This is a genomic window from Coprococcus sp. AF38-1 (assembly GCF_003603945.1).
GTDB lineage: Bacteria > Bacillota > Clostridia > Lachnospirales > Lachnospiraceae > Coprococcus > Coprococcus aceti.
Window position 1 is genome coordinate 115054 of sequence record NZ_QVGO01000002.1, and the last position, 57671, is coordinate 172724.

Below are 57671 nucleotides of genomic sequence, written 5' to 3' on the forward strand. Positions count from 1 at the left end.
TTTCAACTTGCCGAAATAAGGTAAAATCTTTGTGCGGATGATATGCTCCTTTGTCAGCCATGTATTCTCCTTCAGACGGCTTTTCATATCCCGGATATACAGTTCGGTAAAAGCTTCAAAACTCATATCCATATCAGAGGAGTTCTGCAACTGAAACATTCGCTCCCATTCCTGTGCTTCTTTCTTGGTAGAAAATCCACGCTTGCATTTCTGCTTACGCTCGCCTTTCCAGTTGACATATCTCGCCATCACATACCATGTTCCATTGCTCTCGTTTTTGAATACCGGCATTATTCATCCTCCTTTCCTTATTCCTGTCCTGCCTTGTAGGACATAGTGGTATCCCCTTGGGGATTTCCTGCTCCGTAGAGCCTTTCATAGAAATACTGGCGGTTTACCCGTCCTGAAATAGTAATAAAGCCTTTTTCTTTCAGTTCCTCATTCAACTGACGGATTAGCTTGTAAGCATACGGCTTTGATACGCTTAGTTCCTGTGCCACTTCTTCGGCACAAATAAATCTGTTTTTCATATAATCAGTCCTTTCTTTCGTTTTTGATTGCCGTTCTATCCGAATGAAGTTCCAGCAGGTATTCCCTGTTCGGCACTGTGCTGTCCCGATATACCGTAATAGATCAGGCGCTCGCTTGCCGTCTGGCAAGGTCTTGGCGGTTTATACTGTTCGGACGGTCATTTTGTTTTTATTAAACTTATTTGCTTAATTCAAACTTATTATACTAAGCATATTTGTTTGTGTCAAGTGGCTTTTTGGAAAACATTAAACTTTTTTGTTTTGTATTGTCTTGACTTCTCCTAAACATATCTGCTATACTCATTGTAAAATACATACAAGGAGTGGACACGTTATGGCGATTGGAGAGAGAATACATTTTTTCCGCATTCTGCGTGGGATGACACAAAAATATCTTGGTACGATTGTCGGCTTTCCTGAGCGAAGTGCCGATGTACGTTTAGCACAATACGAAACAGGAACAAGAAAACCGAAGGCGGAACTTACTGCTGCACTGGCACAGGCTCTGGATGTTTCCCCTCATGCCCTCGATGTGCCTGACATTGACAGCTATATCGGACTGATGCACACTTTATTTACCCTTGAAGATTTGTACGGTCTGACTGTCAGTGAATCAGACGGAGAAATCTGTCTGAAAGTTGATACTTCCAAAGGTAAAGACGCTCACGAACTCCGGAAAATGTTGTATGCCTGGAAAGAGCAGGCTGACAAGCTATCTTCTGAAGAGATCAGTAAAGACAAATACGATGAGTGGCGTTACCACTACCCGGAGTTTGATACCACGCAAACATGGGCGAAAGTCCCATCGCAGGAACTTAGCGACGCTTTGGTCGAAGCATTTAAAGATAAACTCACTGATTAGTGTAAGGAGGATACAACATTGATTACCAATCACGATGAAGAAATAATTAGTGAAATTGCTGATTTCAACACACTGACTTTAGTAACTGCTGCATACACCCTATATGAAAAACTCTCCACAAAGAAACCTATATCAAAGCGAGAGTTTTACAAAGAGTTTGGCGATAACTTTCAGAGTTTTAAAAAAATATTTTCCGAAGATATCGACTAAAAATAAGCACGACAAAAAGCCCTTAGCCATGAGTTTTTACCCACAGCTAAGGGCTTCGTTTATAATATGGATTATTGGTTGCACAACCACCTGTCAATCATTCTCTAACCCTAAAACCACTGGATTACAAGAATAATGACGCTCATGCAACTGTTATCAATTTGTTATCAAAAGACTTTTAAAAATGCTGCAAACCCGCATAAACGCTGGGTTTACTAAGCATTTTTGCTTATTCAAACTCGGCGTGTCCCTCGTTGTTATTAACTGTATTTGTTTAATTTTTATGCAAATACACACCGATTTTTACTTCGATTACATCATTTATTCTGGCTTGCTGATTTTCTGTTGCCAAAATGTTGCCACGCCTTTATTATAGCAAATCTTCGCAGATTGACAATACATTTTTGAAATGTTACGCAATAGAAGCCCGTTTTCGAGGATATAGGTATAAAGTATCACACCCTCTCCCACAGCGTTTGAAATTCCTTACAAAACAAGCATTTCAGAATGTCTAAAACGTAACATTACCATTAAATACTCTTTTCATCAATCATTAGTCTGTCATCTACAATTTCGTCAATTTTGTTCGATTGTTTAATCCTATTTACAAAATCGTAATTGAGTAATTCTTCATTCCAAAGACGTACAATATTTTTCTCCGCACAATACTGTAAACTTTTTATAATTCGAGAAATTTTATATAGATAACCTCCCTCATCATACATGGAATCTTCATTTTCCCATTCTTCCATCTGCCCCGAATACTGAATAGTCGGTAAATTATGCACAGATTCTTTTTCAAGCCTCAAATAATTATTAGCCATTAACTTGCAACTATCATGTGCTTGCAGTAAAGCCTTAAAATCTTTGTATACAATTCTTGATTTTACATCATAAGCAAAATATGGTGTCACTTTCCCATCTATCGGATTAACAAACAAATGACAATATGAAAATCCTTCTAATTCATTAGGTCTTTCTACATCAACAATGCAACCATGTATCTTTCCAGAACCGCCAAGATGTTTGATAAATTCGGAAATTCTCTGTTGACCTCCCACGTACCTGTATAGTAGTTGATTTACATTTTCCACATATTTTTTGAGGTTATCATAATAATAAGCTAAATCCTCTATCCTATTTCGTCCTAATCTCCCCAACTTTCCACCATTCATAAGATATAGTGATTTTCCTCTTGAACGTTTGGAGTATTCACAGTATATCAAAAATAAATATATACTATTTCTTTTTAGCATATAAATTGTTCCATCTTCCCTTTTAAATGACATGGAAACCAATTTCCCTCTGTTAAAATCAATATACTGCTCCCGTGTTATTTCATGTATTCCGTCTTGATAATAAGCAAATATATCATAATTATTATCACAATAGAAATATTTTAACCCAATATTCTTTGTTCTATATCCAATTTGGTTATCAGCATATATAGTTCTTCTATCGCTCACTTCATAAAAGTTTTGGTGATTGTGCCCATTCAAATATATCCAATACGGATTATGTGGTTCAGTATTCCAGTCTCCTTTTTTGACGTGTGTAAGGACAATAACTCTGCTTTTGTCTAAGCTTTTTAATATTTTGGTGTATATCGTATTAAAACGAATTGCCTCTTGTATATCTTTCCTCAAAGCTGCTTCTCTTGATAATTCATCAAAACTTTTCCCATATCGAATATTTGAGGCATTGAATTTTTCATTTAAACCACTAAATCCTATTCCACCCAAAATAATGACCGAACAACATTGAGACTTGCTCCTTATTTCTTCTTCACTCATTTTCAATATTTCTACTTCACTGAATATCTCACATTTTTTCCTATCTTCTACACACATTAAATCATTTTGTAAAAATATTATACCTAAATCATCAAAAAATTTCCTATATATTTCTATATTATCTTCCATGTCAATACAAGGATCCCATAATTCGTGATTACCAGGCACAACCACTATCTGATTTGGATTCCACCACTGTATAAGTTCGTTATAAAAAATAGCGGCAAACTCAAAAATAGATGAAGTATCTCCTGCAATCAGCAAATAGCTATTATATGGCCTGGTTCCAATGGAAGAAACCATACTTCTTGCTAAATACTTTATATATGAGCGTATTTCTTCTTTTGTTGCCTTATCCTTAAATTTATTGCAAACTCGATGTGCTAAGTGAATGTCACTAATATAAAAAAACGGAATATGACTAATATCAAATCGCTCATGTTCATCATCATCTATAGGTTTGGGATAACAAAATTCATTAGGTATCATAATCTCATTACTTCCCATAAATTCATCTGAATCTGTTTCCAAAATCTTTTTAATAGATGAAAAATATGTCCCGTCATATAATCCTTGTAATTGCAATATTTCACTATTGATAGTAGCACCATCAATATTATATTGCTTTAAATCTATTCCTTTAAAATCAAAATTTCTTAATTCTGCATCAAAAAGATCTCCATCTAAAAAGCTATAAAACTTGTCAAAGTCTCCAAATTCCATCACAACACAATATGATTCTTCTATCATCTCATTTTCATCAAATATTGAGGCATGTTGTCCACATACAACCTTAATTTTTACACAAAATTTTCCTTCTTCGGAATTATAATACTTGTGTATAAAATGTAATTTTCCTTTCGTTTTTTGATAGTTCAGAATATCATCAGCAATTTTTATCTGCTCTGGCATATACTGTGCAACAGAAAAATCTTCTTCCATACAACTTATACAAAACGCCCTCACATCTGGGCGGTTAGGCATATACATTAACCATTTAGAATTATGCTCTACAACCTTTTTAATTAAATCAATTTCTGTGTTATTGTCAAACAATTCATATCTTTTTTCTCGTGATACATATGATAAAGTACTTACATCTTTTTTAATAGCATTTATACAAATTCTCAATGTCCTAAAATTCTCTGGTACATTATTCAAAAGTTCCGGGTCTGCCTCAACTGCCAATTCGCACATTTTCCTCGTAATAAATTGACTAGGAACATACCGAAATGCCTGTCCATCCTTTTTTACCGCTGCCAAGCACATTTTTGAATCCAAACATTTTCTGGACACAAATTGTAAAGCTAAAGGATTCTGTCTAATAGCCATTTTGCAAATATCTATCGTTTGTTCCTTTTTAGGAATCTTTTTTAGTAACATACCATCCTTTTTTAATTCCTTTGTAATATCCATTCTCCCTTAACCTTTCTTCAGCCTTTATATTTTAATTATAACTTCTTCGTTTGAAAGAGTAAATGGAAATAGCAAATCCCCACCAGCCAGTCAAGAGTAAATTAACGGCTACGCCACTCTTGACTAACTGGCGGGGATTCGCTTCATGCAGCTAAGAGGTCTTTAAGCAGCCCTCCGCCTGTCAGCGGGCTTCCCGATTATGTTTTCTCCTTGCAGCCCGTTTCTGCTCGGCTTCTATCTGTTCCTGCTGCTTTACCCGGTCAATCACAGCATTAACCTGTTCAGAGCCGACCACAGCTTTTATACGCCCAAAATCTTCCACCACTATCCTCAATTCCCGGTTTTCCTCCAAAACTTCTTCCAGCCTGTTTGTCAGTCGCTCGTTTCCGCTCCGTTCCCTGTTATACGCCGCTTGCAGCTTTGTAAACTTATTTGAAATATCCAGATATGCCGAATAAACGGAGCGCATAACTTGTACAATTTTCTTTACCAGCGGTTTTGCTTTCTTTTCCCGATACGACTTTGCAGATTCCATAACCGCCGCTTCTGGAAGCGTCTGCTCCGGATCTGCGGAAAAGTCTGCCGCCAGCTTTTCCATGTTCTTTACCATAGGAGCAAGTTCATTCATGCGCTTCTGATATTTGTCCGCCTGTTTCTGTGCTTTCTCTGCTTCCTGCCGGGACTCCTGCAAATCTTCCTGTAAGGAACGAATCTCATCATCAACCTGTAACAACTGTTCATGCAAATCTTCGTTGATTTCTTGAAAAGTAGCGTTTTCTTCCTGCAATTCCGCTTTTTTCGTTTCCAGTTCTGCAACTTCCTTTGCCCGCTCCTTTTTTTCAAAATCCAAGACAGATAAATGCTTTTCATGTGTGCCTTTCTTCTCCCACTCAATCCCATGTTCCAGCATGACAGCGGCAAGCTGTTCTTTCTCATAAGCCACCCACTGATTTAATTCCGTTTCCCGTCTTGCGCCGCCTTTAAATCCGAGAGCAGATAACGCCTGTTTCAAAGAAACTCTTGTATCAAGTCCCCGCTTGCTTCCTGTCGTATACGGTACAAAATCTATATGCAAGTGGGGCGTTGCTTCGTCCATATGAAGATAGGCACTGAACACCCTCAACGTAGGATTTCGTTGCTGAAAGTCCTGCATATATTTATCCAACACTTTTACCGCAAGCTGTCCGTTCTCCGTTTTCGCTCCCATGTTGTCCTTATCCCCGATTTGCAGGATAATCTCATGGAATGGTTTTTCCTGCTTGCCGGAACAGATTTTCCCATAATAATCATCAATCCGGCGGTCACTTCTAGTCTGCTTCTCATTGTACCGGGCGAGTGCTTCATCAAACAATTCGTGATATACGTCCTTAATATTTTCGTTGCAGTATTCCACGTTCCGACAGCTTCTTTCCGGGTCAGTATTCTTTGCATGAAATTTTCTGCTGTTATGGTTGACAGAGCCTTTTCCTGTCATAAAGCTGATTGTTCGCTTCAATCAATATCCTTTCTCCCTGTTCGGGTAATCAGCGCCGGATACGGCGCATAAGCTTTGTTACTTTCGCCGAAAGTAACGCAAAAGCACTTTTGACAGCCGTTCCGTCCATCAAAAGCTGCCTTTGCGCTCTGCCGAGGGCTTTTCCGTCCTACGGACGGGCGGCTGTTCCCGCCGCTTTGCTTCCGCCATAGCTTTTCGGATAGCCGAAAGTACGTTTTCTACTGTACATTCCTCCCACCCACACAGCCATACCAGCGTCCGCATTTCTGCCGCAGTCAGTTCCACATCTCCAAAGATTTCATTGAATGCGGCAATCCTACGGGCTTCATTTTCGTAAAAATATTTGTTCACGTTCCGGGTTCCCCATTCCGGCTGAATTATCATCAAATCACACCTTTCTCGTTATCTGCTATCCACAGGAGCGTGACACGCTCCTGTCTGTTATCATCAAAGGAAAACTACCAGCGGAAGCTATCCGGCACTCCACGTTTTTCCAGATATTCCTGTCTGGCATTTTCCCGTTCTTCCTGTGTGGGCGCAGTCTTATATTTCGCATATAATTCATGGCGCACCAGAGAATCCAATTTCTGCTCCAATCCCTGCCGGATTTCATTCAGACAATCATCATCTTCCATTAGATGATAGCGGAGCAGAGATACAAACAATTCATAAGGAATTTGCACGTTTTTCATCACTTAATCCTTTCTGCGTCGGTTTGCGTCGATAGCGTCAATATTTTCTATACCAGCCCACTGTAAAAAATACCGTCGCAACCGACGCATATCGTCGCTTTTACTCTCTCGGCTCAAGCCGTTTCAGAACAATCTTCCTTTCATGCCCTCGCTTATTGTCATAGAAAATTCCATAGTTATTAAGCAACTGACTATTGACTACATTCAATTTTCTGGAAAGCACGTTTGCCTGTATCTGCATATCCGGCAACTGGCTCACAAGTTCTGTTGCTGTCCCCTCCCATTCCGGCTTATCCTCTGTCAGAAAATTGTTGATTGCTTCCAGCAGAGGATTCGGCGGTTGTTTCCACAGTTCCGTCTCCGCCTTTTTAAATTTCCAGACGCAGCACTCCCGGTCAAACTCTATGGTCAGTTCCTGATCCGGCTGGTCACGCCCCACAATATCCAGCACCGCCTCATTGTCAGTACGCTTTTTCTTGTGCATGATAAACGCCCCGTCTGCCGCTCCAAGCAACCCATTTGTGCCGGAAATCATATCAAAGCTGTCCTCGGATTCCAGCTTGCGTGTGTGATGAACCACCAGCAGGCAGATACCGTATTTATCGCTGAACGATTTTAACTTTGTCACAATCTCGTAATCACTGGAATAGCTGTACCTGTCCCCGCCAACCTCACGCACTTTCTGGAGCGTGTCAATGATAATCAGCCTTGCGTCTGTATGCTCTTTCAGAAATTCCTCTAATTGCCTGTCTAATCCCTCATTCAAGGTCTTTGCCTGTGTCGCAAAGTACAGGTTATCCGCACATTCCACACCGAACATACCGGAGAGTCGGCGCTGAAGCCTTGCGTAATCATCTTCCAGTGCCAGATACAGCACCGTCCCCTTTCGGACGGGATAATCCCACAGTGGAAGCCCCATTGCCACATGGTAGGCAAGCTGCCCCATAAAGAACGATTTTCCAACTTTCGGCGCACCTACAAAGAGGTAAGTACCGCCGTAGAGAAACCCGTCCACAACCGGTGTTCTCGGTGGATATACGGTATCATACAGTTCCGTCATGGAAACGATTTGAAGCCCGCCGCTCCTGGATTTCTCCGGGTTTTGTGCGGCTTGCAGATTGATTTGTGCTGTTTCATTTGCTATAATTTCTTTGTGATTTTTTGTATTCGGCTGTTCCCTATCTGCGCCAACAGATAATACGGGAGCAGTCGTTTTTATTTTTTCTGTCATTCATCTTCTCCTTTCAGACCGTCTAATGTGATTCCGATTACCTGTAACGTATAGAGCAGTTCGTCATTGTCCGGGCTTAATGCTTCCAGCCGCTTCAATTCCTCGTAGATAGCCGCCATTTGATTTTTCAGAGCCTTATACACCCTCGGATTACCCTGTACCACCACGTCCCGGCACAGCAGCCGCCTTGTGATGTAGTCCTGCTTCGTCAATCCCGACAGTGCCACCAAATCGTTAAGCAGATTCGCTTCCTCGTTCGATACCCGGAACGCTACTGTATGATTGCGCCACCGCCCTTTGTAATCAAGTGTTCTTTCCATTTGTATCCTCCTTTGTCATTCGCTCCATTTCCAATTTTTCTGCCATTTCCGTCTGCACCGTAGGGAATAAATGAGCATAGCGGTAAGTGATTTTCTCCGCTTCATGCCCCATGCGCTCCCCAATCGCCAACACCGAAAATCCCATGTCGATTAACAGAGAAACCGCACTATGACGAATATCATGCACACGAATCTTTTTCACTCCTGCCTGCTTCGCCCCTCGCTCCATCTCATGGTTGAGATAGGATTTCGTGACCGTAAACAACCGCTCGTCTGGCTGAATGTCGTAAAGCATTTTGATATATTCCCGTATTTCCTCACAGAGAAATGGCGGCATTTTGATTGTACGGTTACTCTTTTTTGTTTTCGGACTTGTGATAATATCCCGCCCTTTAGATCGGTGAAACGTCTTGCTGATTGTGACTGTCTGCTTCTGAAAATCAAAATCAGCCGGAGTGAGTGCCAGCAGTTCGCCGGAGCGGATTCCGCACCAGTAAAGCATTTCAAAGGCATAATAGGAACGGGGCTTATCCATCATGGCTTCGGAGAATTTCAGATATTCCTCTTTCGTCCAGAAGTCCATTTCTTTCGGAACCTCATTTCCCATTGTGCCGGCCCGCCTTGCCGGATTGTAGGGCAGGTTATAGAAGTTCACAGCATGGTTGAAAATTGCTGTAAGCTGGGCGTGTATGGTTTTCAGATAATCCGCCGAATAAGGCTTCCCTTTCTCGTCCCGGTACGCCATGAGTTCATTCTGCCATGCGATAATGTCTTTTGCTTCAATCTCCGCTATCTTCCGATTTCCGAAATACGGTAAAATCTTTGTGCGGATTACATGGCTTTTGGATTCCCATGTGCTTTCCTTGACACGCTGTTTCTTGTCGGCTTCGTAAACCTCAAAGAAGCTGGCAAATGTCATATCCAGCTTTGCACCTTGTTTCAGCATGGCTTCATGTTCCCACGCCTGTGCTTCCCTCTTCGTAGCAAATCCTCGTTTCTGGGTCTGCTTCCGCTCCCCTTTCCAATTCGTGAAACGATAGATTACCCGCCACGTTCCTGTAGCATTGTCTTTGTATACAGCCATTCAAATCATCTCCTTTCCGCTTAATCGCTGTAACAAACCTTTTTATGAAAAAATGTAGCGTTCACACGACCAGCCACCGTCAGATAGCCCTGTTTCTGTAATTCTGCGTTTAGTTCCCGCACAATCTGGTAGGCTTTTGACTTTGACACCCGCAGTTCCGCTGCCACTTCCTCCACAGTCATAAATGATTTTTCTGCCATTCAGTTATCCTCTCCTTTCTTTATTTAACTGTTTTTGTTTAAGTTATATCCATGATACTAAATAAATTCCGTTAAGTCAAGTGGTTTGCAGAAAAATCTTAACTTTTTTTATTTAAGTTCCTCTTGCTATTCCTATTGCACAATGTTATACTAACTTCAACAGAAATGTTTAAGTCAAGAATGGTTGTATCACTATAACTACAACGGAGGTTTTATTATGGCAATCGGCAAACGAATCCGCTTTTTCCGTAATCGGAAAGGCATGACGCAAAAGCAGTTAGGCGAAATCCTCGGTTTTCTCGGAAAGACCTCTGATGTCCGTATGGCACAGTATGAATCAGAAGCCAGAACGCCGAAGCAAGACCTTGTAAAAGAAATGGCAAATATCTTTGATGTCAGCCCACGAGCAATCACAGTCCCGGAGATTGACAGCTATATCGGGCTTATGCACACACTTTTTGCGCTGGAAGATATGTATGGACTGAAAATCGGAGAGATTGACGGGGAAGTGTGTCTGCGGTTGGACAAGTCCGACTGTTCCACCTATTCCTCCATGTTCAAAATGTTCCACGCATGGCAGGAACAATCTGCCAAGCTGGAACGGGGCGAGATTAGCAGAGAAGAATACGACCAGTGGCGATACAAGTACCCAGAACTTGACACCTCTGGACATTGGGGGAGTGTTCCCTCGCAGGCGGTCAGTGATATGCTTGCCAAAGAATTTCAGGAAATCGAGAAAGAAGAAAAGAAAGCGTCTAAAAAGAAAAAGCAGAAATAAGCATAAAAAGACCTTGCCGATGTTCAGTTTCCATATCTGAAAATCAGCAAGGTTTTTCTCTTATTGAAGTATTCTGTTATTCAGTGAGTGATACCCAAAATGTTGCCAAATCGTTGCCAAGACTTAAACAAATTTGCTTGCAATCAGCATAAATAAAGGCTTTTTCAAGTTCATTTCATCACTCAAACTCTACAAAGACTAACGCTTTTTGTTTAGGAATTATTCTCTGTAATGTTTCTCGTTCTTTTGATTATTTGATATATCCATATTATCCTGCCTATACGAGCTAATGTTATCATTTTGTTATCGGCATTGATAACACCTACTCGATAACTGTGGATAATAACTATATGTAGCATGTCAAATTATAAGCTATTTTGCTTAGAGATTCAACACAAAACTGAAATTTTACTTTTCCTTATATTCATCTGGTATTGCTATTTGAAATGTTTCACACAACAGCATCACATCATGCACATCATTTTTATCGTGTTCATATCCCAAATGAAGCATTACCTGACTCAATGGTTCAATACAAGAAACAGTTATATCTCCAACTTTTCCAATACCGGAAAAAGTTTTTGATGGAAATATATCTCCCTCATAAACAATTCCGTCATCTGTAAATTCAAAACAATGTAAATCAATGATTCTTTGTTTATCATCTTTCCAGACAGTATGACCATCCGTTGTATAATCAGTATTTACTTCCTCAAATCCATGCTGCTTAATCACATAAATATAATCATGATAATGTTTCAGTTCAACAAACAAATCAATATCATTGTGTATTCTTGATTCTCTTTTAAGAAGTGCATCAACACCCCATCCGCCATCTAAATATACTTTAATTTCGTTTTGCAAAGCATATTTTATAATTTCACATGCATCTTCTGTACGTACCATAATCTATCCTCCAAATTCAAATCTTTGTATGCTTTCCAACTCACTAAAAGCCTGAAATTTGTCAGTCTTTCATCCTTTTTGTTATCAATCACCAATTAGCTGTAATCCATTAGGATTTAGCTGATATATTTTATCGCACACCTCTTCAATATACTTTCTATCGTGAGAAATGCTAATGACAGCCCCCGGAAATTCTCGGAGCATTTTTCTTATTACCGGACCGGACAATGGTGAAAAATTTCTTGTCGGTTCATCCAGAATAAGAACATTTGCACCACTTAAGCTCATCCTCAAGAGAAGCACTTTCGCCTTTTGTCCGCCTGATAACTCCCGAATCGGATGCTCCATTTCATCTGGTGTGTATTTAAGTGAACCAAGGTATGTTCTAATTCTTGTACGCTCTTCTTTATCTCCTGTTTTATCAAGGTAATCAACCGGTGTAACATCCAAATCCAGCAGGTCTTCATAAGTTTGAGGCATATATTCTGCTTTAATGTCATTCCGATTTAGGAGTTCTTCCGCTATCTTTTTTAGAAGAGTCGTTTTTCCTGCCCCGTTGGCTCCTATCATACAGATTTTTTCTGAACCTTTTATTTTTAAATGAATTCCTTCTGCTAAAATTCTTTTGCCATCCGGAGTCACAAGCTTTGAAAGTTCATATTCTATGACCGTTTTTCCTGCGGGAATGTGTGAGTTTTCATCCCCTAATTTGACAAAGATTGCTTCTTCCTGTTCCGGCATCTGAGTCATATTTTCATCTTCTTTTTCAAATCTTCGTTCCATTGCCTTAACCGTATGCATTTTGTCCTTTAAGTTTTTGGCAACAGACGGTGCTTGTCTGGTACAACTTCTTAATGCACCTTGTACACTCTGCATAACTCTTTGATATTTTTCATCGCGAATCTTTTTCTCCCTACGGTCACTCAGTGCCCGCTGTTTTTGGATTTCAAATTTATGAAGCCGTTCTTCCACATAGCGTCTATAGGGAAGCTTTGCCACGGTATATCTCGCCTTTGTTTTTCGTATAATCTGCTCGATATGTATCACCATGTTGGCAGTACGCTCTATCAGCGTTTCATCGTGTGAAATAAAAAGCACAATGTGCTTCCAGTCATTTATGATTTTTTCCAGTAATGTAAGCGTCGCAATGTCGATGTCATTGGAAGGTTCGTCCAACAACAGCACAGAAACATCGCGAATGAAAAGCCTCATAAGTTGTGTCTTGACTTTTTCGCCTCCTGAAAGACTACCCATTGTCTGGTTACTGTAGAAAAAATCATTTTTCATTCCAAATTTTCCCGCAATAACAGACAATTCTTTAGGCGTTTTCTCCCAGAATATTTCCTCTTCAGAAAAATATTCGTATATTGTTTTTTCCTTATCTTCATCGAGCATCTCCTGCGGAAGATAACCAAGACGTTCGTGTCCCATTATCCTTTCCCCATCTGCTTCTATATAGTTTTCTACAAGCGACGGATTGTATATCCACTTCATTAATGTCGATTTCCCATTTCCCTCTTCTCCAATAATAACTGCCTTATCTCCATCATTTAGCACAAGGTTGAAATCATTAAGAATTATTCTCAGGTCTTTTTTATGTGTTAAATTTAATTTTTTTATCTGCAACATTAAAGTTTCTCCTTTTCGAAGTCTGAGCCAATTATTATTTTGAACACACAAAAACGAGTCTTTTTTGCATACGCAAAAATAGACTCGCTAAATAGCCCCTTATTTCTTTTCCAAAAGGAAAACAAAGGAAATGCCTCTTGCGATAATCCAACTTAAGCGTACACAAAACAAACCTATTCTCTACAGGCTCAATAACTATATGTGTCTTACTTAAATCAAATTATCTATTAATCATTTCCTCACCTTACACAAAATGTGCCTTTCTTTCTTCTAATGGCAATACTATCATACTGTATTTTTTGTGTCAATACATTTCACCTTATGGAAGTGCAAATTAAAATTTTCACTTCCTAATTATACATCCAACCATTACGAAATTCAATCTTTCACAACCTCTTTACAACCACAACCACAGCACTCCAGCAAACGCAGGAGCACCATACCGTAAAACGCTTATGTGTAAATCAACTCCGTTCCTACAACTTCCCTCACACAAGCCTGAATATTATTCATTCTTCCAATCCATTCGTAGGGATTATCTTTCTTTAATTGTTCCGTCACATCTTGTCTGTCGGCATATTCCTTTACCAGTCGAAGAAACATATCCTCTGCTTGCTTATCGACTTCTGCAAGATAACTATGCAGCTTTCCGCTTGTCAGCAGGTTCATATATAACACTTTATAGTGTTCCTTTAAATGCCTTGCATGTCGTTTCCCCCATAAACCAATCGGCTCTATTTCTTCTTCGGCTGGTACTGTGATGTTCGGCAATAAATAATCACCCACCTGTCTATAAGTTCCGCCCATTTCTTCAAAAATTGTCTTTGTCATTTTCCTTTTCCTCCTGTGATTTTTGTCTATCGTGATCGTGTATTATCACGCTTGCGACCTTTAACTGTTCTTGCCTGCTCCAACAAATCATCTATCTGTTTGCGACCAAAAACCTTACGGAGCAGGCTGTAATCTTTATTTTCTGCTTTTAGGATTTTGTTTTCTTCGGTCAATCTTTCATTGACTTTCTCCAAACGCTGATTGGTGCGGTATAACTGTGCATTCGCTGTATTCAGCCTATGATAGTTGTCCCACCCCTCAAAGCAGCGGGCAAGCACCGTTTTGACAAGTTGCTTCAATTTCCTTACAACCGGCTCTGCCATTTTGGTTTTATATGCCTTTGCAGTCATAAATTTCTCTGGTTCTGGCAACTGATATTTCGGTGCAGTATCAAGCTCTATTTCAAGATTTGACAGCTCGTCTTTTGCCTTATCATAGTTCAATACTCGTTCCGACAACACATCAAATTCAATCTGTTTCTGCTCGATTTTCGCACCTAATGCCGCCACTTCTTTTTCTCTTTCCTGCTTTTTATAATCCAAAACAGAAAGATGTTTTTCGTGTGTGCCTAAATGTTCCCACTCAATCCCATAACGTTCCATCACCGCCGCAAGCTGTTCTTTTTCGGACTGTATCCATTGCGACCACTCCGTATCGCCACGACTGCCGCCCTTAAAACCTTGCGTTGCAAGAGCCTGCTTTAGTGACACTCTTGTATCAAGTCCACGCTTGCTGCCTGTGGTAAAAGGTACAAAATCTATGTGCAGATGTGGTGTAGCTTCATCCATATGCAGATGAGCCGAGAACACCCGAAGCTGTGGATTTCGCTCCTGAAAACCCTGATAGTATTCATCTAAAATCTGCTTTGCCAGTTCTCCGTTTTCCGTATCGGCGTTCATATTTCCCTTACCGCCCACCTGTAAAATGATTTCGTGGAACGGTTTTTCCTGCTTGGAACTTCGGATTTTTTCATAATAATCTTTTATCTTTCGGTCTGACCTTATCTGCTTGGCATTGTATCTTTCCAATGCTTCATCAAACAATTCGTGATAAACTGTCTTTATATTTTCATTGCAGTAGTCGATATTGAGATGAGTACGAGTTCCGTCTACATTTTCTGCTCGGAACTTTCGGCTATTGTGATTGACCGAGCCTTTACCGACCATTGCACTTATCGTTCTCTGCATTTTTTCATCTCCCATCTGTAAATTTCAACATTCTCAGGTTTTGTTACTTTTGTCAAAAGTAACGCAAAAGCACTTTTGACGGGTACACCCATCAAAAATGCGACCTGTAAACAGGTTTTGCGTTCTCCGAAGGCTCTCCGAGGGGTGAGCGTGTGCCGGTGGCACACACGCCTGCGAACCGACCGAGCCAGCAGGCGAGACCAAAGAGCCGCCTTTGAAAAGGCACTCTCTGCACACTCCCCTAAACTTTATCCGGTGTCAAAGTGTGACGATGGTGACAATGTTTTTCACAGCGTGCTGCTCTCAAAAACATTGACACCTTTGACACCGTTTGTCACGCCGTCTGCTCGGTTTCTTTCCAAAGTGAAACCTTTCTTCCGTCGTGTGTGCGGCTGTTCTGATAACGGATACCGTAATCACGAAACAGCCTGCTTGCGTTGATACTGAGCCTTAAAGAAAGTACATTCGGCTTTATATCCACCGCAAGCCTTTCGCAAAGTTCCGAAGCAGTTCCTTCCCATCTGTCACTTTCCGAAAAGAGCGTATCCGCTATCTTCTCAAGCAGAGGTTCGGGCGGTTCTTTCCACATCTCCGTTTCCGATTTTGCAAAGTTCCACACCAATCGCTCGCTGTCCCTTACAAGATGGATTTTCATATCCTGCTGGTCTCTGCCAGCAACATCAAGTGTGGCATTGTTGGAAGTACGCTTGTCCTTACTGAGAACAAATGCACCGTCTGCCGCACCCATCAGACCATTCGTGCCTGAAATCATATCGAATATATCTTCCGATTTTTGTTTGCGTGTATGATGAACAATAAGCATTGAAACCTTGTAACTGTCTGCCAACGCTTTCAGCCTTGCCACAACATCATAATCACTTGCGTAGCTGTAATCTGCTCCGCCTGCTTCACGCACACGCTTTAAGGTGTCTATGATAATCAAGCCTGTGTCTGGGTGTTCCCTCATAAACCCTCTTATCTGTTCTTCCAGTCCGCCATTGACCGTTTTACATTCCGTTGCGAAATACAGATTGCCTGTCTCCTTTGCACCGAACATCTGAAACAATCGCTTCTGCAAACGTGGGTAATCATCTTCAAGGGCAAAATAAAGCACCGTTGCCTTACGCACCTTATACTCCCAAAGCGGTGTGCCTGTGCTGATATGATAGGCAAGCTGTGCCATCATAAAGCTCTTTCCCACTTTCGGGGAACCTACGAAAAGGTAAGTTCCCCTTTGGAGCAGACCGTCGATAAGTGGTGTCTGAACCTCAAACACCGTATCATACAGCGTTGTCATTGATACTGTTTTCAGATAGGAAGGGTCTAACTGTCTGAGTATTTCCCTTTGCATTTCTTCAAAAGATTGCTCGTACCCCTTGAAATCCGTATCCTGATTGACTATACTATTGTCAGTACATTTGGAAAGTGACTGTTCCGCATCTGTTGCCGCAGATACATTTGGAATAGTCATTTCTTTTTTATTCTCCATTCGCATCCTCTCCTTTCAAACCGCCGAGAATAATGGAAATCAGTTCTATTACACTCAGCAGTTCATCATCCACACCTTTTCCTGCTTCAATCCTTTTCAGTTCCGCAAGGACTGTGGCAAATTCCGTTTTCAACGCCTTATACACTCTCGGATTGCCCTGTACCACCACATCCTGATTTAAGCAACGGCGGTAACAATACTCCTGTTTTGGCAATCCTGATAGAGCTACAGCTCTGTTAATGAGTTCGTTTTCTTCGGGCGATACTCGAAACCCTACTGTGATATTCCTCCAACGATTTTTGTTATCTCTGTTCTTAGCTGACATTTTCAAAATCTCCTTTCCCTAAATCATCTAATTTTTCTGCCATCTCAATCTGCTTTGACGGAAAGAGGTGTGCGTACTGATAAGTAATATCAATACTTTCGTGACCAACTCGGTCAGCAATCGCCACCGCAGAAAAGCCCATATCAATCAAGAGTGAAATGTGGCTGTGACGGAGATCGTGAATGCGGATACGCTTCACGCCTGCCGCCTTTGCCCCTCTGTCCATCTCGTGATGAAGATAGCTTTTCGTCACCGTAAAGATACGGTCTTTCTTCTTCAATCCGTAAAGCATACCGAGATATTCTTTCATTTCCTCACACAGAAACTTCGGCATTTTAATCGTGCGGTTGCTCTTTTTCGTTTTCGGAGAAGTAATCACATCCTGCCCTTTCAAACGCTGATAGGATTTATTGATTGTGACTGTTTCCTTATCAAAGTTGAAATCTGCCGGAGTCAAAGCTAACAGCTCGCCCTCTCGGATACCGCACCAGTAAAGCATTTCAAACGCATAAAAGGAAACAGGCTTGTCCATCATCTCAAAAGAGAATTTCTTGTATTCTTCCTTTGTCCAGAACAGCATTTCCTTGTGTTCCTCACGTCCCATATTTCCCACCTTTGCCGCAGGATTGGAACGCAGTTCATAGTAGCGGACAGCGTGATTGAAAATGGCGGACAACTGATTGTGCAGCGTTTTCAGATACGTCTGTGAATAAGGCTTTTTCTTCTCATCACGATAGGCAAGCATTTCATTCTGCCAAGTAATAATCTCCTTTGTGGAAATCTCGCTGATTTTCAGTTTCCCGAAATACGGAAGTATCTTTGTGCGTATGATATGCTCTTTGGTAAGCCACGTGTTTTCCTTCAAACGGTTCTTCACATCATTGATATAAAGCTCCGTAAAGGCTTCAAAACTCATATCAAGGTCTGAAGAAGTCTGCAATTTGAACATTCTTTCCCATTCCTGTGCTTCTCGTTTGGTAGCAAAGCCACGCTTGCATTTCTGCTTGCGTTCCCCTTTCCAGTTCACATACCTTGCCATCACATACCAAGTACCGTTATCTTCATTCTTAAATACCGGCATTTACATTTCCCCCTTTCCTGCTCCGTAGAGCCTTTCGTAAAAATACTGGCGATTTACACGCCCTGCAATCGTAATAAAGCCCTTTGCTTTCAATTCCTCATTTAATTGTCTGATGAGTTTATATGCATAAGGTTTTGATACGTTTAGTTCCTGAGCCACATCTTCGGCTCGGATAAATCTGTTTTCCATATCCTTTTTCTTCCTTTCTTAAAATAATTTTTTGCTTGCCGCTTTCTCCGTGTTAAAGTTCCAACAGGCACTCCTGCTTGTCGGCAGGCGCTGTGCTGTCCCAATGCACCGCAGTACATCAGGCGCTCGCTCGTATAGGGGTTCCCGAAAAGTCGGAGACTTTTGGGGAAGAGGAGGAGCAGTGCAGCGAATGAGCTTTTGTGCTTGCACACAAGCGAACGATACGGAACTTGCTCCGACGAGGTCTTGGCGGTTTGGCTTTTCGGACGGTCATTCAGTTGTCGCATTAAGCATATTTGTTTAATTCGTAATTTATTTTACTAAACATATTTGCTATTGTCAAGTGGTTGCAAAGAAAATATTAAACATTTTTGTTTCGGTTTTTCTTGACTTCCACTAAACATTTCTGCTATACTTATTTCACTAAATATAAAAGGAGCGTATCATTATGGCTATCAGCGAAAGAATACATTTTTTCAGACTAATGCGTGGTATGACACAAAAGTATCTCGGTACAGCAATCGGTTTTCCAGAAAAGAGTGCTGATGTGCGTTTGGCACAGTACGAAACTGGTACACGCAAACCGAAAGCAGACCTTACAAATGCATTGGCACAGGTGCTTGATGTTTCTCCACAGGCTCTTGATGTTCCTGACATAGACAGCTATATCGGTCTTATGCACACTCTGTTTACCCTTGAAGATATTTACGGTCTTACTGTCAGTGAAGCAGACGGAGAGGTATGCTTAAAGGTCAACAAGGACAAAGGCAGAGAAGCATATGAACTCCTCAAAATGCTGTATGCTTGGAAAGAACAGGCAGACAAGCTATCTTCCGAAGAAATCAACAGAGAAGAATACGATAACTGGCGTTACCATTATCCAGAGTTCGACACCACACAGCGTTGGGCAAAAGTTCCATCACAGGAATTAAGTGACGCTCTCGTGGAAGCATTCAAAGACCACTTGAAAGATAAATAAGCACCTACAGGACCTGCCACTGGCAGCTCCCTACAGATGCTTTGGCAACGACAAAAAAGCCCTTAACTATGGTTATTAACCACAGCTAAGGGCTTAGTTTATAATATGGAATTTGTTCAGAGCCAAGCTCCGAACTTTAGTCTGCAAGCCACCTGTTAATTGTTCCGTTACCCATAAACCACTGGATAACAAGAATAATGGCACTTGCTATGACTGTTATCAATTTGTTATCAAAAGACTAATCGAAATCGCTGAAACCCGCATAAACACTGGCTTTTTTAAGCAACTCGATTTATTCAAACTCAATCGTTCCAGGCGGCTTACTAGTCAGATCATACATTACCCTGTTCACTCCCTTGACCTCATTGATAATCCTGTTCATTACCTTCTGAAGCACCTCAAATGGTATCTCTGAACAATCTGCTGTCATGAAGTCTGTTGTGTTTACAGCACGGAGTGCTACGGCATAATCGTAGGTTCTGAAATCTCCCATGCAACCGACTGAACGCATATTAGTCAGGGCTGCGAAGTACTGACCGAGACTTCTGTCGAGGCCTGCTTTTGCGATCTCCTCGCGGTAGATGGCGTCGGCATCCTGAACGATCTTGACCTTCTCGGCTGTGACCTCTCCGATGATTCTGATTCCGAGGCCTGGGCCTGGGAATGGCTGACGGAATACCAGGTACTCTGGGATTCCAAGCTCAAGGCCGGCCTTGCGGACCTCGTCCTTGAAGAGAAGACGGAGTGGCTCCACGATCTCCTTGAAATCTACATAGTCAGGAAGTCCGCCTACGTTGTGGTGGGACTTGATGACCGCTGACTTGTCAAGGCCTGACTCGATGACATCAGGATATATGGTTCCCTGTACGAGGAAGTCAACGGCACCGATCTTCTTGGCCTCCTCCTCGAATACACGGATGAATTCCTCGCCTATTATCTTTCTCTTTGCCTCAGGCTCGGTTACTCCGGCAAGCTTGCTGTAGAATCTGTCCTGCGCATTTACTCTGATGAAGTTCAGGTCGTAAGGTCCATCTGGTCCGAATACCGCCTCAACTTCGTCGCCCTCGTTCTTACGGAGAAGACCGTGGTCTACGAACACACATGTGAGCTGCTTGCCTATCGCCTTGGACAGGAGAACTGCAGCTACTGATGAGTCCACACCACCTGACAGGGCGCACAGCACCTTGCCATCGCCTATCTTGGCACGGAGACTCTCTATTGTATCTTTTACAAATGAATCCATCTTCCAGTCGCCTGCACACTGGCATACATCCATGACAAATGCTCTGAGCATCTTCATACCTTCCTCGGTGTGCATAACCTCTGGGTGGAACTGAGTCGCATACAGCTTCTTCTCAGCATTCTCCATGGCTGCCACTGGGCATACAGGAGTGTAAGCTGTCTTCTTGAAACCCTCTGGTACCTCTGCAATATAATCTGTGTGACTCATCCAGCAGATGGTCTTGTCATTCACATCTGCAAACAGCTTGGATGTCTTGTCAACCTCAACCTCTGTTCTTCCATACTCGCTGACAGGGGCCGTGCTGACCTTGCCGCCCAGCAGATGAGCCATGAGCTGTGAACCGTAACATATTCCGAGAATAGGAATACCCAGTTCGAATATCTCCTTGCTGCAGCTAGGTGAATCGTCTTTGTATACGCTGTTTGGTCCGCCTGTGAAGATGATTCCCTTTGGATTCATCTCCTTGATCTTCTCCAGCGGCAATGTGTACGGATGTACTTCGGCATATACATTACACTCTCTTACACGTCTGGCGATCAGTTGGTTGTACTGTCCGCCAAAGTCCAATACGATAATCAGTTCCTTATCCATGTATATCTCCTTTGTTGCCTTTTATTACTTATAACAGATTTCTGAACATTTCCTAGTATAACACAATATGCAGCACTTTTGTGCTGCATATTATCTAAAAATTATGTTGTTTTAATTATTTATGCATTTTACATATACGATAGCATTCGAACAGATACTTCACTGACAAATTTATATAACGCAGTAACGTCATCTGCCCTACCCACTCAATATTGAAATCTATTATATAACTATATTTATACCAATCTCTATCTTAATCCCTACTTCAGCTTCTCCTTCAAAACCTCAATGCCCTTCTGGTACTGGCTGTCATTCTTGCCCTGGAAATCCTCATAGGTATAATCATCTGGAAGATCCACTTCAATATCAGGCGCAACACCCTTCTTGTGGATATCGTTGCCGTCGTGTGTGAAATACTTCTGTGTCGTGAGCTTGATCGCTGTGCCATCACCAAGTGGTATAACGCTCTGCACGATTCCCTTACCGTAGGTATTCTTTCCTACAACAGTTGCAGCCCCGAATTCCTTGAGTGCCGATGTAAGTATCTCTGACGCACTGGCACTGTACTCATTTGTCAGGACTACCATAGGCATATCGAGGTATTCATCATCTGTCGATTTATACTCGTCCACAACCTTGCCGGTCTTGTCCTTGATGGACACTATGGTTCCCTCTGGGAGCAGATAGTCGCAAATGTTTACGACCGTGGTAAGCATTCCACCCGGATCACTTCTGACATCGATCATCAGTGCCTGCATGCCCTCATTCTTGAGCTCCTCAACTGCCTTCTGGAAAAGCTCGTCTGTGTTGTCTATGAACTGCGTGATCCTCACATATCCGATCTTGTCGTCTATCATAAATGATGATACCGTGCTGTACTCAACGATCTCCCTGGTGATGGTGACATCGTGGTAAGCCTTATCACGCTCCCTGTATATCTTCAGCGTAACATCAGTTCCAGCATCACCTCTTATGAGTGATACGAGGTAGTCAAGATCATCGTCTGTAGTGATCTCGTGATCATCTATCTGTACAATAATGTCATCAGGCTGTATATCCACCTTCTCAGCCGGTGCACCCTCAAGGATATTTACCGCACGGACATATCCCGTATCCTCATCCTTGCTGACCGTAACTCCGATTCCGGCATACTCACCTGAATCATCCTCCTGCAGCTTGGCATACTCTTCCTTGGTGTAATACTGTGCATACGGATCGTCAAGGGATTCCATTATACCCTTGTATATGCCCTCCCTGATCGTATCATCGTCAATATCATTGTAATAATAATTGTCTATGATACTCTCGATCTTCTCTGTCTTGTCAAGTACGTCCGCATCCAACAGATTGCCATCATAGGTTATCTTGGTGGAACTGCCGGTTTTGCCGCTGAGTGTGCCACTGAACACACCTGATGTACCGCAGCCCGTCAGACCGATCACCGTACTTGCCAGCACCGCTGTCACTACTGTCTTCTTCAACATTTTCCTCATATCATTATCTCCTAACCTTGTATTGCCATCAAATACCTGAATCTCTCCATATCCCCTGCCCGGTCTACTGTCCAAGGAAGTCATGCGGATTGACATACGTTCCGTCTATCGACACGCCAAAATGGCAATGCGGACCTGTCGACACACCCGTACTTCCTGCCTTTGCTATGACCTGACCTTTCACAACCTTGTCGCCAACATTTACACATAGCTGTGAGTTGTGCATATATACCGTACATATTCCGCCGCCGTGGCTGATCATGACCATGTTACCACCACCGCCATTGTAGCAGGACATCACGACTGTGCCGGCCTCCGCCGCAACAATATCTGTTCCATAATCACAGCCTATATCAATTCCCTGATGATATGTACTTGCTCCCGCTGTAGGAGCATCTCGGTAACCAAATTCATCCGTGATAACACCTCCGGTCGATACCGGCCACATGAATTTGCCCTTATATTTGGAGGTGTCGTATACCTTTCCATCTTTCGTATACGCACCCGTACCATTTGCATTTGCCTTGCCCATCTCCTGTCTGGATATCTCCGCGATACGTCTCTCGGCTTCCTCACGGGCCACAGTGAACTTGTTCATCAACGACTTCTGGGCTTCTATATCACCATCATATCTGGTGATCTCTTCCTGCTTCTGATCTATAATGGTCTGCAGTTCAGCCTCGTTACTCTCCAGATCCGTCTTGACCGACTCCACCTGTCTGAGGTCAGATTCAAGCTGCGCCTCATAATTGGCAATATCTGTCTTGGTCTTGATCAGCTTTGCAAGCTGCCTCTGATCGTATTCCGATATCTGGTCTATATACTCTGATTTGTTCAGGAGATCGCTGAATGATATGGATGTGAGCAGGGCATCGACATATTCCGTCTCCCCCTCCTCATACAGATACTGTATTCTCTGCTTCATCGCCTCATACTGCTCATCCTCTGCCTTCTGAGCTTCATCCAGACTTTTCTGAGTTGTGTCTATCTCCGTCTGGAGCTCGTCTGTCTGCTCCTGCAGGCTCGTTATCTGAGTCTGGACGGATGTCATCTTGGCATCCAGATCCGCAACGTCCTGAACGATCTTGTTCTGCTGTTCCTCCAGAGAATCCAGAACGTCCTTGGCATTCTTCTCGTTTTCACTGGCATCATCCTTCTGACGCTCAGCCTCTTCCTTCGTCATGGCATATGCCATATTTCCCCCGGTCTGAGACGCAGCCATGCCCCCCATGACTACACATCCCGCAACAAGCAATGCCATCCTTCTGATATTCCCTTTTACATTGACTTTCTTTTTCATAATCTACTACTCCTTGTTATCCCCATCTAACAATTAACTAGTATATCTTATGTCGTCGTGCGTGAGCGCGATGACCTGCGCACGCATCAGCGTGCTTCATTATATTATATCGCCTGCCGGCTCAATGAGGGCATTCGCATTATGACGTCTTGCGCAAGCGCATCCGTCGCAATGCTCATTATATCATACTCTCAAATGCTTCCTCGTGGTAAGGATACTTCCTACCAGTCCAACACCAATACCAAGCACAAGTCCAACCGGTATCATGGTCTTGAACAGGTCATGCTGGCTCACAAATGCAAACAGCGTTGTGACAACCTTAAACCTTCCGGCAACATATGTCAGTATCTTATCATACATGTAGTACAGAAGGACCAGTGGTATAGCCGAACCGACCGCACCTATGATCACACCCTCTATGATGAACGGCGCCCGTACAAATACATTTGTCGCACCGATCAGCTTCATGATCCCTATCTCTTCCTTTCGCACCGTGATACCTATGGTGATAGTGTTGCTTATAAGGAAGATAGATACCAGCATCAGTATCACAACTATTCCTATGGATGCATATCCGACAAGGGATGACAGTGTCGTGATGCTGTCCGCAGTCACGTCAGAGCTCTTGACCTTTCTGACTCCTGAAAGCCCCTGGGCAAATGCCACGAACTCCGGCTGTCTGGCCACATCCTTGAGCGTAACCTCATATGAGTCCGAATTCTTAAGTGGATTGTCCTCGCCAAATGCATTCTTTGCCGCCTGTGGATCATCGTAGTTCTGCTCAACAAATTTATTCCATGCGTCATCCGCCGACACGTAATCCATCGTGTTTACATAATCCAGAGTTCTTATCTGTGATCCGATAAGCTGTATCGTGTCGTCCGACACATCCTCGTCAAAGAACACTGATATTGTAACTGTATTCTCAAGCTCCTGCATACCGGACTGGAAGTTTACAACCACCGCATATATGATTCCAAAGAGGAACAGACATGATATGATGGTTCCAAGTGATGCAAGTGAGAACAGAATATTTCTTCTTATATTTGCAAAGCCCTGTCTGAGGATATAGAAAAATGTACTAATCTTCATCTATATATCCTCCTTCCTTCTCGTCGCTGATAATTACACCCTTCTTCAGGGTGATAACTCTCTTCTTCATCTCATTGACGATATCCTTGTTGTGGGTTACCACGACAACTGTGGTTCCTCTCTTGTTGATATCCTCAAGGAGGTTCATGATATCCAATGAGTTCTTAGGATCGAGATTTCCTGTAGGCTCATCCGCCAGTATGATGTCAGGATTGTTGACCAGTGCTCTCGCCATGGCAACTCTCTGCTGCTCACCACCTGAGAGCTCCTTCGGGTATGATTTGTATTTGTCTGCAAGTCCAACCAGCGTCAGCATGGCCGGAACTCGTCTTCTGATATATCTCGCCGGGGTCTGGATGACTCTCTGTGCAAATGCGACATTCTCGTATATAGTCCTGTCCTTGAGAAGTCTGAAGTTCTGGAATACGACTCCAATCCTTCTTCTGACCTTCGGTATATCTTTTCTCTTTATCTTGCCATAGTCGTATCCGGCAACAGTGATATTGCCCTCCGTAGGATCGAGCTCCTTGAGCAGAAGCCTAAACAGAGTGGTCTTGCCTGATCCACTGCTTCCAACTATAAATACGAACTCGCCTTTTTCTATATTGATGTTCACATTCTTGAGCGCCTGATTGCCCCCAGGGTATGTCATACTCACGTTCTCTAACTCTATCATCTCATGTCTCCTATATTGCCTCTTTACGGCATAAACTGTACATTATCTTACATTTGTCCATAGTCGGATGATTCTGATTCATTTCATCCACGCTTCATTATACTACATATTGATTGTTTTGTTGTGTATAGTTTGTGAATTAAAATTAATACACGATGCGGCAGTCTTCATATATCCATATGTAAGGCTGCCGCTTCTATGCAATCTATATTCCAGATAACTGTCCACCGGACATTTTAATAATCCAGTGACTCCATGTACTTCATGTACTTTACAACCATAAGAGCGATCTTGAATGTGATGGCGTCCTCGAATACTCTCAGATCAAGGCCTGTGCTCTTCTGCAACTTATCAAGTCTGTATACCAGAGTATTTCTGTGGATGTACAACTGTCTTGATGTCTCTGATACGTTCAGGCTGTTCTCAAAGAACTTGTTGATAGTTGACAAAGTCTCCTCGTCAAACTCATCAGGGCTCTTGCCGTCAAATATCTCTCTGATGAACATCTTGCACAGAGGAAGTGGAAGCTGGTAAATAAGTCGTCCTATTCCAAGATTGCTGTATGCTATGATATCTGTGTTCTCATAGAATATCTTTCCAACATCCAGAGCCATCTTAGCCTCTTTGTATGAACGTGAAACTTCCTTTATCTCATTGACAATTGTTCCGAATGATACATGTACAGATGACATCGCCTCGGTATTGAGCATGTCAACGATGACCTTGGCAATCTTGTTCATGTCGTCATATGTCTCGTTGGACTTGACTTCCTTGACAAGAATGATGTTCTTCTCGTCCACAGCAGTGATGAAATCCTTTGTCTTGGCTGAGAAGATATTACGTACTGTCTCAAGTGCATTGGTATCCTTCTCATTCTTTGTCTCTATGATAAATACGATTCTTCTCACATCAGTATCTATGTGGAGCTTCTTTGCTCTGTTGTAGATATCAACCAGAAGGAGATTGTCTAAGAGAAGGTTCTTGATAAAGTTGTCCTTGTCAAATCTCTCCTTGTATGCGACCAGAAGGTTCTGGATCTGAAATGCTGCAATCTTGCCGACCATATATGTATCATCGGTCTCGCCCTTTGCCATGAGAATATGCTCTAACTGGTTATCGTCAAACACCTTGAAGAACTGATAACCTCTTACAACCTGGCTCTCTGCTGGTGAATCAACAAATGCACGAACTGAATCCTCGCAGTCATCTATATCCTTAAGTGTTGACGCAAGCACTTTTCCCTCTGTGTCCAACACGCACAGGTCAGTTCTTGTTATACCTTTTAATCCGTCTATTGTATCCTGAAGAATCTGGTTTGATATCATTCTTTTCACTCCTTATACTCATTATACGTTTTATCCCGTAATCCATTACTCTTATTTTAAAGCAAAATTGTAGAAAAAAAAAGAGAAAATGCAGATTTTTTATATGTATTTTCTGCATTTTCTCAATTTTCCAAGAATTAAACTACTGTTTCCAGTTATCTGGAGTGTAATTGTAAGTTCTATGTGTTATCTAAGACTAGTTAACAAGGATCTCCTCTGTCTCCTTATCGAAGATATGGATCTTGCTTAAGTCAAATGCGAACTGAACTGTGTCGCCAGGTCTAGCTGTTGTACGAGCATTTACTCTTGCTGTGATATCGAACTGATCGATTGTGAAGTATAAGTAAACCTCGGCACCAAGCATCTCGTAGATGTTGATTCTTGCATCGATTACGCTCTCTGGTGATGACTCGATGAAGAGCTGCTCATCATGAATATCCTCTGGACGGATACCAAGAACAACTTCCTTATCGATAGCATCAAGTGCGATAAGTCTCTCAGCCTTGCTGTCTGGAACCTTGATTGAATGTGAACCGAACATAAGGAGAACGTCAGCACCTGACTTAACAACCTTACAATCGATGAAGTTCATAGGTGGCATACCCATGAATCCGGCAACGAACAGGTTACATGGCTTGTCGTAGAGGTTCTGAGGTGTATCTACCTGCTGGATGATACCATCCTTCATAACTACGATTCTTGTACCAAGTGTCATAGCCTCTGTCTGGTCATGTGTTACGTAGATGATAGTTGTCTGGAGTCTCTGATGAAGCTTTGAGATCTCAACACGCATCTGTACACGAAGCTTAGCATCAAGGTTTGAAAGAGGCTCGTCCATAAGGAATACCTTTGGCTCACGGACAATTGCACGTCCCATAGCAACTCGCTGTCTCTGTCCACCTGATAAAGCCTTTGGCTTTCTGTCAAGAAGATGCTCGATATCAAGAATCTTAGCTGCCTCATGTACAGCCTTGTCGATCTTCTCCTTTGGAACCTTTCTTAACTTAAGTCCAAATGCCATGTTATCATATACTGACATATGTGGGTACAGAGCGTAGTTCTGGAATACCATCGCAATATCTCTGTCCTTTGGCTCTACATCGTTTACGAGCTTGTCGCCGATCCATAACTCACCTGAGCTGATATCCTCAAGTCCTGCTATCATTCTAAGAGTTGTTGACTTTCCACATCCTGATGGTCCAACAAAGATGATGAACTCCTTGTCTTCGATCTCAAGGTTGAAGTCCTTAACTGCGTTGAATCCGTTAGGATATACCTTGTAAATGTTCTTAAGTGATAAACTTGCCATTTGAAATTACCTCCGTAGTGTATATAATCTTGTTTTTGTTCACCCTAAAAACTATTGTTATTCTACATCATTGGCATTTTTCATTCTATGTGATTATTGCTCAAAAAAATTTTTGAACTTTTGTCTAAATTGTATACATGCACAAATTTTGCAACATTTTGACGGTTTTCGAACCGTTTTCCCTTGGTTTAAACTTCCTTTTTTGTGAAACCTTCACCATACCCATTTATGTCAATAGGGTTTTTCGTCACGTTTTCGGTATATTTTATTACTTTTGCCTATTGTTTTTACTCATATATATACTTGACAAACCAGAAAAATGTAGAACAGCCGGCAAAATCTGTAACATTTTGTACTACAGTAAAAAAACTCTACTGATATCGGTGTTTTCTATTACGATATCAGCAGAGTTTTCTATATATTTTCTACATATTCTTCTATATCTAGTTGTTGGCTGCGTTGTCCACACCTATTACTACGACAATGTCTGCACCTGAAATGTCGACATCTGATGCAACAGATGAGTCAATATCTGATCTGTCTGCCGTTGCTGCACCGCCCAAAAGGCTTACAAGTCCGCTCACATCATATGAATCTGATGTGTAGATAACTGTTGTTGACTGATCTCCGTTGTCATATGTTCCTATATCTACTGATGTGTATCCATCCGCTGTGAGTGTTGTCTGCCATGTAGCTGCCACACCTGACACGCCTGATGCGTTGAGCACTACTACTTTTGCACTCTTGGAATTTCCCGCTCCTGCATCCTCTGTTGAAGCGTCCTGTGAGCTGTCATCCGCTGATGTGTCTGAACTGTCTGCAGCATCGCCTGAACCTCCAAATGTAGGATCTGACGGATCTGACTCCTCAGTCACGATGCTTGTCTTATTGCCCGTGTCCGATGCGTCTGATTTCTTGCTCTTGCTGACGGTTCGTGCAAGCAGTACGAGCATGACAACTATAGCCACTGCAAGTATGATAACCGCTGCTCTGAGCATTGTATCTAAGAATAATTTCATTACTTTCTTACCCATTATATAGCCTCCATCTCAATATAAATGTATATTCTCATTTGTTAACAAAAACAACTAGAGTATACCAAAGTGCTTTTTTATTTTCAACATTTAATTCGCATGATATACTAGAATTAAATTTTTGTTCACAAATAGCGGAGGTACAGATTTGAAAACAGCGATAATAATTGGCGCCTCTACGGGCATCGGAAGGGAAACGGCCCTGGCGCTTTCAGGCAAATATAACAGCATATCTATCACTTCATTCAAACACAAAGAAGAGCTTCTCTCTCTGAGAGACGAACTTATGGCAAAAGGCTGCATCTGTTACTGTGAGACCGGAGACGCCGGGGATATGGAATTTATGGAGAAGTTTATACAAAATACCATAGATCATCTCGGCAGCGACATCGATCTCCTCATCAACAATGCCGGCATATCTTATGTGGGGCTTATAAACAATATGACAGTCCAGGATTTTGACAGAACCATGAAGTCAAATGTATACTCGGTTTTCAATAGCTGCCGACTCGTGGTTCCTCACATGATCCAGCACCACAAAGGACACATAATCAATATCTCATCCGTGTGGGGAAATGTCGGTGCGTCGTGTGAGGTCGCATATTCAGCCTCCAAAGGTGCTGTAAATTCCTTCTCAAAGGCTCTTGGAAAGGAGCTTGCTCCAAGCGGCATAACCGTCAACGCCATAGCATTTGGCGCAATTGACACCTCCATGAACGGTCATCTGTCACCGGAGGAACGCCAGATGCTGGAGGATGAAATACCTGCAGGAAGAATGGCCACACCTTATGAAGCGGCAGATTTCATTGTGCACATTGCCGAGTGTGGAGAATACCTGAATGGCCAGGTGATCACATTTGATGGCGCATGGCAATAGGTGCTTTTCATCAAATTTTACAACAGCATAGGCGATTTTGTCCAAATTTCTATTGCTTAATTGTATATATTGCATTAGAATATATTATATATGTTATAGAATCGGGGTTATAAAATGGGATTTGGATTTGGGAAAAAGAAGAAAAATATTTCATCGGACACAGCTCCCGCCGCCGCAGATATCAAGACTACTCTTGACGAGGACGGCAATGTGGAGATTGTTTCCAAAAACTTCAAGATGAAGCCGACACAAAAGCTGGAGGAGCAACCATCCAGTGAAGGGGACACTTGGATCTGCTGGGGATGCGGACAGCCTACGGATCAGGATATCTGTCCTGTCTGCGGTAAGAAACGCACAAAGTAACAACACACACACACGGGGCTGTGAAAAAACTCGATTGAGTTTTTTCGCAGCCCTTTTTTACTTTATTGCAATGCGGTCACTGCGCATCGCTTACATTTATTTTCTCTACACTCTGCTAAAATGTGATTCCAAGAGCATTTATTATGAGTCCCCACGCAAGTCCTGCAGCATACAGCACCACTGCTATCCTTATATTCTCCGCAGGTCTATGCCTGTTCATCCTAAAGAGCACCACAAGGCCTACTCCTGCACTCACCAGAAGTCCTGACATCATAGCACCCGCGCTGAGTATTCCCTGAAGATACAGCTCGGTTATTATGACTGATGCCGCACAGTTAGGAATAAGGCCCACCAACGCTGCTGCCGCCTCTCCAAGCACAGGCACATCATTGAATATGCGGGCTATGGATTCCTCTCCTATAGCCTCTATGATCACATTTATCACAAGTGAGAATATAAATATAAATATCGCAATCTTTGCAGTGTGCACCAGAGCAGATCTGAATATTCCCCCCTCGCAGTCGCAGTGTTCCTGTTCGCACACCTCATGGATATTCTTCTCTCCCAAATGTCCGTGGTCGTGACTGTGCTCATGGACATAGTCATGCACATGTCCCTTTCCTTTCTTCTCAGCAGCATCCTTATACACTATATTCTGTGTGTGCAGAGAGCTTTCTGCCGCTTTTGCAGAGTCACTGTGCGCATGTCCGCTATGGTGTTCGTGCTCATCATGTCCACCATGTCTGTGAACCGGATCTATCTTCTTTACCTGGACCGGCTTTCTCATTCTGTCCAGCACAAATCCTACCATATAGCCTGTTATTACGGCTATGACCGCCTTTGTCGCAAGGATCTTCACTATTGTCCCCACGCTTATCGCGTCATTTGACAGCATGATCGGCAGCATCTCGTCCGAGGTTGACATGAACACGGCTATGAGCACGCCCGCCCCTATCACGCCTCCGCTGTACAGGTTGGATGCCATAAGTGAAAATCCGCACTGTGGCACTATTCCCAGCACTCCGCCAATCAATGGCCCAAGCTTCTCTGCCTTTCCAAGCACATGTGCCTGTCGGCCTGCAGTTTTTCTCTCAAGCCACTCCATGACCACATAGGTGATGAGCAGAAACGGGATGAGCTTCACCGTATCAAACAGTGCATCCTTAAATGAATCTATAAGCAATTCCTTCATATTATAAAACACTCCTTCTCAGATCAGCACTCGTAGATATTGTACCCACAATTGTCCTGACTGAATCCAAAATACTCCTCGTTGGTCATATCCATGAAATAGCTGCATATCACCCTGCATATTCCGTTATGGCAGACAAACAACACCGACGAATCCGGATATGTCTCGCGGGTTTCAATTATCAGATCGTACGTTCTCCTGGCGATATCCATCATGGATTCTCCTCCGGGATATCTGTATGCGAACATCCTTTTGTTGTTCAGGAAATCCCTGTCGTCCCTCTGAACACCCTCATACACACCGTAATCCTGTTCTATAAGCCTCTCATCCGTGATGACAGGCAAATGCTTTCTCTCCGCCACCGCCCCGGCCGTCTCCTGTGCCCTGGAGAGCGGCGATGCTATTATCACGTCAATAGAGCAGCTATCCAATCTCTCTGCAAGAAGCTGTGCCTGCTGAAGTCCTTTATCTGTAAGAGGGGAATCTGTCCTGCCACAGACCTTATTAAGTCTGTTCCATTCCGTCTCTCCGTGTCTTGCAACATATAACTTCATATGTTTTCTCCTTCCAGTCATATTGAATATCTGCTCTTTCTCCCAACTGTGTATTAACTACAAAAATCTCATATCTTTATAGTATTAAGCATTTTTGCAAATTAATCAACTGTTTTCGGCTGTTAAAACGTCTGGAATTATCTTCTATATACTCATGCTGTCTGAGCTCGAACTATTGTCTTTGTTCTGTAAACTGCTATTTGTGCTGTCATTCTGCCCATTATCTGAATCACCATCCGGTCTCTGCATAATTCCATCATCTGAATTGCCACCTGGTCTCTGCATATTTCCATCATCTGAGTTGCCACCCGGTCTCTGCATATTTCCATCATCTGAGTTGCCGCCCGGTCTCTGCATTCCGCCATTATCTAAATTGCCACCCGGTCTCTGCATTCCCCCTGAGCCCTCGCTGTATGTAATATCATCCAGTGTAAATGTACTGCTCTGGTCACCGACAGTCAAAGTGTAGGTATTTCCCTGTTTCATGTCTGATGTGCTGATAACAACCGAGTTAAATTTCTTATCCACCTTATAGCTGAGCACCTCCTTGCCATCTGAATCAGTAAGTGTGATCGTTTCGCCGGCGTCAACCCACTCATCAAAGTTAACAAGAGCCGAGCACTGTGTGGACTCATCTCCAAATCCCTGAGCCATACCGGAACCACCCACAGCTACGATCTCGCCGCCTGTTATCGCAGCACAGATTCCGTAGTCCATCGCGCCATTGCCATTGTCCGAAGGGCCGAGTACATGTACGCTGCCTCCTGTAATTCCAATGCAGCCATTGGAATCTATTCCATCACCGTTGGCATTTATATTTATCGTTCCTCCTGTTATAAGAATATATGCATCATTGTCGGCATCCATGTACACTCCGCCCATGCCTGGGCCGCCTCCAAAACCATCATGGTTGTCTCCCGAGCCTGAGCTGCCTCCAGCTGCATTGAAGCCGTCATCACTGGATATCACATCTATATCACCGCCAGTCACAAGGATCTTATACCCATCTACCCCCTCACAACTCTTAGATACATCTATATCTCCACCAGTTATTATCAGAAGTCCCTCCGCATGGAGCGCGTCATCCCCAACCGATATGTTGATGTCTCCGCCTTCTATATATACATATCCATCCTGCTGGTCGTCATTTCCCGCATGTATACCATCCTCATCACAACTCAGGTTAAATGTTCCATCCGCAATTCTCACGCTATCCTTGCCGTTTAGGCAGTGATCCTGACTGTCTATGGTATAAGTGCCACCTGTAACCACCAGGTCATCCTTGGACACGATTCCATGTCCCGTAGTGTCTTTGACCGTCAGGCTTCCGGTGCCGCCCAGTGTAAGGTCGCATTTGGCAAATATCACGGCATCCACATTGTTGTCATCCGTCTGAACGTAGTCTCCGGACACCGTAAGACTGTTCTCTGCCCCTTCCGCCAACGTCACAAATACCTTGTCAGCGTTCTTCGCATATATTGCCGCATAATCCGCAGCCGTGATCGATACTCCGTCAAGTACAAGTTGAACCTTATCGTCATCGCCCGCATCCACCACGATGGTGCCGTCTGTGAGTGTCCCTGACAGAACGTATACACCTGCCGCTTTGATCGTCACCACTTCATCCTCGATCTGAACATTTGAACTATTACATGCGGCTGTCTTTCCCGATAATGTTATCTTTACAGCCTCGCTCTCATCATAGGTTCCCGCCAGATCCCGCTTCGTGAACATATCTGTTATATCTATAGCCGCATCGCTCATGGCTTCATCTATAGCCGCCTGCATTTCCTCAACTGTCTTCTTTGTATTTACACTGGTATTCTCTGCATCCGCACTGCCATTTGGGCTTTCTTTATCAGCGTCCGTCTCTGTGCTCACTTCACTTGTCACCTCAGTTCCTGAAGTCGAGCTTGTGCTCTGGCTGGTCGAACATCCGGCAAGCATTGCCATGCACATGGCCGCTGTCACACCTATCGCCAGACATTTGCGGGTTCCCGCTCTATGTCTCATATATTTATTCTTCCTCATACGATCATCTCCTTACTAAGTATCTGCCTTATCAACTGACTTCTACAATGTCGTGTCCCCCGAATCCACCTGTGCCAGCATGATCTCAAGGTTGCCATTTCTCACTCTGAGCTTATCTATCATATCCTTCTGATTTGTGTCCTCCTTAAGCTTCACCACATATGTAAGCTTGAACAGGCTTCCCATGTTGGTCGTCTTCACATTTGTCAGTCTGTAACTTTCTGTACAATCGGCAAGTATCTCATCAAATGCCTCTGTATAGTCGAGATTTTCAGGCACGGTGATCTTCAGGGTTCTCTCTTCATCCCTTCCGCCGCCAAATCCAGTAAGGCTGCAAATGAACATCGCTCCGCCTAGTATGGCGGCAAATAATACTGCATATCCTATAAATCCCATTCCGGTCACAAGTCCAGCTCCCATCGCAAGGAATATGGCGCATATCTCCTTTGCCGAACCTGGAACCGATCTGAACCTTACAAGGCTGAATGCACCTGCCACAGCAACACCCGCGCCAACATTGCCATTTACCATCATGATCACCACGCACACAACCGCAGGTATAAGTGCCAATGTCACCAGAAAACTCTGGGTGTATTTACTTCTGAATGCGTAAACCAACGCAAGGAATACTCCTATTATAAGGGATACCGCTATGCAGATCAGAAACTCCTGCACTGATATCGTTGTCGCCGTTCCAAATATACTGTCAAATAATCCTGTCATCTTCTATCTCCTCCTGTCTATGTTTGCCACTTTATCATTTACATAATTCGTCTTTTTTATTTTCTGGCTTTAAATGTATATGATCCACTTATGTCAGCCTACCATCTGTTTATACGCCTCTCCATACTTTGAAAATGATATCTTGTATGCTCCATACTTTGTGAGCAGATGTGACAGCCACAGCGGGAACCCGCCTGCCATCTTGATCTCCATCAACACCTTATATTCTGGTATAACCTTGTGCCCATATGGTTCTTTCTGAAGTGTCAGATCGTCATTCTGCCACAGTATATTGTAATCAAACGTGATCCTGAGCTCCGGATCATCTATTCCTTTGTAGGAATCCCTCTCATATGAGAGAACCACCGCAGGCTCCAGATCCTTGTACACCTGCATGAAGTAATCTATCTCCCTTCCTATCTGACAATCCTCGTACAGCGGCTGACCGCCCACCAGATAATCCATGGCCTCCTGTTCAGACACCTCCAGCCTCCTTTTGTACACAACAGATTTGTATTTCTTCTTGAGCTCGATAAAAACCTCTGAATCGTCATCCGGGACTCCATAGCTTCTGAGCCTGAGCTTCTCTTTGTAAACCGGCTTTTCTATGGAGTCTCTGATGAGCCTGTGGGAAGGAGTGTCAAAATATATGTTAATGATCTGGCTATGCGCAAACCTGTCCGGCTGCATATACCTTATCATTTCGCTCTTTATCTGCTTGTACTGGTATCGAGTCAGCATGTATTTAAGTTCATATCTTTTAAACGTGTTGTCTGCCATAAGCATCATCCTTTCTTGTCTTATCTCCTCTTGATGAGGCTATAATAACCTGCCAAACTTAAACGAAGTTTAAATATATAAAAGTATCCTGCGCTTACTTTTGGGGTATGTTCTCTATGTTGTATCTCCAATCGGTAGTGCCGGCGACCGAGCTTTGACGCTTCTGTGCCGCCGCAGAGAGCCATGCGTCCTTATCGTGCTTGGCGCGGCGTGCATGATAGAAGCTAAGTCAAAGTGAGGGTAGACAAATATGATTGGATATACAACATAGAGATCACCCCAAAAGTAAGCGCAGGATACTGCTACAACGCAAAAACGCCCATCTGCGGATCACTCCACAGATGGACGTCTATAGTCTTATATTATAATCTTATGTCTAGTTGATTTGAAGATATGGCTCTCGCCTATTACCTAGGATTAGCAAACGCCCTGAGCAAGCATAGCGTCAACAACCTTCTCGAAACCAGCGATGTTAGCACCTGCAACATAGTCTGCGTTTCCGCCAACTGTCATGTTGTATCTCTTTGCTGCATCTGAGATGTTAGCGTAAATTGTCTCCATGATTCCCTTGAGCTTGCCATCAACTTCCTCGAATGTCCATGAAAGTCTCTCGCTGTTCTGGCTCATCTCAAGAGCTGATGTAGCAACACCACCTGCATTTGCAGCCTTACCACCAACGAAGAGAACACCATTCTCCTGAAGGTACTTAGTAGCCTCAAGAGTTGTAGGCATGTTAGCGCCCTCTGTTACTGAGATAACGCCGTTTGCAACAAGCATCTTAGCATCGTCAAGGTTAAGCTCGTTCTGTGTAGCACATGGAAGAGCAAGGTCACACTTGATTGACCATACGCCGTGATCATTTGCATCCTTCTTTACATGGTACTCAGCTGATGGTCTAGCAGCAGCATAAGCATCAAGACGTGCTCTCTTAACTTCCTTAACTTCCTTAAGAAGTGCAACATCGATTCCTTCTGGATCGTAGATCCAACCTGTAGAATCTGAACATGTAACACACTTAGCACCTAACTGATGTGCCTTCTGGATTGCGTAGATTGCAACGTTACCAGCACCTGATACTGCACAAGTCTTGCCTACGATATCAATGTCATGATCCTTTAACAGTGCGTTTGTAAGGTAAAGCAGTCCGTAACCAGTAGCCTCTGTACGAGCAAGTGATCCACCATATGTAAGTCCCTTACCTGTGAGAACTCCCTCGTATGATCCACGGATTCTCTTGAACTGACCGAACATGAAACCGATCTCTCTAGCGCCTGTTCCGATATCTCCAGCTGGAACATCGACATCAGCACCGATATACTTACAAAGCTCTGTCATAAAGCTCTGGCAGAATGCCATGATCTCTCTGTCTGACTTACCCTTAGGGTCGAAGTCTGAACCACCCTTACCACCACCGATTGGAAGTGTTGTAAGTGAGTTCTTGAAAACCTGCTCGAAACCAAGGAACTTAATGATACCAAGGTTTACTGATGGGTGAAGTCTGAGACCTCCCTTGTATGGTCCAATGGCATTGTTGAACTGTACACGGAAACCTCTGTTGACCTGTACCTGTCCGTTGTCATCTACCCATGGTACTCTGAACATGAGCTGTCTATCTGGCTCTGTGATTCTCTCGAGGATAGCATTCTTTCTGTAAAGCTCCTCATTTGCCTCGATACAAGGTCTGAGTGAATCAAGAACCTCTGTTACTGCCTGTAAGAACTCAGGCTGATCTGCATTCTTCTTCTGTACTATCTCGAGTACTTCATCAACATATGACATAGTAAAAATCCTCCTAAACTGATTATATATCGTGACCTGTTAATTATTTCCTGACCACGTTCCCTATTATAGTATAGGAAATTAAGATTGTAAAGAAAAAACTTGTGAAATCTAAGTATTTTTTTGTTTTTGCTTAATTTTCCCCTGTTTTTATCAATTAAGCTTATTATTTATAAACATTCTTCTTGTTTTGGGGTATTTCCCGCTGAGTTAAACGTCTAGAGTCTTTTCGACACAGTTTTCACTTTTTACTTCTTCTCCTCATCGTGGTGAAGATCATTCTTCCAGTATCTGCATCTGTGCTTTACATTTGTGGAGAATACGATCTGAGTCTTGGTCTTGCCAAATCTCTGAAGTTCTCCAACAAAATGATCGAGATCCGCTGTTGTCTTGAAACGTACCTCGATGAGCATTGAGTAATCTCCTGTCACACAGTTGCACTCCACAACATTTAACACGCTGTCTATATATGGATAGAACTCAGCCTTCTGCTCAGGTGAAACCTCCAGATTGATAAATGCCTTGATATAATGACCCATAGCCTCCGGGTTGAGCTTGGTCGTAAATCCCTCAAGCACGCCCTCGGCAAGCATCCTGTCTATTCTTGTTCCAACTGCTGTAGGTGACATAGACACCTCAGCGCCTATATCCTTGAGTGATACACGTGCATTGTCCTGAAGCATGGCAAGTATCTTCTCATCCACCTCATCCAGTCTGTAGTATATCAGTTCTTTCTTTTCCATAAGATGTCTTCTCCTTCTCACTTTCTAAGGCAATTACAATATTATCCTACATAACCGCAATTGTCCTTTTCCCTATTCAAGCACCTTATCTCGTGGTGCAACTTGTGTTTCACAATCATATTAGCATATTTACTTAAGATTATAAATATGTAGTGTCATTATATACCCTACTCTACGCAAATTACAACCTGATTTTTATGTATATTTGTCGTCCTATACCGCCAGCTTTTTACTCCTTATCATTTGATGATCGTACGATACAATTATCCTCAAGCCAGTGCGCCACCCCATCCTCATCATTTGATGATATAACCGATGTGGCATACCTTTTTAGCTGTTCATCAGCATTTTGCACTGCGTAGCTTTCGTCAGCAAGTTCAAACATATCTATATCATTCCTGCCATCTCCAAAGGCAACCACCCTGTCGCATTCCAGAAGTTCCTGCAACTGTTTTATTGCATTTGCCTTAGATGCTGCAAACGGCATGATCTCCAGCCATTGTTCATCTGTATAAATGTCTTTCTGATATACACAGTGAAATGTTTCTTTATATTTATTGTACATTGGCTTTAATTTTTCCGGACTGTCAATGCAGGTTATGTAGAAAATATCTCCCACTTTCAAGTTCTCCGCAGACTTTACGACATTTGTCCTGATATCCCCCTGCCTGCTGAGCAGGAACTTCTTCATACCATCTGTGCACAGCTCCGGGACATATGAAAACTTCTCCTTGCCATCTATCCGCGCATACACTATCGGAAATATCTGATTACCGAATAGATCGTCAAGCACTGATCCTACCGATTCATCAAAGTAATTCGCAGCAAGGACTTCACCGGTAACATTGTCTAAGATAAACGCTCCATTGTATACGATCAGTGGAATTTCTGCCCGCAGTCCGCTTGTCACCTTCTTATCTGTGATAAGGGAGCGCGCCGTGGCATAAGAGAATATCATTCCTCTATCTGTCAGATTATTGATTACACTGTTTGTATACTCGGATGTGGTCTCATCGCTGCGAAGAAGCGTACCGTCCAGATCTGATACATATAAAGTTCTCATGTTGTCACCCACCTATCACAATTTTTCTGCAATACATACTATATTTCTACAACTCACGCATTTTCATACAACGTGCATTATTTCTTATAATGCTTTCGTTTTCCCACAATTCACTCGATTTCCTACTACCCACTAGATTTTCAATTTTCTACTACATACTAGTTTCCATAACACTCTATCTTCTGTACAGGATTTCCACATCGCCGTCCACAAATCCAGCGGCAACAGCCTCGTACTTCTTAAGTTTCTCAGCATATTTTCCTTCTGTGAGATACTTTCTGATCATCTCACAGGAAATATCAAGTATCTTCTCCCAGCCTACACCCTGCTGCCATTCGTACAGATCTTCCCCTGTCGTGAACTCCTCGTAACAATTCCAGTCCTCGTCCTCCTCGTCAAAATAAGTTGAACTTATCAACTGGATCGACCAATGCAAGTCCACCTCTTCATATATATTGAAGTTGATCGCCACCCCCGGCAGCGGCATATTCTCATCTAAAATTCTGTCTAACCATTTTGCAAATTCATCATACATAACTAATCCCCCGTATATAAAACAAAGGCTGATGTGAAGTATTCCCTATACACATCAGCCCTGTTTTTATGACTCTATATAATTATTACTTGTTGTTCTTGATGTACTCATCAATTCCCTTTGCACCAGCTCTACCAGCTTCCATTGCAAGGATAACTGTTGCAGCACCTGTTACGGCATCGCCACCGGCATATACGCCTTCCTTGGTTGTCTGTCCGTTTGCCTCTTCTGCAACGATACACTTCCACTTGTTTGTCTCAAGTCCCTCTGTTGTAGATGAGATAAGTGGGTTTGGTGAAGTTCCAAGTGACATTATTACTGTGTCAACGTCCATTGTGAACTCTGAATCTGGAATCACAACAGGTCTTCTTCTGCCTGATGCGTCTGGCTCACCGAGCTCCATCTTCACACACTTCATACCGCATACCCAGCCGTTCTCATCCTCAAGGATCTCTGTTGGGTTTGTGAGTAGATCAAATATGATTCCCTCTTCCTTAGCGTGATGAACCTCCTCAACTCTGGCTGGGAGCTCCTCCTCTGAACGTCTGTATACGATATGCGTCTCAGCGCCAAGTCTGAGTGCTGTTCTTGCTGCATCCATAGCAACATTTCCACCACCGACAACGGCAACCTTCTTACCTCTCATGATAGGTGTATTTGAATTCTCGTCAAATGCCTTCATGAGGTTGCTTCTTGTGAGGTACTCATTTGCTGAGAATACGCCGTTGGCATTCTCGCCTGGGATACCCATGAACTTAGGAAGTCCTGCACCTGATCCGATGAACACTGCGTCAAATCCCTCATCCTCAAGGAGTGAGTCGATTGTGACTGACTTTCCTACTACTACATTTGTCTCTATCTTAACACCAAGTGACTTGATGTTCTCGATCTCCTTGGCAACTACCTTCTCCTTTGGAAGACGGAACTCTGGAATTCCGTATACGAGAACTCCGCCCGGCTGGTGAAGTGCCTCGAATATAGTTACATCGTAACCCATCTTTGCAAGATCTCCGGCTGCTGTCACACCTGAAGGGCCTGATCCGATGACTGCCACCTTGTGACCATTCATCTCCTTTGCAGGCTCTGGCTTGATTCCGTTCTCACGGGCCCAGTCAGCAACAAATCTCTCAAGCTTACCGATGGATATCGCCTCGCCCTTGATTCCTCTGATACACTTCTGCTCACACTGTGTCTCCTGTGGACATACACGGCCACATACAGCAGGAAGTGCTGATGACTCGCTGATGATCTTGAACGCCTCAGCGAAATTGCCCTCCTTGACCTGAGCTATAAATCCAGGGATATTAATAGATACAGGACAGCCATTCATACATGGGGCATTCTTACATCCTATACATCTTGAAGCCTCAGCCATAGCCTCCTCTTCATTATATCCGTAACAAACCTCTTCAAAATTCTTTGCACGTACCTGTGGCTCCTGCTCGCGAACCGGCACTCTCTTCCAAACATCTACTTCTATAGCCATTACTTGTCACCTCCACAGTTTCCACATCCGCCATGATGTGTATCGCCCTCTTTTGCTGCAAGGAATGCTCTGCCCTCTACAGTCTTGTAGAGCTGCTGACGCTGCATAGCCTCCTCAAAGTTCACCTTGTGACCGTCGAACTCTGGTCCATCTACACACGCAAACTTAACCTCTCCTCCTACTGTCACACGGCAGGCACCACACATACCTGTTCCGTCTACCATGATAGGGTTAAGGCTGACAACTGTAGGAATCTCAAGCTCCTTTGTGAGCTTACATACAAACTTCATCATGATCATAGGTCCGATGGCAACACACACATCATACTTGTTGCCAGCATCTACAAGCTTCTGGATCTCATTTGTAACGACACCCTTGCTTCCATATGAACCGTCATCTGTTGTGATATACAGGTTGCCGGCTACCTTCTTCATCTTATCCTCAAGAATGATGAGTGACTTGTTTCTTCCTCCGACGATGACATCAGCTTCGATGCCCTGCTCGTGGAGCCACTTTACCTGTGGGTATACAGGCGCTGTTCCAACACCACCTGCAACGAAGAGAATCTTCTTTTTCTTGAGTTCTTCTATATCCTCCTTGCAGAACTCCGATGGACATCCAAGTGGTCCAACGAAATCCGCAAATGAATCTCCTGCCTTCTTATTCTTCATCATCTCTGTAGCAGCTCCAACTACCTGGAATACTATAGTGATGGTTCCGTCCTCTCTTGAGTAATCGCAGATAGTGAGAGGGATTCTCTCTCCATCCTCTGAACCTCTGACAATTACAAACTGTCCCGGAAGACATTTATTTGCAACTCGTGGTGCAACCACGTCCATGAGGTATATGGTCTCTGTCAACTGTTCAACCTTAGTAATCTTATACACTCTGTGCTCCGTCCTTTCCGACAGCCAAATTCTGACTGTTATGATCATTTTATTCTGTAAATGGGTGCAAACGCCCCTATTTATACACGTACGTACTTAATTTAGCAAAAAATATCAACAAAATCAAGGTATATGTAAAAATATCACTGTTCTAAAAATGATCCTCAGGTACAAAAAATCCCGCCAAAAGAGAAATTTTTCTCTCCGGCAGGGACTATTATATCTTACTTTATATTACTGTCTCTTTCTCTTCGCCTTGGCCTTGAGTGCTTCCTCTTTCCTTCTCTCGTTCTCCTGAATTATAAGCTTCTTCATTCCCTCCAGCTTTTTCTGGTTCAGCCTTATCTGCTCAAGCTCACTCTCAGCCATCTGCTGTGCCTCTTCACTCTGGAAGCTGACAAACTTGTCAAATGCTCCCGGATAGGCAAATGTCTTTTCTACATTATTATAAGAAAATACAATTCTTATATGGCTTCCATCACATTCCATCACACTGCCTTCACCAAACTTCACATGGTTTACTTTTTCATTCTCAAACATTATTACATCCTCCTATCCATATTATTTCCATCTACAATACTGTTAAAACAAACTCACTAAAATTACGATATGATGCACCTGTCTGTTTCGATCTGCAAGGCTGACTCTGTTCACTATGTGTTCTTCCTGCTACTAATTATACTGTAACAAAAAAATCGGCACTTTTTCCAGTTAAAAATGCCGACTTTTTTATTTTCGTGAAAATAGTCACTGCGAGTCATGGTTTTTGTTCATTATTGATTTCTCAAACACATGAACCATACAAAAATGTACTCATATTTTTACCAAGCCATATTGTGCACTTTTAATCTATCTTGCATTTGCTTTGAGAAGTTCCGCAACCTCCGCCTCTGTTGCAAGTGAGAGTGCCTTTGCTGCCAACTCATCTGCTTCAGCCTTCGACCACTTGGCTATCGTTCCTCTTGTCGCAAGGACTGAAGTGGCACTGACCGAAAACTCTCCCAGTCCAAATGATATGAGGAGAGGTATGAGCAACGGATCTGCTGCCGCCTCACCGCACATGCCTACCATGATGCCCGCTGCATTTGCCGCCTCGATGATATTCTTCATGGAGCGGAGAACTGCAGGATTGTAGGACGAATACAGATACGCAACCTTTGCATTGCCTCTGTCGACCGCCATGGTGTACTGTGTCAGGTCATTTGTGCCTATACTGAAGAAGTCTGCCTCCTTTGCGAGCAGGTCTGCTATGAGACTTGCCGCAGGAGTTTCTATCATTGCACCGACCTGGATATCCTTATTGTATGCTATATTCTCTGCATCAAGCTCAGCCATGAGCTCCTTAACAAGAGCCTTCACGCTTCTGATCTCATCAACACATGTGACAAGCGGTACCATGATCTTGATATCGCCAAATGCACTTGCGCGGAGAAGTGCCCTCAGCTGTACTCTGTATGAATCTTTATTCTGCAGACAATATCTCACTGCTCTGAAACCTAAGAACGGATTGTCCTCTTTCTCAAGTCCAAGGTATGGGATATCCTTGTCACCACCCACATCAAGTGTTCTGATGATGACTTCTCTGCCCTCCATGGTCTCGGCAGCCGCCTTGTACGCCTGGAACTGCTCTTCCTCAGATGGGAGCTCCGATGCGCCCATGAACAGGAACTCTGTTCTGAAAAGGCCAACGCCCTCTCCATCACATGCAGCAACCTGCTTTGCATCCTCCGGATTACCGATATTGCCATACAAATGTACCTTTGCGCCATCAGCTGTGTCTGTGTCTTTGCCTCTATATACCTCAAGAAGAGCCTTATCACTTAAGTACTTCTCTCTCTTTGCCCGATATTCTTCTATCTCTTCCTGGGACGGATCAAGTATGCAGATTCCATCGCATCCGTCAACTACTGCTGTCATTCCATCTGAAACCATGTCAACTATTCCATCCACGCTGAGTACCGCCGGTATCTCAAGTGCTCTCGCAAGAATAGCTGAGTGGGATGTCTTGCCGCCAACCGCAGTGATGATTCCTGCCACATTCTCCTTGACGATTCCTGCTGTCATGGATGGGGTGAGATCCTCAGCCACAAGGATAGTTCCAGCTGGAACCTCTGATATGTTCACATCAGGTGTACCTGTGAGTATCTTGAGCATTCTCACCTTGATGTCGCCAATATCAGTTGCTCTCTGTCTTGTGAGCTCATCATCTGCCATCTGGAACATTCCGGCAAACATATCACATGTACTCTCAAATGCAGCCTCTGCACAGGTTCCGCTCATAATCGCGCCCTTTGTGATCTCATCCATCCCCGGATCTGTGAGGAGCAGTATGTGTCCCTCAAGGATCTCCGCATTGTGCTCTCCGACACTCTCCTTCATGGCCTCTGCCATGGCATGTGTCTTCTCTGTAAACGCTGCAACTGCATCGTCATATCTCTTAATCTCTGCATCTGTATCTGTGATTGTTCTGTTCTCATATTCCGGCTTTGCGTCAGATATGATCACAACCTTTCCAACGCCGTAGCCGGCTGAACCCGCGATTCCTTTATTCATAAGAAAACCTCCAATTATTCTCTATACAACAAATGGTACTCAATCTGAGTACCATTTGTCCGTAACATTTACTGAAGTCTGATATCAGATTTCACTTATCATTTCCCTGCTGCGACGTCAGAACATCTACATGTCCTACTCGCCGAATCCTGACTCGATGAGCTCAACTGCCTTTGCAAGAGCCTCCTTCTCGTCTGCACCGTCACACTCTACTGTAACCTCAGCACCACACTTGATGCATGCTGCGATGATGAGCATTACGCTCTTGGCATTGATCTTCTTGCCTGCTACGTCGAGAGTTACTGCGCATGAGAACTTTGTCATCTCCTTTGCAAATACTCCTGCTGGTCTCATGTGAAGTCCCTGTTCATTTACTACTTTTACTGTCTGTGCTACCATAATTTCTTCTCCTTCTTTAAAATACGGGCCGCAATTCCAGTTATGCCACTGCAAGTGATTGTTTATATCATTTTCGGGTCGCTCCCGCTTATTTCGGCCTACAGCGTATGCAACAACTGGTGGTTTTCCAGTTGTTGCCGATAATCGTCAATATGTTTTCCATTGACGATTATCTGAGTACCGGCGGCCTCAAATTCCCTTCAAATGATATAAACAATCACTTGCAGAAATCCTCTATCATAAGCAGCCCTTGTTTTGTTTAATAATATATTGTGACTTGTAATTATCTGCTTTATGGTTCTGTTTCTTATCAACCCTCGGATTTAGCAGAATTTTGTAAAAACATTTGATCTGCATTTTTCTGTTATATGGTATCACAGCCAGATGTTCCCCACACCTTTTTCGTTATTCCATATATCCGACAGATTTTCACAAACCCCAATTGTATAAATTATAACATTCTGTCGTTTTTTGTGCATTACTTTTGTGCATTTTTTACTCCTGCACGTTTCTCTTGATAAGACCGAGCATGATACATGTGATCACTGATCCTACAAGCCATGAGATGATGTATGGTAACCAGTTGCCTACGGTTGCGAATACGAAGATTCCGCCGTGAGGTGCCATCAGTGTACATTTGAACGCTGCTGACATTCCACCTGCAACTGCTGCACCGACAAGTGTACATGGTATTACGTGGAGTGGATCTGCTGCTGCAAATGGTATTGCACCCTCTGTGATGAATCCACATGACATTACAATATTTGATACTGTTGAGTTTCTCTCTGCCTTTGTGAACTTCTTAGGGAAGAAGATACATGCAAGAGCAATTCCAAGTGGAGGTACCATACCACCTACCATAACTGATGCCATTGAGATATAGCATGCCTGAACTGCTGGATCTGAGAGCTGTGCGCCGCCTGCGACAAGCTCTGACGCTGTTGCGAGAACCATTGTTCCGTATACATAAGCTGCCTTGTTTATAGGGCCGCCCATGTCTATCGCCATCATACCGCCGAGGATAATTCCAAGTGGGATGAGAAGATTTTTATTTGCAAGGGCTGTCAGCATATCTGAAAGTCCTGTATTGATCAATCCAATAATTGGATTGAGTATAAATATCATAAGTACTGCAACTATAAACATACCAACAAGTGGATATATAAGTGTTGGCTTAATTCCCTCCAGTGACTTAGGGAATTTGGAGCAGATCTTTCTAAGAAGAAGAACTACATATCCTGCAAGGAAACCTGCTGCGATACCGCCGAGGAAACCTGATACTGTATTTCCGCCGCCCTCTGCGACGAATCCAAACTTTGATATAAATGACTGGAATCCGCCAAGGTTATCTCCTGCCCATACATAACCTGATAGTGCTGCATTTCCAGAGGATGCCAGGATACCGCCGAGGAAACCGACTGCAAGTCCAGGTCTATCCGCTATGGACTCTGCTATAAATCCTGCAAGTACCGGAACCATCACGCCCATCGCCAGGCCACCGGCATACTTGAAAAATGCTGAGAGCGGCGTCATGGAACCGAAGTTGGATCCACCTGTTGCACCAAATCCGCAAAGTGTATCTATAAGGAATGCAAGAGCTGTGAGGATACCACCGCCGATTACGAATGGGAGCATGTGTGATACTCCGTTCATAAGATGCTTGTATATTCTGCTTCCCACACTGCCATTTGCACTACTCGACTCTTTTCTGTCACCCTCCTCGTGGTGAACAGGGACCTGACCATCCACGATCTTCTGTATGAGTTCCTCAGGCTTGTGTATTCCATCTGCCACTCTTGTGAAAAGAACTGGCTTTCCATCAAATCTTGCTGTTTCAACATTCTTGTCAGCTGCAACTATGATACCATCACAGTTTGCGATTTCTTCATCAGTAAGTATATTTTTTGCTCCGCCTGAGCCATTTGTCTCAGCCTTTAATGCATATCCCATCTTGGCGCCGGCCTTCTCAAGTGCCTCGGCTGCCATATATGTGTGAGCTATCCCTGTAGGACACGCTGTAACGGCAAGCACTCTAAAGCCTTTCTTCTCAGGAGCCTTCTCAACTGCCTTTTCCTCAGGCTTCTCTGCTGTCTCCTCTGGGAACTTTGCGTTCTCATATTTGTCAACGACTGCAAGGAATGCATCCTTGTCTGCTGCCTTCAGAAGCTCTGCTCTGAAGTCCTCATCCATGAGGAGCATAGACAGTCTTGAAAGCACCTCAAGATGTACATCTGATCCGCTCTCTGGTGCTGCGATCATGAAGAACAGGTTTGATGGCTGTCCGTCAAGTGAGTCGTAATCAACTCCATCTGGAACTGTCATAGCTGCAAGTCCAGGTCTCTTGACTGCCTTGTTCTTGGAGTGAGGGATTGCTATTCCTTCTCCTATAGCTGTTGAGCCCTCTTCCTCTCTCTTAAGTATTCCTTCTTTGTATGTTTTCTTGTCTGAGATGTTGCCTGCTGCATCGTGCAGGTTTACAAGGTAGTCGATCGCTGCATCCTTTGAATCTACCTTTACACCCAGAGCAATGCTTTCCTTTGATAAAAGCTCTGTAATTCTCATAAGCGTAACCTCCTCTTAAATAATCAGCCGCATCCACATATGCTACTGTGCGATATCTGAATCTCCTAAGTATTCCCTCTCATGACGGAACACGTACAATTTACTATAACTGCTTATAGAGTTCTTCTACTTTGTCCGCTGTGGCGAGGCCTTCTGAAAATGCTGTGGCACTTCCGGTTGCTGTTCCTCTCTTCAATGCTTCCATGTAATCGTGATCCTTCAGGTAGCTTGCTGTGAATCCTGCCACCATAGAATCACCTGCCCCTACTGAGTTCACAACTGTTCCCTTTGGAACTCCGATCTTGTGAACCTCTCCTGTCTCTGTGATGAGTATTGCTCCGTCCCCTGCCATGGATATGAGCACATTTCTTGCACCCATGACCTGGAGCTTCTTCGCATACTCAACGATCTCGTCATCGCTCTTTAAGACTACTCCGAACATCTCGCCAAGCTCATGGTTATTCGGCTTGATGAGGAATGGACGAAACTTCAATACATTGAGCAGAAGATCCCTTGTCGCATCCACCACGATGTCGATGTTCCTGTTCATAAGCTTCTCCATGATCTGCTCGTATATGTCAGATGGAAGTGAAGCAGGGATGGTTCCCGCAAGTATCAGGCAATCTCCCGACTGGAGCTTGTCCAGCTTGTCAAACATCTGCTGAAGCTCATCTTTCTTAATGTCGGGTCCCTGTCCGTTGATCTCCGTCTCCTGTTCTGCCTTGATCTTGACATTTATCCTGCTGAGACCATCCTTCAGCTGGATAAAATCTGTCTTAACTCCCATGGCCTTGACTCCGTCCTCAATCTCCTTACCGGTAAATCCGGCAACAAAACCGAGAGCTACGGAATCAACTCCTATGTTCTTAAGTACGGTTGAGACATTGATACCTTTGCCGCCATAGAATATGGCTTCTGACTTACTTCTGTTCACCATTCCAAGCTCAAGGCTGTCCATCTTGACAACATAATCGAGCGCTGGATTGAATGTCACCGTATAAATCATTATCTGAGTACCTCCTTTACAACTGTGGCGTCTATGTACTTATCATTTACAAGTCTGTCCGTGATAATACAGGCTTTTTCGATTGCCGCAAATGTCACCGCTGTCACCTTGTCGAACTTGCTGCTGTCAGCAAGGACTATGCTGGCATAAGATCTGTTCACCGCTTCCATCTTCACCATAGCCTCTTCCACATCGACCGTCGTGAATCCATAATCCATATGGATTCCATTTGTTCCAAGAAAGCACTTTGTGAAATTGAACTTTTTCATGGAATTGACCGCCTCGGCTCCGATGATCGCCTCTGTGATTGGCTTTACAAGTCCGCCTATCATATACGTTCTGAGGTTCTTCTTGAGAAGCCGCTTGGCATGTGCTATTCCATTGGTGACAAATGTAGCATTTGTTTCGCCGATATAGTCGATCATGAGCTCCGTGCTGGTTCCTGCATCTATAAATATGAAATCTTCATCATTGATCATCGTTGCCGCATATTTTGCAATGGCACTTTTCTCTTCGACGTTGAGCTGTGCCTTGGCTGAAACCGGTGCCTCATTGGTGATATATTCATGCTCGATCGCCTTGGCACCACCATGGAATCTCTTGATCTTACCCATATCGTCCAGAGCTATCAAATCTCTTCTTATAGTAGATTCTGACGCTCCCGTGATCTCCGTGAACTCTGCAACTGTCATAGACTTTTTCTCTTTCAGTGCATCTAAAATCGTTGTGTATCTATCCTCGGTCATCATAATAATTGCCTCCTGCCTTTTAAGTATGTCTCCTGTATATGTGTTTTTCGTGTTTGTGTATTTTCTTTTTTCGTGGCTTTTCAGAATGCATATATCTGCATCCGGTGCTTTTAACTTTTCTTTAGGATAACATATTTTTTGACTGTTTTCAATTATTTGTGATTGTTTCAAGGTGGTTTTCACTTGATTTCAGTCACTTTCAATCAATCTATATGCATAATATCATCGCAAATGAAGATTGTCAATCATTATTCTGCATATTTTTGAAGATTTTTGAATTGTTTTGATTGTTTTTGACTATTTGCAGGTTTGATACTCGTTTTGCAGCTTCCAGCACACAAAATAAGACACCGACCAAATCTGATCCGTGCCTTACTCTGCGTTATCAATCTATGATTATTCTGCCACATCCGCAGGATTGACATGCACCATCACATGCTTTACCTTTGGAAAATTCTTCTCTATTCCCTCATGGACCTCTTCCGCTATCTCATGCGCATGTCTTAATGTATATGAACCGTTTACACCTATCTCCACATCTACATATATTTTGTTGCCAAATATCCTTGTGTGAAGAAGATCAACACTGAGAACTTCTTTCTGGGCGAGCACAAAATCCCTCATCTCTTTCTCTGTCTCTTCATCGCAGGAGTGATCCACCATCTTGTCCATGGCATCCTTGAAGATATCGTATGCCGCCTTAGCTATGAATACAAAAATAACAATACTTGCAATGGAATCCATAACCGGGAATCCCATCATCGCACCACCGATACCAACAAGCGCGCCGACCGATGACAGCGCATCTGATCGGTGATGCCATGCATCTGCCATAAGTGCGCTTGAATCTATCTTCTTCGCATAGTGTCTTGTGTACCAGTACATTATCTCCTTTGTGACAATGGATACAACAGCCGCCACCAGTGCCAGCATCCCCGGTTTCTGCAGGCTTTGGTAATTGCCACCGATTATGTCCTTAACCGCCTGCGAGCCGATCTTGATACCGGTATACAACAGCACTATAGACAACACGATCGCTGCCACACACTCAAGCCTCTCATGGCCGTAAGGATGTTCCTTGTCGGATTCCTTCGACGCCAGCTTCACCCCGATTATGACTATTATGGTGCTGAACACGTCTGATGCTGAATGTACCGCATCACTTATCATTGCATTTGAATGTGCAAATATTCCCGCAAATAATTTGAATACTGACAACAGTACGTTCTGTACTATCGTTATAAACGATACTTTATTTGCAACCTTTTTAAACTCATCCTCTGATACGGCAGATGCCGCCATCGTGTTTATTTTGTTTGCGCTTTCCATATAATCAGCCATCCTTTCTTAAATGAACACCAGTCTATTGATAATCACCTTAATCAAAAGACCGATGCTGTGCGATCAATAAATTTCAGAAAGCTCTTATCACTAAATATATGTGGGAGATTTTATAGAATGTCTAAAAGAGTATAAAAAAACACCCACGACTCAGTATTAGTAACTACTGTCCCGTGGATGTAAAGATTCCACTGCCATGATGGCCCGACTCCTTGGCTTTCGCCAATGGTCTGCTCAGTTTGTACTGTAGATTTATATGCAGTGCAAAGAGTTAACTTAGGTTACCATCTATGGCAGTCTATGTCAATATTTATTTTCAGATCAAAACTCTTTTTCAAAACTGAACTTAATATCCTTGAGGTCAAGTCCATTCGACTTCACATACAGTCGGAGCACATTGAATCTGCCGTAAAATTTGACCTCTTTCCTGATCACAACATCCTTGCCGTCAGTTCCGTTAAATGTGAAGTTGCTCACAGGGAATCCGTTGAAAAACAGGGTACACGGCAGCTGGGCAAGCTTTTCGAGTGTCGAGCTTCCCCTCAGGCTCACCTCATACTCTCCCGGATGTTCAACATCAAGTGCTATGACATAATTCGTGTCGGCGGTGCTGGCCTTCTCTGTCAGATCTATAAGTATGTCTCTGTCGACATTGATGTATTCCACATCATCAATTGAAAAATCGTCCGCCTGCTTTGGACGGTTTATTATCTCTACCTCTGCAGGCTCTCCCACAAGACGCTTAAATGCATTCGTATTCATGGCAAAGTTACACACATTCTTTGCAATTCTCTGAAGCTCAGCTCTCAATATACGTCCGTCCTGAAGTGCCTCTATGACATTATCTCCGCCCATGTTCTTCGAGCCGTCCGGGCAGCACATATACATGTCATTCTGTGCCTGTATCATAGTCGCAAAGTCATTTGCATCCGGCTCCATACCCCTGCGGTTGATGGATGCCCACCAATCTGTCATGACCACGCCTGTAAATCCCCACTCATTTCTGAGTATCGTGGTATTCAGATCATAACTTCCTGCGGTGTAGAGACCATTTACCAGACCATATGTTGTCATAACAGAGTCGGCATATCCCGACTTGACAGCTATCTCAAATCCCTTCAGGTATATCTCCCTGAGTGCCCTCTGGGAGATGACCGAGTCCGTCGTATGGCGGTGATACTCCTGATTATTTCCACAGAAATGCTTGATCGTTCCGGACACGCCGCTGGACTTAAGTCCCTCTAACTGTGCAGTTGCAATGGAACCCGTAAGGTATGGATCCTCGGAGAAATACTCAAAGTTTCGTCCATTAAGCGGGTGACGGTGGATATTCATTCCCGGTCCGAGAAGAACCTCAACCTTATTTGCTGTCATCTCAAGTCCGAGAAGTGCATACAGTCTGGTGTTCAATTCTTTGTTAAATGAACATCCGCACAGAGCGCCATTTGGAAGTGAGAATGCCTTCATACCTGAGTCGAGTCTCATTCCCGATGGTCCGTCATCACAGCACACCGACGGAATCTTATGTGCGATCAAATTTGGCGATACCCCGGCAAATGCTGACGCTGTTCCCGCCGTCACAAGAGAACTTCCCATTCCCTCGCCGCGAACAAAGCATGCCAGATCCTCATCATCAAACTGCGCTATGAACTCATCCATGGAAGCCTTGCCTTCCCTTACATCAAGAAGCGTAATTCCCCTGTCACCAGTAACCGGTATCTCCTCCGGCAGTTCCTGCTCTCTCCTGTCATACATATCAACAGTGACTAGAGGTGTCTCCTCATACTCTATAAGCATCCTGCCGTTCTCATCACAGAATGGTTTCATGCGGTCAAACTTCTCATATGGTGCAAGTGCCTCCTGAAGTTTCTGAAGCTCCACTGTCTCAGCGAGCTCAAAGAACAGACACTCTGTTGTATTTCTTATGCTGTTTCCTACATGGATAGTGTAGTCTCCAGCTTCAAGCACATAACAGTTTCTATGGCCTGTCGCCCCTGAATCGTCAAATGATGCCATGCGGTCAAGTGGTATCTCAAACTTCAGCTCATCGCTGAGTCCCGGAACAAGCTCCTTTGTCTTCGCAAAATCAATGAGCACTCTGGATGGCTTGCCAAGCCTGCCCTGTGGCATCTCACCGTACACCTGGACAACCTCCTTGCCAAGTCTCTTTCCTGTATTTGTGACTTTGACACAGATATTCGCCACGCCTTTTTCAAAATCCAGGCTTGCATGCTTTACGCCGATCTTGAAGTCTGTGTATGACAATCCGTATCCAAACGGATATCTGACCTTATCCTTTGCAAATGTCTCAAAGTAACGGTATCCCACATAGATATCCTCAGCGTAGAAATTTCTCTCTTCGCCGCCGAAATTGTCATACGCAGGATAATCCTTGATATCGTAGGCTATCGTGTCTGTGAGTTTTCCTGAAGGGCTGACATCTCCTACGAGGACATCAGCCACTCCATATCCTCCGACCATTCCACCCTGCCATACATACATACAAGCATCCGGGGAAATCGTGTCGAGAAATGACATATCTATAAGACCGCCGACATTCAAGAGAACGACCATCTTCTGGAAATTCTCTCTGACAAGTCTAAGCATATCAGTCTCTATATCAGTGAGCATAAAAGCTCCTTTTTCAAGTGTATTGTCCTTGTCCTCGCCTGCCGTCCTAGCGATTATCACTATGGCCGAATCCGACTCGCCGGCAGCCTCCTGCACGAGCTCCTCTGTAACCGGCATCTCTGCCTGTGACCACGGCTCCTGTCCCCAGCCAAGTCCCAGCTCCACAGGATGTTCCTCATCCCATGCGGCATAAGTCTCTGCCAGTTTCTGATTGACATTTACATCCTTGCACTCATTAAGTGCATCAAGGATTCCCACCACTCTGGCAACATTCACCATGCCGCCTGAACCGGTTCCACTCTTATAATAATGGTTCTGCATACGTCCAAATACAGAAACCGTCTCTCCCTGCTTAAGTGGCAGAGCCTTGTTGTCGTTCTTTAACAGAACCAGTCCCTCTGCAGCCATCTCACGGGCTGTCTTCTCATAGACCTCCCAGTCAAGTACTCTATCTTCCATCTGCCTACCTCCCAATATATCTTTGCTCAATTCCATATGGTGATATTGTACATCATACAAGTAAACTTTGATATGGAAAACTTTAACTTTTTGCTGTGCAAAACGCAAGCGAGTCAGACAGTTTGCTCCCCATTCATACTGCCGGAAACGGAAGATATAGTTGTTTGTCATCTGCCACGCTTTATATAATCCTCATCAAGCTTTGTACTCCATTCCCTGTCATCGAGGGCGGCAGCCCCCGCCATCGGCTCGGATGAGCGCATCGCATGCACCGCATTCCCTACAGCTCCATACACATTCTCTGTTCCAGCCTCGTCGCACACATAATTCACCGCCCGCTCCGGTCTTATTCCAAAGCGTCCTGCCTCCATGACAGCATCGATATTTGCTCCGATGAAGATGAATTCCCAGCCATACTTTTTCTGCTGGCGCTTAACCATCTTCTGTATCATCTCATAGCTGTAATTCCGGCTGGCGTTCTCCATTCCGTCTGTGATTATCACGAACAATGTCTTCTCAGGCACATCCTCTTTTCTTGCATACTTGTGGATATTGCCGATATGGTGAATCGCACCTCCAAGCGCATCAAGCAGTGCTGTGCAGCCACCCACGTAATAGTCATTGTCCGTCATCTCTGGTACATTCTCAATAGGAATCCTGTCGTGCAGTACTCTGCTGAAGTCGTCAAAGAGCACAGTCGAAACGTACGCCTCTCCATCATCACCGCTATTTTTCTTCTGCTTTTCCATCATTGAATTGAATCCACCTATCGTGTCAGCCTCAAGTCCGTGCATTGAACCACTTCTGTCCAGAATAAATACTATCTCCGTAAGTCCTTTTTTCATAATCATCAACCTCACATTCTTTTATCTTATTGTTTTTATGTGTCAGGAAATGCAAATGTGTAAACAATCTGCATGCACGTGCGTTTTAGAAATTAACCTTGGCATGTCCACTCTGCTTTCCCTTAATATGAGTTAATAATAACCTGTATAACAAACAAAAAGGTCACCCCGCAGGCGACCTTCTCATTTTACTTTGTTTTATTCTGACAGCGAGGCAAGTCCATAGTCGAACAGAACTATATTGATCTTTATGACGCTGTATTCTTTATGTACTATATGATACTCCACGATCTTGTCCGTCTGAGAGATCGGTGAGAGTGCGTATCCGGCAAGCCCCAGGAAGTCAACAGTCTCATCAAGATTCAGGCGAAGCCCGACTGCCAGTGACAGAACTTTTTCCTTCGACGGCTTTATCCTGCCCTTCAGGAGCTTTGAGAAATACTGCTTGCTTATATTTGCCGCAGTGTAGACCTCTGAATTCTTAAGTCTCTTTTTGTTGATTAACTGCTGCAGATGTTTTTCAAAGCTGTCCGTATATATGCCCTTAAGCATGTCGTCCAAAGAACCATTTGAGTTGTTTTCATGTATTCCCGAACTCTTACCTGACTGTGCCAGTGTTCCATATTCCATAAACTGAGGTCTATGTTGACCGCAAAGATATTCTTCATCGAACCTTGCAGTGTCTTGGCATTCATCATACGATGACAAAGTACGATATTCACTCAGATTTTTTTCAGCAACATATTCGTCATCTATTAAACTCTTCACATCATCATACCATTTTCCTGATACATGATATGAATGATCATCAAACACCACAAGCGTAATGTCCATCTCATGCTCCTGCAGAAATGATGTAAATGCATCAATTGCAATCTGAATTCCAAGCTCTTTAGGAAAGCCGTAAGAGCCCGTAGCCATCAGTGGAAATGCAATCGACTTGCATCTGTGTGCATATGCCATAACTAATGCTTTGTCATAACACCTTCTGAGAAGCTCCGGCTCCTGATGTCTTCCATCCACCCAGGCAGGTCCGCTTGAATGAATGATGTATCTCGCCGGAAGATCAAATGCTTTTGTGATTCCAACCTCTCCAGCCGCCAGAGTTCCAACCTTTGCCCTTGCCTTCAGAAGCCTGTCACGCCCCGCAGCCGCATATATTGCAGAGTCCACGCCAGCTCCCACGGCAACGTGCGGATTTGCCGTATTTACTACTGCATCTGCATGAACTTTTGTTATATCACTTCTAATAATCTTAAATGGCATTCGGCTGTCTCCCTGATTTGTTTTATATATTATGAACGATAATCCCCATTGATCTTCACGTAATCATATGTCAGGTCACAGCCCCATGCCTTGGCTGTCACGTCACCGATTCCGAGATCTATGTTGATGTGGATTTCATCTGAGCTCAATACCTTGGCTGCCTTCTCCTCTGAGAATGGTACGCCTGCGCCGTTGCGGCATACTGGAACTACGCCAAATTCTGACTCAAGGTCAACTGCAACCTTATCTATATCAAAGTCTGCCTCCGCATATCCGATGGCACAGAGGATACGTCCCCAGTTGGCATCCTCGCCGAACATAGCACACTTTGTAAGTGGGGAACGGATAACGCTCTTTGCCACGATAATGGCTGTGTCAAGGTCAGGTGCCCCTGCAACTGTACACTCGATCATCTTGGTTGCTCCCTCACCGTCTGATGCGAGCATCATAGTCATACACTCCATAACTATATAGAGGGCCTTCTTGAACTTCTCATATGCATCATTCTCTGTGTCGATGAGCTTGTTGCCTGCAAGGCCATTTGCCATGACTGTAAGGGTGTCATTTGTGGACTGATCTCCGTCTACGGAGAGGCAGTTATATGTCACCTTTACGATCTCTGAAAGAGCCTTCTGGATCAGCTCTGATGTGATCGCTATATCTGATGTGATGAAGTTAAGCGTTGTCGCCATGTTTGGATGGATCATTCCGCTTCCCTTTGCCATACCTCCGAGGGTGCATGTCACTCCGTCTATGTCAAACTGGACAGCAACCTGCTTATCAACTGTGTCTGTGGTCATGATAGCATTTGCCGCCTTGTCGTTGCCGTCTGCCGAGAGACCGTCTGCAAGTTCTTTCATATGCTCCTCAAATGGCTCGATAGGGATGATCTGTCCGATGACGCCTGTTGAAGCATTGATGACAAGGTTCACATCTATACCCAGGGCATCCGCTGCAAGCTGGGATATCTTCTCAGCCTTCTCTATTCCATCTGCGTTGCATGTGTTGGCATTCTTGGAGTTCACAATGACTGCCTGTGCCTTGTTGCCAGATTTCTTCAGGTGTTCCTTGGTAACTGTGACCGGTGCGCCCTTCACCTTGTTCTGTGTATACACGCCTGCTGCCACACATGGCACCTCTGAAAATACCATTCCAAGATCATTCTTGTTCTTGTCAGGGTTCAGTCCACAGTTAAGTCCATTTGCCGTGAAACCCTTGGCCGCGCACACGCCACCGCCTACATATGTATAACCGTCATATATCTTCTTGTTCATAGTAATCCAATCCCTTCTAAAATGTATTTTAACCAATCTTCATCAATTGGATGCCAACTTAATGTTCGCAACCAATTGATACATCCTATCTATTCACCCACGCAAGGAACTTGTCCAGTCTGCCCACGGTCTTGTCTTTTCCTATCACGTTCATGATCGTGAACAGGTCAGGTGAGTTCTGCTTGCCTGTTATGGCAACTCTTACTATGGTACATACATCTGTGATGCTGCCCTTGTATCCGTCAGGATTCTGCTTGTACTCCTTGACATTTGGACAGTAGCC

Annotated in this window: 55 protein-coding genes and 1 riboswitch (2 of these 56 only partly in view); of the genes, 6 read left to right on the top strand and 49 right to left on the bottom strand. The window is 43.6% G+C overall.

Going from position 1 to position 57671, the window contains the following annotated elements:
- Window positions 1–291, bottom strand: partial view of a site-specific integrase gene (locus DW025_RS03155; protein ID WP_119998671.1) — the 5' end (the start) only. The gene continues 801 nt to the left of window position 1, outside the view; only the first 291 of its 1092 coding nucleotides appear in the window; the start codon lies at window positions 289–291; the stop codon falls past the left edge of the window.
- Between the two features lie 17 nt (window positions 292–308).
- Window positions 309–530, bottom strand: a complete 222-nt coding sequence (locus tag DW025_RS03160) for a LysR family transcriptional regulator (protein ID WP_119998673.1) — start codon at window positions 528–530, stop codon at window positions 309–311.
- 334 nt (window positions 531–864) lie between these two features.
- Here DW025_RS03160 and DW025_RS03165 point away from each other — a divergent pair, with 334 nt between their 5' ends.
- Both DW025_RS03165 and DW025_RS03170 read left to right on the top strand, forming a co-directional pair.
- On the top strand, window positions 865–1392 hold the full coding sequence (locus DW025_RS03165; protein WP_117567367.1) for a helix-turn-helix domain-containing protein: 528 nt from the start codon (window positions 865–867) through the stop codon (window positions 1390–1392).
- A gap of 18 nt (window positions 1393–1410) precedes the next feature.
- Complete coding sequence (locus DW025_RS03170; protein WP_117567369.1) at window positions 1411–1602, top strand: hypothetical protein; 192 nt, start codon at window positions 1411–1413, stop codon at window positions 1600–1602.
- 530 nt (window positions 1603–2132) lie between these two features.
- Here DW025_RS03170 and DW025_RS03175 read toward each other — a convergent pair.
- From DW025_RS03175 to DW025_RS03210, 8 genes are all read right to left on the bottom strand, one after another.
- A complete protein-coding gene (locus tag DW025_RS03175) occupies window positions 2133–4811 on the bottom strand; it encodes a DUF4116 domain-containing protein (RefSeq protein ID WP_055168137.1) in 2679 nt (892 codons plus the stop codon).
- Between the two features lie 181 nt (window positions 4812–4992).
- Window positions 4993–6285 carry a plasmid recombination protein gene (locus DW025_RS03180; RefSeq protein ID WP_119998675.1) on the bottom strand — a complete coding sequence of 431 codons (1293 nt, stop codon included), beginning with the start codon at window positions 6283–6285 and terminating at the stop codon, window positions 4993–4995.
- Between the two features lie 129 nt (window positions 6286–6414).
- Entirely contained in the window at window positions 6415–6690 is a 276-nt protein-coding gene (locus DW025_RS03185; protein WP_021869279.1) for a hypothetical protein, read from the bottom strand.
- A 74-nt stretch (window positions 6691–6764) separates the two neighbouring features.
- Window positions 6765–6998 carry a hypothetical protein gene (locus tag DW025_RS03190; protein WP_055168133.1) on the bottom strand — a complete coding sequence of 78 codons (234 nt, stop codon included), beginning with the start codon at window positions 6996–6998 and terminating at the stop codon, window positions 6765–6767.
- Window positions 6999–7098: 100 nt separating this feature from the next.
- Window positions 7099–8229 (bottom strand): AAA family ATPase, encoded by a 1131-nt coding sequence (locus DW025_RS03195; RefSeq protein ID WP_055168131.1) that lies wholly within the window; start codon window positions 8227–8229, stop codon window positions 7099–7101.
- The gene (locus DW025_RS03200) at window positions 8226–8549 is read right to left on the bottom strand and encodes a plasmid mobilization protein (RefSeq protein ID WP_021869175.1); all 324 of its coding nucleotides are present in this window, start codon (window positions 8547–8549) and stop codon (window positions 8226–8228) included. Before DW025_RS03200 ends, DW025_RS03195 begins: the two co-directional genes overlap by 4 nt.
- The gene (locus DW025_RS03205; protein ID WP_021869174.1) at window positions 8533–9633 is read right to left on the bottom strand and encodes a site-specific integrase; all 1101 of its coding nucleotides are present in this window, start codon (window positions 9631–9633) and stop codon (window positions 8533–8535) included. The genes DW025_RS03200 and DW025_RS03205 overlap by 17 nt, the downstream gene beginning before the upstream one ends.
- A 20-nt stretch (window positions 9634–9653) precedes the next feature.
- Entirely contained in the window at window positions 9654–9833 is a 180-nt protein-coding gene (locus DW025_RS03210; RefSeq protein WP_021869173.1) for a DNA-binding protein, read from the bottom strand.
- Window positions 9834–10050: 217 nt separating this feature from the next.
- Here DW025_RS03210 and DW025_RS03215 point away from each other — a divergent pair, with 217 nt between their 5' ends.
- Window positions 10051–10611, top strand: a complete 561-nt coding sequence (locus DW025_RS03215) for a helix-turn-helix domain-containing protein (protein WP_021869172.1) — start codon at window positions 10051–10053, stop codon at window positions 10609–10611.
- A gap of 408 nt (window positions 10612–11019) precedes the next feature.
- Here DW025_RS03215 and DW025_RS03220 read toward each other — a convergent pair whose 3' ends face one another.
- From DW025_RS03220 to DW025_RS03255, 8 genes are all read right to left on the bottom strand, one after another.
- On the bottom strand, window positions 11020–11517 hold the full coding sequence (locus DW025_RS03220; protein WP_009247521.1) for a nucleotidyltransferase domain-containing protein: 498 nt from the start codon (window positions 11515–11517) through the stop codon (window positions 11020–11022).
- Between the two features lie 84 nt (window positions 11518–11601).
- Window positions 11602–13146: an ATP-binding cassette domain-containing protein gene (locus DW025_RS03225; RefSeq protein ID WP_009247522.1), complete on the bottom strand. Its 1545-nt coding sequence runs from the start codon at window positions 13144–13146 to the stop codon at window positions 11602–11604.
- A gap of 453 nt (window positions 13147–13599) precedes the next feature.
- Window positions 13600–13977, bottom strand: a complete 378-nt coding sequence (locus tag DW025_RS03230) for a TnpV protein (protein ID WP_009247523.1) — start codon at window positions 13975–13977, stop codon at window positions 13600–13602.
- Window positions 13978–14003: 26 nt separating this feature from the next.
- On the bottom strand, window positions 14004–15143 hold the full coding sequence (locus DW025_RS03235) for a plasmid recombination protein (RefSeq protein ID WP_019190307.1): 1140 nt from the start codon (window positions 15141–15143) through the stop codon (window positions 14004–14006).
- Between the two features lie 355 nt (window positions 15144–15498).
- A complete protein-coding gene (locus DW025_RS03240; RefSeq protein ID WP_009247525.1) occupies window positions 15499–16653 on the bottom strand; it encodes an AAA family ATPase in 1155 nt (384 codons plus the stop codon).
- Window positions 16643–16978 (bottom strand): plasmid mobilization protein, encoded by a 336-nt coding sequence (locus DW025_RS03245; RefSeq protein ID WP_009247526.1) that lies wholly within the window; start codon window positions 16976–16978, stop codon window positions 16643–16645. The genes DW025_RS03240 and DW025_RS03245 overlap by 11 nt, the downstream gene beginning before the upstream one ends.
- Window positions 16968–18059, bottom strand: coding sequence for a site-specific integrase (locus DW025_RS03250; protein WP_009247527.1), 1092 nt, complete (start codon window positions 18057–18059; stop codon window positions 16968–16970). The genes DW025_RS03245 and DW025_RS03250 overlap by 11 nt, the downstream gene beginning before the upstream one ends.
- Window positions 18060–18248, bottom strand: coding sequence for a transcriptional regulator (locus DW025_RS03255; RefSeq protein ID WP_009247528.1), 189 nt, complete (start codon window positions 18246–18248; stop codon window positions 18060–18062).
- Between the two features lie 448 nt (window positions 18249–18696).
- On the opposite strand from DW025_RS03255, the gene DW025_RS03260 reads away from it, so the two are divergent.
- A complete protein-coding gene (locus DW025_RS03260) occupies window positions 18697–19227 on the top strand; it encodes a helix-turn-helix domain-containing protein (RefSeq protein WP_009247529.1) in 531 nt (176 codons plus the stop codon).
- A gap of 292 nt (window positions 19228–19519) precedes the next feature.
- Here the strand turns inward: DW025_RS03260 and guaA are convergent, their stop codons facing one another.
- The 8 genes from guaA to DW025_RS03300 all read right to left on the bottom strand — a co-directional run bounded on the left by guaA (window position 19520) and on the right by DW025_RS03300 (window position 29290).
- Window positions 19520–21061, bottom strand: coding sequence for a glutamine-hydrolyzing GMP synthase (gene guaA, locus DW025_RS03265; RefSeq protein ID WP_055147204.1), 1542 nt, complete (start codon window positions 21059–21061; stop codon window positions 19520–19522).
- A 260-nt stretch (window positions 21062–21321) separates the two neighbouring features.
- Window positions 21322–22554 carry a S41 family peptidase gene (locus tag DW025_RS03270; protein ID WP_119998677.1) on the bottom strand — a complete coding sequence of 411 codons (1233 nt, stop codon included), beginning with the start codon at window positions 22552–22554 and terminating at the stop codon, window positions 21322–21324.
- 64 nt (window positions 22555–22618) lie between these two features.
- Window positions 22619–23854, bottom strand: a complete 1236-nt coding sequence (locus tag DW025_RS03275) for a murein hydrolase activator EnvC family protein (protein ID WP_119998679.1) — start codon at window positions 23852–23854, stop codon at window positions 22619–22621.
- Window positions 23855–24037: 183 nt separating this feature from the next.
- Window positions 24038–24946: a permease-like cell division protein FtsX gene (ftsX, locus tag DW025_RS03280; RefSeq protein ID WP_119998681.1), complete on the bottom strand. Its 909-nt coding sequence runs from the start codon at window positions 24944–24946 to the stop codon at window positions 24038–24040.
- On the bottom strand, window positions 24936–25622 hold the full coding sequence (gene ftsE / locus DW025_RS03285) for a cell division ATP-binding protein FtsE (RefSeq protein ID WP_022216898.1): 687 nt from the start codon (window positions 25620–25622) through the stop codon (window positions 24936–24938). Before ftsE ends, ftsX begins: the two co-directional genes overlap by 11 nt.
- 236 nt (window positions 25623–25858) lie before the next feature.
- Window positions 25859–26947: a PucR family transcriptional regulator gene (locus DW025_RS03290; protein WP_055224350.1), complete on the bottom strand. Its 1089-nt coding sequence runs from the start codon at window positions 26945–26947 to the stop codon at window positions 25859–25861.
- A 196-nt stretch (window positions 26948–27143) separates the two neighbouring features.
- Window positions 27144–28256 carry an ABC transporter ATP-binding protein gene (locus DW025_RS03295; protein WP_004851294.1) on the bottom strand — a complete coding sequence of 371 codons (1113 nt, stop codon included), beginning with the start codon at window positions 28254–28256 and terminating at the stop codon, window positions 27144–27146.
- A gap of 443 nt (window positions 28257–28699) precedes the next feature.
- Window positions 28700–29290, bottom strand: a complete 591-nt coding sequence (locus tag DW025_RS03300) for a LytR C-terminal domain-containing protein (RefSeq protein ID WP_119998683.1) — start codon at window positions 29288–29290, stop codon at window positions 28700–28702.
- A 148-nt stretch (window positions 29291–29438) separates the two neighbouring features.
- Here DW025_RS03300 and DW025_RS03305 point away from each other — a divergent pair, with 148 nt between their 5' ends.
- Window positions 29439–30167, top strand: coding sequence for an SDR family NAD(P)-dependent oxidoreductase (locus tag DW025_RS03305; RefSeq protein ID WP_119998685.1), 729 nt, complete (start codon window positions 29439–29441; stop codon window positions 30165–30167).
- Window positions 30168–30281: 114 nt separating this feature from the next.
- Window positions 30282–30530, top strand: coding sequence for a hypothetical protein (locus DW025_RS03310; RefSeq protein ID WP_117551205.1), 249 nt, complete (start codon window positions 30282–30284; stop codon window positions 30528–30530).
- A 115-nt stretch (window positions 30531–30645) separates the two neighbouring features.
- Here DW025_RS03310 and DW025_RS03315 read toward each other — a convergent pair whose 3' ends face one another.
- The 23 genes from DW025_RS03315 to gltX form a co-directional block, all read right to left on the bottom strand.
- Window positions 30646–31722 carry a putative manganese transporter gene (locus tag DW025_RS03315; protein ID WP_119998687.1) on the bottom strand — a complete coding sequence of 359 codons (1077 nt, stop codon included), beginning with the start codon at window positions 31720–31722 and terminating at the stop codon, window positions 30646–30648.
- Between the two features lie 23 nt (window positions 31723–31745).
- Entirely contained in the window at window positions 31746–32276 is a 531-nt protein-coding gene (locus tag DW025_RS03320) for a histidine phosphatase family protein (protein WP_119998689.1), read from the bottom strand.
- A 144-nt stretch (window positions 32277–32420) separates the two neighbouring features.
- Entirely contained in the window at window positions 32421–34307 is a 1887-nt protein-coding gene (locus DW025_RS03325) for a carbohydrate-binding domain-containing protein (protein WP_119998691.1), read from the bottom strand.
- Between the two features lie 42 nt (window positions 34308–34349).
- Window positions 34350–35030 carry a DUF4956 domain-containing protein gene (locus DW025_RS03330; RefSeq protein ID WP_119998693.1) on the bottom strand — a complete coding sequence of 227 codons (681 nt, stop codon included), beginning with the start codon at window positions 35028–35030 and terminating at the stop codon, window positions 34350–34352.
- Window positions 35031–35123: 93 nt separating this feature from the next.
- A complete protein-coding gene (locus DW025_RS03335) occupies window positions 35124–35810 on the bottom strand; it encodes a polyphosphate polymerase domain-containing protein (protein ID WP_119998921.1) in 687 nt (228 codons plus the stop codon).
- Window positions 35811–36227: 417 nt separating this feature from the next.
- Window positions 36228–37589 (bottom strand): NADP-specific glutamate dehydrogenase, encoded by a 1362-nt coding sequence (gdhA, locus tag DW025_RS03340; RefSeq protein WP_119998695.1) that lies wholly within the window; start codon window positions 37587–37589, stop codon window positions 36228–36230.
- A 248-nt stretch (window positions 37590–37837) separates the two neighbouring features.
- Window positions 37838–38332: an Lrp/AsnC family transcriptional regulator gene (locus tag DW025_RS03345; RefSeq protein WP_015534003.1), complete on the bottom strand. Its 495-nt coding sequence runs from the start codon at window positions 38330–38332 to the stop codon at window positions 37838–37840.
- A 229-nt stretch (window positions 38333–38561) separates the two neighbouring features.
- A complete protein-coding gene (locus DW025_RS03350; protein WP_119998696.1) occupies window positions 38562–39395 on the bottom strand; it encodes an HAD family hydrolase in 834 nt (277 codons plus the stop codon).
- Between the two features lie 175 nt (window positions 39396–39570).
- Window positions 39571–39930: a hypothetical protein gene (locus tag DW025_RS03355; protein WP_004851321.1), complete on the bottom strand. Its 360-nt coding sequence runs from the start codon at window positions 39928–39930 to the stop codon at window positions 39571–39573.
- Window positions 39931–40015: 85 nt separating this feature from the next.
- Window positions 40016–41416 carry an NADPH-dependent glutamate synthase gene (gene gltA / locus DW025_RS03360; RefSeq protein ID WP_022216905.1) on the bottom strand — a complete coding sequence of 467 codons (1401 nt, stop codon included), beginning with the start codon at window positions 41414–41416 and terminating at the stop codon, window positions 40016–40018.
- Window positions 41416–42303, bottom strand: coding sequence for a sulfide/dihydroorotate dehydrogenase-like FAD/NAD-binding protein (locus DW025_RS03365; protein WP_055273918.1), 888 nt, complete (start codon window positions 42301–42303; stop codon window positions 41416–41418). Before DW025_RS03365 ends, gltA begins: the two co-directional genes overlap by 1 nt.
- A 234-nt stretch (window positions 42304–42537) precedes the next feature.
- Window positions 42538–42843, bottom strand: coding sequence for a hypothetical protein (locus DW025_RS03370; RefSeq protein ID WP_118017771.1), 306 nt, complete (start codon window positions 42841–42843; stop codon window positions 42538–42540).
- A gap of 309 nt (window positions 42844–43152) precedes the next feature.
- Window positions 43153–44856, bottom strand: a complete 1704-nt coding sequence (gene ptsP, locus DW025_RS03375) for a phosphoenolpyruvate--protein phosphotransferase (protein ID WP_119998698.1) — start codon at window positions 44854–44856, stop codon at window positions 43153–43155.
- Window positions 44857–44991: 135 nt separating this feature from the next.
- Entirely contained in the window at window positions 44992–45255 is a 264-nt protein-coding gene (locus tag DW025_RS03380) for an HPr family phosphocarrier protein (RefSeq protein WP_022216909.1), read from the bottom strand.
- A 495-nt stretch (window positions 45256–45750) separates the two neighbouring features.
- Complete coding sequence (locus DW025_RS03385) at window positions 45751–47817, bottom strand: PTS fructose transporter subunit IIABC (protein ID WP_119998700.1); 2067 nt, start codon at window positions 47815–47817, stop codon at window positions 45751–45753.
- Window positions 47818–47920: 103 nt separating this feature from the next.
- The gene (gene pfkB / locus DW025_RS03390) at window positions 47921–48823 is read right to left on the bottom strand and encodes a 1-phosphofructokinase (protein ID WP_119998702.1); all 903 of its coding nucleotides are present in this window, start codon (window positions 48821–48823) and stop codon (window positions 47921–47923) included.
- On the bottom strand, window positions 48823–49572 hold the full coding sequence (locus DW025_RS03395; protein ID WP_118017780.1) for a DeoR/GlpR family DNA-binding transcription regulator: 750 nt from the start codon (window positions 49570–49572) through the stop codon (window positions 48823–48825). The genes pfkB and DW025_RS03395 overlap by 1 nt, the downstream gene beginning before the upstream one ends.
- 396 nt (window positions 49573–49968) lie before the next feature.
- Window positions 49969–50901 (bottom strand): cation diffusion facilitator family transporter, encoded by a 933-nt coding sequence (locus DW025_RS03400; RefSeq protein ID WP_015534011.1) that lies wholly within the window; start codon window positions 50899–50901, stop codon window positions 49969–49971.
- Between the two features lie 176 nt (window positions 50902–51077).
- Window positions 51078–51161: riboswitch (NiCo riboswitch) on the bottom strand.
- Between the two features lie 73 nt (window positions 51162–51234).
- Entirely contained in the window at window positions 51235–54003 is a 2769-nt protein-coding gene (locus DW025_RS03405) for a glycoside hydrolase family 3 protein (RefSeq protein WP_119998703.1), read from the bottom strand.
- 167 nt (window positions 54004–54170) lie between these two features.
- Complete coding sequence (locus DW025_RS03410; RefSeq protein WP_015534013.1) at window positions 54171–54848, bottom strand: vWA domain-containing protein; 678 nt, start codon at window positions 54846–54848, stop codon at window positions 54171–54173.
- Window positions 54849–55046: 198 nt separating this feature from the next.
- Complete coding sequence (locus tag DW025_RS03415; RefSeq protein ID WP_015534014.1) at window positions 55047–56114, bottom strand: macro domain-containing protein; 1068 nt, start codon at window positions 56112–56114, stop codon at window positions 55047–55049.
- Between the two features lie 29 nt (window positions 56115–56143).
- Entirely contained in the window at window positions 56144–57388 is a 1245-nt protein-coding gene (gene argJ, locus DW025_RS03420) for a bifunctional glutamate N-acetyltransferase/amino-acid acetyltransferase ArgJ (protein ID WP_119998705.1), read from the bottom strand.
- Between the two features lie 85 nt (window positions 57389–57473).
- Window positions 57474–57671, bottom strand: partial view of a glutamate--tRNA ligase gene (gene gltX, locus DW025_RS03425; protein ID WP_119998707.1) — the final stretch only. 1479 nt of this gene lie beyond the right edge of the window; 198 of the gene's 1677 nt are visible here — the last part of the coding sequence; the start codon falls outside the window, past its right edge — the gene reads right to left on this strand; its stop codon occupies window positions 57474–57476.

Bases quoted from the DNA above. Each gene is read 5' to 3' on its own strand.
- DW025_RS03160 (WP_119998673.1), bottom strand. From the start codon at position 530: ATGAAAAACAGATTTATTTGTGCCGAAGAAGTGGCACAGGAACTAAGC.
- DW025_RS03165 (WP_117567367.1), top strand. From the start codon at position 865: ATGGCGATTGGAGAGAGAATACATTTTTTCCGCATTCTGCGTGGGATG.
- DW025_RS03175 (WP_055168137.1), bottom strand. From the start codon at position 4,811: ATGGATATTACAAAGGAATTAAAAAAGGATGGTATGTTACTAAAAAAG.
- DW025_RS03180 (WP_119998675.1), bottom strand. From the start codon at position 6,285: ATGACAGGAAAAGGCTCTGTCAACCATAACAGCAGAAAATTTCATGCA.
- DW025_RS03185 (WP_021869279.1), bottom strand. From the start codon at position 6,690: ATGATAATTCAGCCGGAATGGGGAACCCGGAACGTGAACAAATATTTT.
- DW025_RS03190 (WP_055168133.1), bottom strand. From the start codon at position 6,998: ATGAAAAACGTGCAAATTCCTTATGAATTGTTTGTATCTCTGCTCCGC.
- DW025_RS03195 (WP_055168131.1), bottom strand. From the start codon at position 8,229: ATGACAGAAAAAATAAAAACGACTGCTCCCGTATTATCTGTTGGCGCA.
- DW025_RS03200 (WP_021869175.1), bottom strand. From the start codon at position 8,549: ATGGAAAGAACACTTGATTACAAAGGGCGGTGGCGCAATCATACAGTA.
- DW025_RS03205 (WP_021869174.1), bottom strand. From the start codon at position 9,633: ATGGCTGTATACAAAGACAATGCTACAGGAACGTGGCGGGTAATCTAT.
- DW025_RS03210 (WP_021869173.1), bottom strand. From the start codon at position 9,833: ATGGCAGAAAAATCATTTATGACTGTGGAGGAAGTGGCAGCGGAACTG.
- DW025_RS03215 (WP_021869172.1), top strand. From the start codon at position 10,051: ATGGCAATCGGCAAACGAATCCGCTTTTTCCGTAATCGGAAAGGCATG.
- DW025_RS03220 (WP_009247521.1), bottom strand. From the start codon at position 11,517: ATGGTACGTACAGAAGATGCATGTGAAATTATAAAATATGCTTTGCAA.
- DW025_RS03225 (WP_009247522.1), bottom strand. From the start codon at position 13,146: ATGTTGCAGATAAAAAAATTAAATTTAACACATAAAAAAGACCTGAGA.
- DW025_RS03230 (WP_009247523.1), bottom strand. From the start codon at position 13,977: ATGACAAAGACAATTTTTGAAGAAATGGGCGGAACTTATAGACAGGTG.
- DW025_RS03235 (WP_019190307.1), bottom strand. From the start codon at position 15,143: ATGGTCGGTAAAGGCTCGGTCAATCACAATAGCCGAAAGTTCCGAGCA.
- DW025_RS03240 (WP_009247525.1), bottom strand. From the start codon at position 16,653: ATGGAGAATAAAAAAGAAATGACTATTCCAAATGTATCTGCGGCAACA.
- DW025_RS03245 (WP_009247526.1), bottom strand. From the start codon at position 16,978: ATGTCAGCTAAGAACAGAGATAACAAAAATCGTTGGAGGAATATCACA.
- DW025_RS03250 (WP_009247527.1), bottom strand. From the start codon at position 18,059: ATGCCGGTATTTAAGAATGAAGATAACGGTACTTGGTATGTGATGGCA.
- DW025_RS03255 (WP_009247528.1), bottom strand. From the start codon at position 18,248: ATGGAAAACAGATTTATCCGAGCCGAAGATGTGGCTCAGGAACTAAAC.
- DW025_RS03260 (WP_009247529.1), top strand. From the start codon at position 18,697: ATGGCTATCAGCGAAAGAATACATTTTTTCAGACTAATGCGTGGTATG.
- guaA (WP_055147204.1), bottom strand. From the start codon at position 21,061: ATGGATAAGGAACTGATTATCGTATTGGACTTTGGCGGACAGTACAAC.
- DW025_RS03270 (WP_119998677.1), bottom strand. From the start codon at position 22,554: ATGAGGAAAATGTTGAAGAAGACAGTAGTGACAGCGGTGCTGGCAAGT.
- DW025_RS03275 (WP_119998679.1), bottom strand. From the start codon at position 23,854: ATGAAAAAGAAAGTCAATGTAAAAGGGAATATCAGAAGGATGGCATTG.
- ftsX (WP_119998681.1), bottom strand. From the start codon at position 24,946: ATGAAGATTAGTACATTTTTCTATATCCTCAGACAGGGCTTTGCAAAT.
- ftsE (WP_022216898.1), bottom strand. From the start codon at position 25,622: ATGATAGAGTTAGAGAACGTGAGTATGACATACCCTGGGGGCAATCAG.
- DW025_RS03290 (WP_055224350.1), bottom strand. From the start codon at position 26,947: ATGATATCAAACCAGATTCTTCAGGATACAATAGACGGATTAAAAGGT.
- DW025_RS03295 (WP_004851294.1), bottom strand. From the start codon at position 28,256: ATGGCAAGTTTATCACTTAAGAACATTTACAAGGTATATCCTAACGGA.
- DW025_RS03300 (WP_119998683.1), bottom strand. From the start codon at position 29,290: ATGGGTAAGAAAGTAATGAAATTATTCTTAGATACAATGCTCAGAGCA.
- DW025_RS03310 (WP_117551205.1), top strand. From the start codon at position 30,282: ATGGGATTTGGATTTGGGAAAAAGAAGAAAAATATTTCATCGGACACA.
- DW025_RS03315 (WP_119998687.1), bottom strand. From the start codon at position 31,722: ATGAAGGAATTGCTTATAGATTCATTTAAGGATGCACTGTTTGATACG.
- DW025_RS03320 (WP_119998689.1), bottom strand. From the start codon at position 32,276: ATGAAGTTATATGTTGCAAGACACGGAGAGACGGAATGGAACAGACTT.
- DW025_RS03325 (WP_119998691.1), bottom strand. From the start codon at position 34,307: ATGAGGAAGAATAAATATATGAGACATAGAGCGGGAACCCGCAAATGT.
- DW025_RS03330 (WP_119998693.1), bottom strand. From the start codon at position 35,030: ATGACAGGATTATTTGACAGTATATTTGGAACGGCGACAACGATATCA.
- DW025_RS03335 (WP_119998921.1), bottom strand. From the start codon at position 35,810: ATGGCAGACAACACGTTTAAAAGATATGAACTTAAATACATGCTGACT.
- gdhA (WP_119998695.1), bottom strand. From the start codon at position 37,589: ATGTCATATGTTGATGAAGTACTCGAGATAGTACAGAAGAAGAATGCA.
- DW025_RS03345 (WP_015534003.1), bottom strand. From the start codon at position 38,332: ATGGAAAAGAAAGAACTGATATACTACAGACTGGATGAGGTGGATGAG.
- DW025_RS03350 (WP_119998696.1), bottom strand. From the start codon at position 39,395: ATGAGAACTTTATATGTATCAGATCTGGACGGTACGCTTCTTCGCAGC.
- DW025_RS03355 (WP_004851321.1), bottom strand. From the start codon at position 39,930: ATGTATGATGAATTTGCAAAATGGTTAGACAGAATTTTAGATGAGAAT.
- gltA (WP_022216905.1), bottom strand. From the start codon at position 41,416: ATGGCTATAGAAGTAGATGTTTGGAAGAGAGTGCCGGTTCGCGAGCAG.
- DW025_RS03370 (WP_118017771.1), bottom strand. From the start codon at position 42,843: ATGTTTGAGAATGAAAAAGTAAACCATGTGAAGTTTGGTGAAGGCAGT.
- ptsP (WP_119998698.1), bottom strand. From the start codon at position 44,856: ATGAATAAAGGAATCGCGGGTTCAGCCGGCTACGGCGTTGGAAAGGTT.
- DW025_RS03380 (WP_022216909.1), bottom strand. From the start codon at position 45,255: ATGGTAGCACAGACAGTAAAAGTAGTAAATGAACAGGGACTTCACATG.
- DW025_RS03385 (WP_119998700.1), bottom strand. From the start codon at position 47,817: ATGAGAATTACAGAGCTTTTATCAAAGGAAAGCATTGCTCTGGGTGTA.
- pfkB (WP_119998702.1), bottom strand. From the start codon at position 48,823: ATGATTTATACGGTGACATTCAATCCAGCGCTCGATTATGTTGTCAAG.
- DW025_RS03395 (WP_118017780.1), bottom strand. From the start codon at position 49,572: ATGATGACCGAGGATAGATACACAACGATTTTAGATGCACTGAAAGAG.
- DW025_RS03400 (WP_015534011.1), bottom strand. From the start codon at position 50,901: ATGGAAAGCGCAAACAAAATAAACACGATGGCGGCATCTGCCGTATCA.
- DW025_RS03405 (WP_119998703.1), bottom strand. From the start codon at position 54,003: ATGGAAGATAGAGTACTTGACTGGGAGGTCTATGAGAAGACAGCCCGT.
- DW025_RS03410 (WP_015534013.1), bottom strand. From the start codon at position 54,848: ATGAAAAAAGGACTTACGGAGATAGTATTTATTCTGGACAGAAGTGGT.
- DW025_RS03415 (WP_015534014.1), bottom strand. From the start codon at position 56,114: ATGCCATTTAAGATTATTAGAAGTGATATAACAAAAGTTCATGCAGAT.
- argJ (WP_119998705.1), bottom strand. From the start codon at position 57,388: ATGAACAAGAAGATATATGACGGTTATACATATGTAGGCGGTGGCGTG.